We start from the raw sequence: 57078 nt of genomic DNA, 5'->3' as shown, positions 1-57078 counted from the left end.
ATGACCGAACCCATGGTCCCGGACCCGCTCGCGGCCGCGAAGGTGGTGTTGCTGCAGACCCGCAAACGCGACGGCAGCTGGGTCGACACCCCGGTGAACATCGCGGCCGCCGGGTCCCGCGCCTACTTCCGCACCCCGGGCCGCGCGTCGAAGAACAAGCGGCTGCGCAACTTCCCCGACGTCCGCCTCCGGCCGTGCAGCTGGTCCGGCAAACCCACCGGACCGGAGTCGGCGGCGACCGCGCGGTTACTCGCCGGCGCCGAGGCCGACACCGCCGCCCGGGCGATCGACCGACGCTTCCCGATCCTGCAGCGCGTCCTGGTGCGCGCGACCCACAAGGTCATGCGCACGCCCACCCTGCACTACGAGCTGACCGGCTTCCGGACCCCGTGACGTCCGACCCGGGCCACCGAGTAATCGGAACCATGCGGTTCACGTCCATTCGTGCACGACACTTCCGAATCGGGCACAACGCCCAGGCGGCGCCCCTGGGCGAAGTGCTGGTGGGCCGCCGTACCACCCGGTCGAGGGACCACGCGAGTCCTCGACCGGTGGGTACAACCGACAAAGGTCAGGAACCCGTGCTCCCGATACCACCGCTCACCGGGACGACCCGGGTGTTCCCTTGCGCCACCCAACCATTGGACGCCGGGACCCCGGTGCCGGTGAAAGTGAATCCGTTGTCTCCGCCGAGATCCTTGTCGGGCGCCTTGTAGTCGAACACGAGACTGACAGAGCCGCCTGCGAATTGGCGGCCGTCGCGCCCCGGAAGTAGCGCCCAGCCCCCGGCCGGCGCCGTGACCGTGACGTCCCCGGTGACGGGGTCGACCACCGCGGTCGAGTCCAGGGCCACGGCCTGCCCACCCAGCGGCTGCGGTGCCGGCGTAATTCCAGTCACCTTCACCGCTACGAATTCGAAGCCCTTCGGAGCACGATGGGTAACGCTCGTCACGTCCACGTTGACTTCGGGTGCGGCAACTTGGAACGCGGCTTCCTGGGCTACGACGACGGCAGTGAAAGTGGCATGGGCACCCTGATCGACCGTCTTGGCGCCGAAGTACGCACCTTTGTAGTTGCCGAGCATCCCTGAATCCGAGAAGTTGTTCCGGTAGCAAGGCCGCTGATCCGGGAAGAACGGATCGCTGTCGTAGCAAGGGGACACGAGGTTCCGCCAAACCTCGTCCGCCGACCCGGTCTGCGCGCCCGCGGTCCCCATACCCACCACCGCGCCACCCGCGACGATGGTCAGCGCCGCGAGCACCGACCCACCCGCACGCACCAGTTTTCCAACCATTGAACCGTTCCTTTCGGTTTGCCGAGCCCGGCGCCTTCGATCAGTCCGCCGCCGTACGCAGTGAGACTGAGAGACGCGAGACCCGGCGTCGAGAATCATGGCGACCGTGTCAGGCCACCGGTTGAACGAGTATTCGAACGAGGACGCGCAATCAGCTTCCCGAGCTGCCGAACCCTCCGAGACCCTGTGTGACCCGAGTGGTCCCCTTCGCCACCCAGCCGTCCGACGCCGGGACGCCGGTGCCGGTGTACGTGAGGCCGCTGGCACCGTCGCCAACCGACTCGATCGCCTTGTAGCTCAGTTTGACTATCACGTTGCCCGAGCCGTAATAGGTCGTGCCTTGGTTACTGGACACGAACTCCGGGATGGCCCAACCCCCAGCGGGCGCCGCTACCGTGACATCCCCTGAGGCGGGATCAACGACGACGGACGAGTCCAGAGCCGTGACCGGGTACCCGCCGCTGTCCGGGTCGTAGGCGGTGACCTCGGCACCCGTGAACGTGAAGCCTTTCGGCGCGTGGTGCGTGACGGTGGCAACCGCGAGGTCGGGGAGCCGGTCGACGCTGGCATAGCCCCTGGCCTCGAATGCTGCAGTGAACGCGACCTCCTGCCCCACGACGGCCTCGCCGGGACCCTGGTAGCGCACCAGGATGTCGCCCCGTCTCTGGAAATCGTCGAAGCCTCCGTCGTTGCAGCCATCGCAGGGGAATGCGGCGCTTCCGAGCCCCGCACTTCCCGTTGACACCGCAGCCGCGGTTCCCACACCCACCGTCGCTCCGACTGCGACGATGGTCAGCGCCGCGAGCACGGACCCACCCGCGCGCACCAGTTTTCCAGCCATCGACAATGTCCCTTCCCCGAAGAGCTGGCCCACTGCCCGCCCCCAAATTGCTCGCCAAGAGTATGGGAAGAAACGGCAAACCGGCGGTGAATCACATGATTGATTTGCCCAGGTCAAAGCGTTAAACACTGCCTCGAGCGGGCCGGCGGACACGCGGGTTCGCTCCACCCTGCGCCGCCCTCGCATCGCCGCCCTCGGGGTTGCGGGACCACGCATACACACGTCGAGGATCGACCGGATCCACTACGGGCCGACCAACTCCGACGGACCGACGTGACGCCGGGTATCGGATCGGGATGGTTTCACGTTGAACCGAGCATGACGCTTCCGGAATCGGTCACCGCCACGGCGCGTCAGCGCATCGCTGCCGAACGAGCGGAGGCCACGCACCGCATCGAATTCCTCACCGCCCGACTCGACGACATCATCGCGGGCTCGCACCTGACCACCGACGACGACGAGCACGATCCCGAGGGCTCGACGATCGCGTTCGATCGGGCCCAGGTCGTGGGACTGCTGGACGACGCCCGCCGAGAACTCGACGAGCTGACCGCGGCCGAACGACGACTCGAGGACGGCAGCTACGGAGTCTGCGAGAAGTGCGGACGACCGATCGGCACCGAGCGACTCGATGCGTTGCCCGCCGCCCGGCGGTGCATCGACTGCGCGTGACGGTTTCGTGCGGGGGTTCTTCTGTTCGACAGGTCAAGGCACCAAAACGTCAAGAGCCGGAACTGCCGGAGGGCCAGGCGGATTCTGGTGCGCCGTCCATCCGTTCGCCAGGCAGTCCCGCGTGAGTCGAGCACGATGCGAGAGCTCGACGATCAGCACACGAAACCACCCACCCAGGAACCTGAACGGGCGGCATCGCGGACGACTGGGTACGACTACAACGAACCGTTTCCCCTGACAATCAGGTTGTACAAGACCTGGTAGGGGGTGGGGAAGCTGCAGGGGGCATCCACAACGGCCTCACACCCAACCGACAAGGCAGAGGGCCCGGGGTCGACCGAGCCGATGGCGTCGCCCACGGAGCCGAGTCCGGGTGCTTCTGCGGCCGACGCGGTGCCCCCACCGAGGGCCAGCCCGCCGCCGAGCATTGCGGCGGCGGCGAGGACGGACGCGCCGCGGCGCGCCAGAGTTCGAGACATGCAGATTCCTTCCATCGAGGGGTCATGACGGGGCAGCCACACCCAGCGGACTCCCCCGACGAAGCGTAGGGGCTGTCCGCCCACCCGACGGCCGAACTCGATATTCGGCGTCTTCGCAGGTCAACCGTTATACACAACCGAGTGAAGACTGAGGTGCGGCCACACAATCAGGGCGGAGCGATTGGATGCGCTACCCGCGGCGCGACGCTGCATCGACTGCTCGTGAACCGCCCGCCCAGGAACCCTGAGCGGGCGGCACGAACTCGATTCAGCTCATCCGACCGGACCGAACACGTACGAGAGCGGGTGTGCGGCCCTCGTGCCGGCACCATCGACGGCCGTCCGAGATCCGGGCGCCCGCCGTCTCACATGTTGCCGGGGGGGCCATGGCATATCTCGGGGTCGACGGCCTTGATGCCAGCCCCGTCAATCACCGGCCAGTCCTGGGGTGCGAAGCCTGTGGCGGTGAACCCGACGCCGCTCTCCTGGATCGAGCCGACCTTGACCGTCCACGGAACGTCGTAGAAGAAGACGAAGTCCGTACCGATCGGCCATACACCGGTGATTGTCACGGCTCCGGTCTGGTCGTCGACCTGCATGACGGGGTGGTCGTCCTCCCTGCGATTCCACGTCCCGTCGACCTCCTCGAACCACTGGATCCTAAGACGTTGAAGCTTGTACGCGGCCGACGGCGGGTAGTCGGTCAAGCGGTGGACGATCGGGGCTTCCCCATCCGCGACCCGGAAACCAATCTGGCTGGTGAGGCTTGATCCGGAAAATGCCTGGGACGTTACGTTCTTCCGCACCGTAACATCTCCGACCTGCTTCTCAACGGCCGTCGAGTACGAGGGGCCGCAGGGGCGTGCGTCAACTGAGCCGAACCCCGGAATCCCCGCGAGGTCGGCGGACCCCGCCGCGGTTGCTGTCCCAATGCCTGCGGTAAGCGCTCCGGCAACGACGGCGACGGTGGCGAGCATTGACCCACTCCGCCGGATGGGACTCTTCGACCATGTCGAACTTGTTCGCACTGAATAACTCCATTCGATGAGTGATGGGCAGATGTCCGACCGCCCCGACCGCGCCAGCATAGGGACGATCGACTCCGCCGGTCGGCAAATCGGAGGATCATCACTGCAGGTCAAAGCGTTAAACAGGAACCGCTATCCAGCGACACCGCCCCACTCGGTGAACCGCCGTTAACCCGATTGGGCGACGGGCGCTATCGTTGCGTTCACTACCGGTCGGCCAACGGTGGCCGCCAGAAAAGGGGATCGAACAGTGGAACTCCAGGGAACCGCAGCACTGGTCACCGGCGCCGCCTCCGGACTCGGCGCCGCCACCGCCAAGCGCTTCGCCGACGCCGGCGCGACCGTCTTCGGGCTCGACCTCGCCCAGTCCATCGAGCGCGCGGGCGACAGCGTCCCCGCCGGCGTCACCCTCATCCCGACCGACGTCACCAGCGCCGACGAGGTCCAGGCCGCCGTCGACCAGATCGTCGGCTCCGGTGTGCCGCTGCGCACCGTCGTCAACTGCGCCGGCGTCGGCTGGGCCGGCCGGATCCTGTCCAAGAACGGCCCGCACGACCTCGAGCTGTTCCGCACGGTCATCACCGTCAACCTGCTCGGCACCTTCAACGTGATGCGCCTGGCCGCCGACGCGATCGCCAAGACCGACGCCGTCGACGAGACCGGCCAGCGCGGCGTCGTCATCAACACCGCGTCCGTCGCGGCGTTCGAGGGCCAGATCGGCCAGATCGCGTACTCCGCCTCCAAGGGCGGCGTGCACGGCATGACCGTCCCGGCCGCCCGCGACCTCGCGCAGTACGGGATCCGCGTCAACACCATCGCCCCCGGCATCATCGACACCCCGATGCTCGCCGGCGTCACCGACGAGTACCGCAAGGGCCTCGAGGCGGGCGTCCCCTTCCCGTCCCGCCTGGGCAAGCCCGCCGAGTACGCGCAGCTCGCGCAGATGATCGTCGAGCACGACTACCTCAACGGCGAGACGATCCGCATGGACGGCGCGCTGCGCATGGCGCCGCGCTGAGAGTGCGCTCCGCGCGGTGGTGCGGTTGTGGAGGTCCAGGCCTCCACAACCGCACCACTGCGGCTGCGCCGCATCACCGCTCGTCGACGAAGAACAACACCAGCGCGGCGCCGAGCAGGCCCGCCGGAATCCAGGCGGCAGGCCCACCGACCGCTCTCGTGCACACCGCCCCGACCACCGCGCCGACGGCGAAGCTGGCGATGATCGCGGCGTACACCGCCACCGATCGGCGCGCGTCGCGGTCCCGGTCGACCAGGCCCGCGTACGCCGCCTCCGTCAGCCGCATCAGGTTCCCCGTCGTCGCGATCGCGATGTAGGACAGCGTGCCCACGGTGCGGAACAGTCCGATCTGCATCGCCGCCACGAACGCGATCGGCACCGTGACGAGCGCGTCCGGCACGCTCGCCGGCACGAACCCGACGGCCACCAACACCACGACCTGCGCCGCGACGGCGAGCCGGATCGGGTACCGCACAACACGTTCCGCGCGCGCACTCTTGAGCAGGTTCGCGAACGCGACACCCACGAGGAACGCGAGGATCGGCCACACGTGCGCCAGCGCCGACTGCCAGTGCCGGTCCGACAGGTCGATACCCATCAGGATCACGTTGCCGGTCTGCGCGTTCGCGAACACGCCTCCCCGGCTCACGTAGGTGTAGGCGTCGAGGAACCCGCTCGCAACCGTCAGGAGCAGGGCGAACCGCAGCGACGTCGACGTCTCGATGGTCATGCCCGCCCCCTCCGGTCGCGGTCTCTACAGCTCCGATGCCAGCGGGACCTCGGCGACGGCGCGGTCGGTCATCCACTCCCGCAACACCTTCGTCGCGCGCACGTCGTCCTCGTTGTAGACGAACAGCCGCTCACGCTGGTCGAGGTCCGGCTCGCCGTCGTAGCCGACCGCGTCGCAGTACCAGCTCATCGACGCCTCACCGCTGGCCTCGGCGTCGCGCCAGCGGAAGCCCGCGACCGGTGCGATCTTCTTGAGCCCCTTGCCGTTCGGGCAGATGAACTGCTCACTCACGGCCTGGTAGATGTCCACCCAGTGCGGTCCGTTGATGAAGGTCTTCACCTGCGCGACGGTCGGGATACCGGGCATTCCCGCGAACCGGGTCGCGGAGTCCAGCAGCCACTTGTCCTCGGCCGAGCGCGAATAGCAGTAGGCGGCAAAGGTTTTCCCCGCCGCCAGGGTCGCCTCGAGAGTGCCGGTGAGCCAGGTCCAGAACTCGGCGAACGAGCGCGCCTCGTCGGACGTGGGCACCGGATCCCAGGTCACGAACGGACGATACGGCTGCGCGACACCCGCCTCGGTGAGCAGCGTGCCCCACAGGTACGCGCCGTGCTCCTGGTAGCTCTCCATGTCCACGTCCACCTCGACGTCCGCGCGGACCACCGTCACGTCCGGCCGTCGCCGCACCAGCGGGATCCCCGCCAGCCAGGCCTTCGCCAGCACCACCGTGTCGGCGAACCCGTCGCCCTGCCACTCCTCCGGCGCCGGTCCCTCCCAGGCGGCCAGCGCGTCGATGGTCCGCACCCCGACCCCACGCAGCACCTCCGCCCGCGACCCCGTCGCCACCAGACTCACGTCCCGTGCGTCGGTGAGCACCGCGCTGCAGTCCGGCCACCACGGACAGGACCGGCACTCGCCGACCTGGGACGGCGCCGTGGCCCGCTCCCCCCGCGCGACCGCGAGCCGGTCCTCGAACCGCTCGTCGTACTGGTCCATGATTGCCGCGAGGTCGTGCACCAGGATGCACTCGCCGCCGTACCCGATCGCCCCGCCCAGCGCGGCCGGGCTGGCGTGCCCGTGCGTCTGCAGCATCCGGTAGATCTGAGCGAGCCGGAACTGGTCACGCAGCTGGGCCCGGACCTTCCGGGTCGGGTCGGTGGCGGGCGCCCACTCGTCCAGTCCCGAGGTCACCGCACCGCTGCCCGGATCGGTGACCTTGTGGTTGACCACGATCACCGGGACGTACCCGCCGCGGTCGGCGTCGCGCACCAGCAACTCGGAGCGCGCGCGCCGACCGGTGTCGAACTCCAGCGGCAGGACCGCACCCCAGATCCGGTCGACGCCCTCCTCGCAGGCCCGCATCGTCGCGGCCGCCCGCTCGCTCGCCGGGGCGTCCGGGGTGATGTGCACCCACGTGTGGGCGCCGCCGGCCATCAGCCGCTCGCGGGTCGCCTCCCGGTACGCCCGGGCCGACTCCCGGCGCTGCTGAACCCCGATGTCCTCGGGGACATTCGCCACGGTGCCCGGGTGCGCGGTGTCCAGGTGAACCCGGTGCCGGCAGCCGGTCAGCGCCCGCGGGTCGATGAGCACCGGCCGACGCTGCCCCTCGGTGGGGGGCACTGCGCCACCGGCCTGTTCCCGCGACGCCTCGTCCCGCGCGTCCTGCGATGTGTTCACGATGTCGAGATTATGGTCCGCCGGACCGACATCCCGCATCGGCGGCGAAGGTCGTGACTCCCCCGCGAGCCCCGGCACCGGCGCGGATAGGCTGTCCTAGGCAGTGTGCCGGCGCTCGAGCACCAGACTTAAGGGGCCTATCGCATGGGTTTGTTCAAGAAACGCAAGACACGCGCGACGCGCCGTGCCGAGGCGAAGGCCCTCAAGCACAAGGCCAAGGTGGAGGCGAAGCTCGGCGCCCGGAACGACCGTAAGAAGATGCGCGGCGAGGCGAAGTCCGCGAAGAAGGTCGAGAAGGCCCAGCTGGCCACCCTCAAGGCCCAGGAGAAGGCCGCCGAGCGCACCGGATTCAGCGTCGGCCAGGTCCGCCGCTACCTCGGGATCGCCCGGCTGCTAACCCCCGTGCTGGCCCCGCTGGCGTACCGCGGCGCGGTGATCGTGCGCGGTCAGCTCGACCAGCAGCGCGCCGCGAAGATGGGCATCGCCACCGACGAACTCGGCAACTACACCGGGCACGGTGCGCAGCTCAGCGCCCGGATCGCGGGCGCCGAGCGTTCCGCCAACGACATCGCCGCCCAGTTCACCGACGCGGAGACCGCCCGGTTCACCGCCGCGATCCGGGGCCGGCTCACCGAGCTGACCACCGCGGTCCGCGCGGCCGAGCAGATGCCCGCCCAGCGCCGCAAGTCCGCCCACCAGGCCATCTCCGCCGAACTCGACGGCATCGAGGCCGACGTCCTGGCGCGACTCGGCGTGCGCTGACCCGGAAACACCGCTTCCCATGCCGACCGCCCGCACAGCACCGACAGCCGTCCCGGCAGCTCGGCGGCTGCGCGGTGCCGCGGTCGGCGCGCTGACCGCGGCCCTGGCCGTGGCCGGGCACGGGGTCGGCGGCGGGGGCTACCCGGGCACCGCGGCGCTGACCCTGCTGGTGCTGTGCTGCGCGGGCGTCGGCGCCCTCACCACCAGCCTGGGGACCGGTCACGCCGGTGGCCGCGCCGGACTGCTCGCGGCCCTGGCCGGCGGGCAGGTGGTCGGACACCTCGTGCTGTCCACCGCGCTGAGCCATCACCACACCGGCACCGATCTGTCCTCGCGCGGACTGTCGATGCTTGCCGCCCACGCAGCGGCGACCCTCGTCTGTGCGGCGCTGATCGTCGCCGCGGAACGTCTGTACGGCCCGATCACCCGGGTGTTGCGGGCGGTCCTGCGCGGGCCCGCGCCCGTGGTGCGGCCGGCCGCCCGCCCGGCCGTCGGACCTTGTGCCGTCGCCGTGCACGAACTGCTCGACTTCGCCATCTCGAGACGGGGACCACCCGCGGCCACGCACGCGTGACCGCAACTCCCCCATCCTCACTCGAGAGAAACGACAACCACACATGAAGACCTCCCTTTCGCGTGCCCTGCTCACGGTCGGCGCGACCGGCGGCGTGCTGCTGCTCGGCACCGGTATCGCCTCCGCCCACGTCACCGTCGGTGCCCCCGGCGCCGCGCAGGGCGGCTACACCGTCCTGAACTTCAAGGTGCCCACCGAGTCCGAGACCGCGGGCACCACGAAGCTGACGGTGACCCTGCCCAACCTGAAGTCGGCACGCACCGAACCGATGCCGGGATGGACCTCGCAGGTGACCAAGGACCCCGCCTCCGGCGAGGCAACCGCGGTGACCTGGACGGCGGATCCCGGCGTCGCCGTCGGACCCGGGCAGTTCCAGCAGTTCATGTTGTCCGCCGGGCCGCTGCCCAAGCAGGACGAGGTGTCCTTCCCGGCGGTGCAGACCTACAGCGACGGCCAGGTCGTGGACTGGAACCAGCGGCCGGGCCCCGACGGCAGCGAACCCGACAAGCCGGCGCCCAGCCTGACCCTCACCTCGGCCGCGGAGTCCGGCGACGACCACGGTGCGGCCTCGTCGGACGCGGCGGCATCGAGCACCGACTCGACCGACACCACCGCCCGTTGGCTCGGCGGCATCGGTCTGGTGGTCGGCGCCCTCGGCGCGGCCCTGGGCATCGGCGCCACCGTCCGAAGCCGGCGCTCGTGAGCGCCCGGCTACGGCTGCTGGCCGTCACGACGCTGGCCGTCCTCGCCACCCTGATCGGCGGCGGCGTCGCCGGCGCGCACTCGGTGGTGACCGGGTCCGTCCCCGACAACGGTTCGTCGGTCGCGACCGGCCCGGCGCAGGCGTCGGTGACCTTCAACGAACCGCTGCAGTCCAGTTTCGCCACCATGACGGTGGTCGGGCCGGACGGAAACCTGTGGTCGAAGGGTGACCCGACGGTGCAGGGCCAGACGATCAGCGTGCCGGTCGGCGAACTCGGCCCCACCGGCCAGTACACGATCGCGTTCCGGGTCACGTCCGCGGACGGGCACCCGGTCAGCGGCACCCGCACCTTCACCCTGACCACCCAGGGCACCGGCACCCCCGGCGCCAAGGCGGGCGGCTCGGGTTCCGCCGGCGACGAGGGGTCCGACGGCGTGCCGCTGTGGCCGTTCATCGTCGGAGCGGTCGTGGTGTTCGGCGGCGGGCTGGCGTTCGCGCTGCGCCGGCCGCGCGACAAGGGCTGACAGCGGTGGGTTCGGCGGCGCGGCGTGCCTCGCCGGGGTGGCTGCTGCTCGCCGCACCCGCCGGTCTGGCCGGGGTCGGGCTGGCCTGGCTGCTGGCCACCCCGGACGGCCCGGAGGCGTCGAGCCTGATCCGGGTGCTCTCGGACTGTCTGGGGGCGACGGTGCTCGGCGTGACGGTGCTCGAATGGCTGCAGCGCTCGGAGCGACGCCCGGTGCTCGAGCGGTCGGCGCTGTGGCGACCGCTGGCGGCGCTGGCCGGGGCGTGGACGGTCGCGGAAGCGGCCCTGTTGGTCGCGGCGGCCGCCCAGACCAGCGAGGTCGGGGCGTCCGCGCTGTCGTCGACGGCGTTCGGCCGGTTCGTCGGCGAGATCAGCGTCGGGCAGATCGGCGCCGCGACCCTCGGCTGCACCGCCGCGATCGCGGTGCTCACGGCGGTCGCGTTCCGGCGCGACGCGCGGTGGCCGCTCACGCCGGTCGCGGTGCTGGCGACGGTCGCGCTGCTCGCCCGGCCCGTCACCGGCCACATGTCCGCGCAGGCGCTCGGGTCGGTGTTCGTCGCCGCGCACGCGCTGGCCGCGGCGCTGTGGCTGGGGCCGCTGGCCGCGATGGCACTGCTGCTGCGGGCGCGCGGCGCCTGGGCGGTGCTGCTGCCGCGCTACTCGGACCTGGCGTGGCGGTGCGTGGCGGTACTCGCGGTGACCGGGGTGGTCGACGCGGCGGTCAAGCTCGGCGACGTCGGCTCGCTGGTCGGTACCGGGTACGGCCGGATCGTGCTGGCGAAGGTGGTGGCGCTGGTCGGTTTGGGCGCGCTCGGCTGGCGGTGGCGGCGCAGCTGGGTGCCCGCCGCGGGCGCGCACCGGGTGACCGCCGAGGACTCGCTCCGCCGCGCGGTGGTCGACGTGGTCGCGATGGCAGTCGCGTTCGGCCTCGCCGCGGCCCTCGCGACCACGGCCTAGCGGCTCCGCCGCCCGTGCGCGCCGTTCACCCCGATTGGGGTAATTCGCGCGCACGGTCGGCGCAGCCGATAGAAAGGAACCATGCCCTCCGAGAAGTTCGTGCGCGAACTGATGTTGGCCCTGCCCGAGGCCGAGGAGGTGGTGGTCGCGAACTGGGGCGACCAGCCGACGTTCCGGGTGCGCAACAAGATGTTCGGGCTCGTCGGCCACGGCGCGCCGACGGTGTGTCTGAAAGCCACCCGCGACGACCAGGCCGCGCTCATCGACGAGAACCCTGACGTGTTCCTGGTCGCACCGTTCTTCGGACGGTGGGGCTGGGTCGACGTGGTCCTGGATCTGGTGGAGCCGGACCTGCTGGCCGAGCTCGTCGAGGAGGCCTGGCGGCTGACCGCGCCGAAGCGGGTGGTCGCGGCGTACGACCGGGAGCGCGACAGCCGCTGAGACCTGTTCCGGCCCTTCGTAGCCCGCATTGCGATTCGCTCGCGACGACTGCCTGCCGACTGTGCGCGCCGTTTACCCCACCTGGGGTGAACGGCGCGCACAGGCGCCGCGGGCGCGGACTACCGGCCGGGCAGGTACTGCATGGTCTTGATGAACGGCGCCAGCACCTTCGCCCAGATCTTGGGCGGAAGTCCCTTGGGCCCACCGAGATTGAGGATGCGGGTCGTCGCGACCGTCTGCGACTCGGTGTACTTCGTCAGACCGCCGGGTCCGTGACGGCGACCGACACCCGAGACACCCATGCCGCCCATCGGGGCGGCGGTACTGCCCCAGGCCGGGCCGTAGCCCTCGTCGACGTTGACGGTGCCGGCGCGGACCTGCGCGGCGATGGCCTCGCCCTCGGCCTTGCTGCCTGCCCAGACGCTGGCATTGAGGCCGTACTCGGTGTCGTTGGCGCGGCGGATCGCCTCGTCCACGTCGGCGACCGGGTAGATCGAGACCAGCGGACCGAACGTCTCGTTGCGGGCGCACTCCATCTCGTCGGTGACGCCGGTGAGCACGGTCGGCTCGTAGAACAGCGGGCCGAGGTCGGGACGGGCCTTGCCGCCCGCGACCACCGTCGCACCCTTGACGACCGCGTCGTCGACGTGCCCGGAGACGGTCTTGACCTGTGCCTCGGACACCAGGGAGCCCATCTCGACGCCGAACTCGTAGCCCGGTGCGAGGGTGATCTTCTTGACCCGGTCACCGAACAGCCGGGTGAACTCGTCGGCGACGGGCTGCTCGACGTAGATGCGCTCGATGGAGATGCACAGTTGACCGGAGTTCGAGAAGCAGGCGCGCACGGCGGCGTCGGCGACCTCGCGCAGGTTCGCGCCCTTGGTCACGATCATCGGGTTCTTGCCGCCGAGTTCGGCGGAGAAACCGATCAGGCGACGGCCGGCCTGCTCGGCGAGCAGCTGCCCGGTCGCGGTGGAACCGGTGAACATCAGGTACTCGGTGTTCTCCACGATGGCGGTGCCGACGACCGAGCCCTGGCCGGGGACGACGGCGAACAGGTCACGCGGCAGTCCCGCCTGGTACAGGAGCTCGACGCAGGCCAGCGCGCAGTAGGGCGTCTGACTGTCCGGCTTGATCACGACGGCGTTGCCGGCGAGCAGCGCGGCGATGGCGTCGGAGACGGCGAGGGTCATCGGGTAGTTCCACGGCGAGATGACGCCGACGACGCCCTTCGGGTGATGCCGGACGACGGTCTTGGTCAGGCCCGGGAGCATGCCCTGCACGCGCTGGGGCTTGAGTGCCTTCGGGGCGAGGCGGGCGTAGTACCGGGCGGTCATCGAGATGTCGAGCACCTCCTCGAGTGCCGAGGACCGGGACTTGCCGGTCTCGGCCTGCGCCATGTCCATCAGGGCGTCGCGGTTCTCGAGCACCAGGTCGCGGTAGCGGTGGAAGATGCGGGCGCGGTCGGCAGGCGAACGGCGGGCCCACTCCCGCTGGGCGACGCGGGCCCGTTCGATGGCGGCCTTCGCGTCGTCGGCGGTGCCGACGGGGACGGTGGCCAGCTCCCGGCCGGTGAAGGCCTCGACGACCGGGCGCGTCGGCCGGTTCGCCGCGTCGGGAATGGCGATCAGTTCGGCGAGCCGTGCGAAGGTCGCGGCGGACGGAGCAGGCATTTCTTACCCCTACTGGTTAGTAGTTTTTGCGGTTACAGACAACCTACCGCGTTGGTGTCCGCCGTCACAGGGGTGTCCGACTACCCCGCACCACTTTCCCGAATGGCCCATCCAGTCACTTGGACCGACCGGATGGGCCATTCGGGAAACAACGCCGGGGTTCCTCCTACGTCTGCGCGACCATCTCCTTGGCCCACCGGTAGTCGGCCTTGCCGCTCGGCGAGCGCCGGATCGAGGGCACGACCACGACCGACCGCGGGATCTTGTACCCGGCGACGTGGGCGCGGCAGTGCTCGGCGATCTCGTCCGGGTCGGCGCCGACGTCCTCGCGCAGCTGCACGATCGCCGCGACCCTCTCGCCGAAGCGGGCGTCGGGCGCCCCGGCCACCAGCGCGTCGAGCACGGCCGGATGCGTCTTGAGCGCCTGCTCGACCTCCTCAGGGAACACCTTCTCGCCGCCGGTGTTGATGCACATCGACCCGCGGCCGAGCAGCACGATCGTGCCGTCGGCCTCCATCCGGCCCAGGTCCCCGAGCACGGCGAGCCGCACCCCGTCGACCACCCGGAACGTCGCGGCGGTCTTCTCGGGGTCGTTGTAGTAGGCCACGGGGACGTGCCCGCGACGGGCGATGTACCCGGCCTCACCGGACCCCGCCGGCAACGCGATGCCGCGCTCGTCGACGAGCATCATGTTCGGGTTGGACCGGATCCGCTTGGTCCCGTCGGCGCCGAACTCGACCACGCCGTCGTTTCCGGACTCCGAGGCGCCGAAGGCGTCCTTGATGACGAGTCCCGGAATCAGTTCGCGCAGTTCGTCTTTGAGTTGCGGCGAGAACAGGGCACCGCCGGAGCCGATCAACGTCAGCGAGCTCAGGTCGTACTCGCCGCGGTGCGCGACGATCGCGTCGGCGATGGGGCGGGCGATGGCGTCCCCGACCACGGTGATCCCGGTGATGTGCTCGGCCTCGATCAGTCGCAGGCACTCCACCGGGTCGAAGGCACGGATCAGCACACGAGGGGCGCCCATCAGGAACGCGGTCAGCAGCGAGTAGATGGCCGCGCCGTGCATCAGCGGCGGAATCAGCAGCAGGACAGTCGGATTGGCGTTGGCAACGGCCGCGCTGACCACCTCGTCGAGACTCGTCCGGGGCGGACCGCTGAGGTTCGCCCCGGACAGCGCGGCGTAGTAGAAGTCCTCGTGTCGCCACACCACACCCTTCGGCATCCCGGTGGTGCCGCCGGTGTAGATGACGAAATGGTCGTCGGGGCTGCGTGGCGCGAAGTCCCGGGTGTCGGGCTGTGCCGCCAGTGCCGACTCGTAGCCGACGACATCACCACCCGACTGCTCGCCGCCGACCACCACCAGGTGCCGCACACCGGGGCACTGCGGCAGCGCGGCGGTCGCGGTCAGCAGGTACTCGTCCTCGACGACGAGCGCGACCATCTCCGAATTGTTGTACAGGTAGACAAGTTCGGCGTCCGTGTACCGGTAGTTGACGTTGATCGGGACGGCCCGGATCTTCATTCAGGCGAGCAGGCACTCGACGTACTCGATGCAGTTGCGCATGTGCACACCGACGTGCTGCCCGGGCCGCACCCCGACCGACTGCAGGTGGTGCGCGAGCCGGTTCGACCGCCGCTCGAGTTCCGCGTAGGTGCGCCGCTCCGACGGCCCGCCGGCCGGCGGGGCGACTAGCCTGGGGGAATGGACCCGCCGGGGACCAGGTACGTCGAGCGCGACGGTCACGCGCTCGCCTACCAGGTCGTGGGCCGGGGCGAGGCCGAGGTGGTGTACTTCTTCGAGATCAACTTGCATCTCGACCTGATGTGGACCGACCCGCAGATCCACTACCTGATGGAGCGCGGCGGCACGTTCGCCCGCAGCGTCTTCTTCCAGCGTCGCGGTTTCGGACTGTCCGACCCGGTCGAGCGCGCGCCGACCCTCGACGAGCAGGCCGACGACGTCCTGGCCGTGATGGACGAGATCGGGATGCGCCGGGCCACCATGGTCGGGGTCGCCAGCACCTGCGGGGCACTGGCGCTACTCGCCGCCCGGGCGCCCGAGCGGGTGGCCGGGCTCGTCCTCGTCCAGCCGACCGCGGAGCGCCTGATCGGGGGCCGCCACCACCCGCACGGCTGGGATCCCACCGACGTCGATGCCTTCGTCCGCGGCTGGCGCTCGGCGGCCGCGCACTGGGGTTCCGGAGGGAGCGCTCGGATGTGGGACCCGGCCGTGGATTCGACCTTCAACAGGCGGTTGATGGGCATGCTCGAACGCTGCTCGGCCACACCGACTACCGCACAGGCCCACCTGGAATGGATGTTCCGACTTGACTATTCGCACGCGCTGCCCCTGATTCAGTGCCCCGCACGCGCGCTGCTCGTCCCGGCCAGTCCCGTCTCGCGGGGCGCCGCGCGCTGGGTCGCCGAGCAGATCCCGCACGGCAGCTTCCACGTGCTCGCGCCCGCCCCGCCGGGGGCCTCGCTCGGCGAGGCATGGCTTCCGATCGTCGATCACGTCGAGGAGGTGGCGACCGGCGTGCACCGCGCACCCGATGCCGACCGTTTCCTCGCCTCCGTGCTGTTCACGGACGTGGTGGCGTCCACGGAGGCACTGGCCCGGATCGGCGACGTCGCCTACCGGGACCTGCGCGCGGCCCACGAACGCCAGGTGCGGTCCTGCGTCGAAGAAGCCGGCGGGCAACTCGTCAACGTCGCGGGAGACGGCACTTTCAGCGTGTTCGAGTCCCCGGCGGCGGCAGTCCGCTGTGCGCGACGGATCTGCGAGCAGGCGCACGGTCTCGGCATCGAGGTCCGTGCGGGGGTGCATACCGGTCAGGTACAGCGCGCCGGGCCCGACCTCACCGGAATGACCGTGCACATCGGGGCCCGCATCTGCGCGACCGCCGGTCCCGGTGAGGTTCTGGTGTCACGGACGGCCCGCGACCTCGTCGTCGGATCCGGACTGAGGTTCGACGACCGCGGCGAACACACCCTCAAGGGCGTCCCGGGTCGCTGGCGGATCTACGCCCTCGACACGGTCGAACACCCGGCGACACCTGCTGAGGCGCCGCGCCCCACCCTGGTCGACCGGGCGATCATCCGCACCGCCCGGCGGGCGCCGCAGGTCCTTCGAGCGGCGGTCGGGCTGGCCAACGCCAGGCAGCGGCGACAGTCCCGCAGCGGGACGTAGGCGGAGGAAATGGACCCGCCGGGCCCGCTGACGGCCGGCGGACCCGGTGCGAGCGGCACACTGGATCCGGGCTTGACCCTCACGCGACGGGAGGCTGCACGGTGACCGGTGTGAGCGAGAACAGGGAGTCCCGGCTGACCGTCGGCGAGGTCGCCCGGCTGGTCGGGGTGAGCGTGCGGACGTTGCACCACTACGACGAGATCGGGTTGGTCGCGCCGTCGGGTCGCACGCCGTCCGGCTATCGCAGCTACTCGGCTGCCGACGTCGAACGCCTGCACCAGGTGCTGACCTACCGGGAGCTCGGCTTCCCCCTCGAGGAGATCGCGACCCTCCTCGACGATCCGTCCGTGGACGCCCTGGCGCACCTGCGGCGACAGCGCGAGCTGTTGGAGCAGCGGATCGATCGCTTGCATCGGATGGCCGCGGCCGTGGAGAAGATGATGGAGGCGAAACAGATGGGTATCCAGCTGACCCCAGCAGAGCAGCGCGAGATCTTCGGCGACAACTGGCCCGGCGAGGAGTACGCCGCCGAGGCCGAGCAGCGCTGGGGCGACACCGACGCCTGGAAGCAGTCGCAGGCCCGGTCGGCCAAGTGGACCAAGGACGACTGGCAACAGATCAAGGCCGAGACGGACGCCCTCGAGGCGGACTTCGCGGCAGCGTTGGCCGAGGGTGCGGCCGCGGACTCGGACCGGGCGGCGGCGCTGGCCGACCGTCACCTCGAGAGCATCCGCAGGCACTACGACTGTGGTTACGACATGCAGGTGAACCTCGCGCAGATGTACGTCGCCGACGAGCGGTTCCGTCGGCACTACGACGACGTCGCGGCCGGGCTGGCGCAGTACCTGCACGACGCGATCGTCGCGAACGCCGCGCGCCACGGGTAGTCCGGATTTCTCTCACAGTCTGTGGCCCGAACGCGCGACAACCGCCGTTCGGGCCGCGAACTGTGAAGCCGCTCCGGAGTCCTACGCTGTACTCATGCCCGACCAGCGCAAACCCAGTTTCGGCCAGTACCTCGGTTACCTGTTCGGTCGGACTCTGCCCGATTCCATGCAGGACTGGGTACGCGAGGACCTCGTCGGCCGGGGCGCCTCGCTGCGCTATGTGGTGCGGTTCACGGTGCCGCTGATCCCGCTGTTCGTGGCGTTCTACTTCCTGATCCCGGGCGAGCGCTGGATTCCGCTGGCGATGATGGCGTTGCTGCTGTTCCCGGTGCTGTACTTCGCGATCGCGCTGATGAACATCTACCGCAGGCACCGCCTGCTCGCGCACGGTCTCGACCCGGAACTGCTCAACGAGAAGGCGCAGCGCCGGGTCGAGCGCACCCGCGACGACTACGAGCAGCGCCACGGTCGGGGCCAGGCTGGCTAGGCTGTTGCCGTCCGTAGACGAAGGGAACATGCATGAGTGAGCAGGTAGCCACCGCCGACCTGGCCGACGAGATCGGCCCCGACATCCGTAGCTGTGACACTCAGTTCATCCAGTTCGGTGGCAACGCAGTCTTTTCCGGCCGCGTCACCACCATCAAGTGCTTCCAGGACAACCTGCTCGTCAAGCAGACCCTCGGTGAGCCGGGCAACGGCGGCGTGCTCGTCGTCGACGGCGACGCGAGCGTCCACACCGCGCTGGTCGGCGACATCATCGGCGGCAAGGGCGTGTCCAACGGCTGGGCGGGCGTGATCGTCAACGGCGCCGTCCGCGACTCGGCGATCCTGCGGACCCTCGACATCGGCATCAAGGCACTGGGCACCAACCCCCGTAAGAGCACGCAGACCGGCTCCGGCGAGAAGAACGTCCCGGTCTCGTTCGGTGGCGTGACCTTCAACCCCGGCGAGATGGTCTACAGCGATCACGACGGCGTCGTCGTCCGCGCGGAGGACTGACCCCGGTTCGGCTCAATCCACCACGGTGACAGCGTCACCCACGTTGACGTTGTCGAAGAACCAGCGGGCGTTCTCGGGGCTCAGGTTGATGCACCCGTGGCTGACGTTCGCGTAGCCCTGCGAGTCGACCGACCACGGGGCGGAGTGCACGAAGATGCCGCTCCAGGTGATCCGGACCGCGTACTCGACCTCGAGCCGGTACCCCTCCGGAGAGTCCACGGGCACGCCGTAGGTCGACGAGTCCATCACCATGCTGCGGAACTTCTCGAGGACGTGGAAGGTGCCGAGCGGAGTCTCGTGGCCGGGCTTGCCCATCGACGCCGGCATCGCCTTGACCACGCCGCCGATGTCGACGGTGAACTGGTGCGTCGTGACGTTCGCGACGGCCACGGGAGTGTCACCGGCCTGCGTTCCGAACCCGTCGGCGGCGGGCGCCGCTCGAGCCGCGTTGCCCGCACCGAACAGCAGCACCGCGGCGACGGCGACCAGGACTCGCACACTCTGTTTCTTCCACATGGCGTACCCGCCCTTCGGAAAGACGCGGCTAGCCCTACCAGTTAAGCACCACGGCCGAGCCGGGAACAGAGCCGAGCGAGCGCTGTTCGCGTGGTCCACCCGACCGCCCCGAGAGTGCACCTGCCGGGGCATCGCTCGAGAGGACGTGACGAAAACTGCACACTCGGCGAACCAACCGGGCAATCGGACAGCTACTCGTGCGCGACCCGGGCGCTCATGCCACCGATCTCCACGACGTCGCCCGCGTGCAGTTGCCGGCCGCGGCGCACCTCCGGCTCGCCGTTGACACTGACGAGTCCGTCCGCGATGACCCCCTTCGCCTCCGCGCCGGAGTCGATCAGGTTGGCCAGTTTCAGGAACTGGCCGAGCCGAATGGACTCGTCGCGGATCGGCACGTCTTCGGGGGCAGGCATGGGCCCATCATCCCCCACCTCCCGGCGGAACCCTTCACACTGGGTACATGATGCCGACCACGACAAGTCAACCGCCGGGCGGTCCCGTCCGGCCACCGGCCCGCGCTCTCGGCAAACCGCCGAACGGGCGGTTGAGCGAGGTGCCGCACATCGCGGGACTCGTGGTCGGGATCATCTCGATCCTGGTGTTCCTGTGGAGCCTGTCGCCGGTACTGCGCTACCTGACCCGGGTGCCCCGCGAGTACCTCGACGCCTACTACCTCGACGCGCCGGACACCAGCTTCGCGTGGGCACTGGTACTCGCCCTGCTCGCGGCCGCGCTCGCCAGCCGCAAGCGGATCGCCTGGTGGCTGCTCACGATCTACGTACTCCTGTTCTGCCTGGTGAACGTGGCGCAGGTGGCCGTCGACCGCGACCTCAACGCCGTCGGGGCGCTCGTCGTGCACCTCGCGGTCGCCGCCGTACTCCTCGCCTCACGACCGCAGTTCTACACGCGGGTGCGACGCGGTGCCGGCTGGAAGGCGCTCGGCGTCCTGGTCGCCGGGCTCGCCGTCGGCACCCTGCTCGGCTGGGCGCTGGTCGAACTGTTCCCCGGCACCCTGCCGCAGCACCAGCGACTGCTGTGGTCGATCAACCGGGTCGCGGGCGTCGTGGTCGTCGGCAACGAGCAGTTCGACGGTCGCACACACGGTTTCGTCAACACGCTGCTCGGCCTGTTCGGCGCGCTCGCCCTGCTCGCCGCGGTCATCACCCTGTTCCGGTCGCAGCGCTCCACGAACGCGCTCACCGGTCACGACGAATCCGCACTGCGCGGACTGCTCGCCCGCTACGGCGCCGACGACTCGCTGGGATACTTCGCCACCCGCCGCGACAAGGCGGTGGTGTTCGCCCCGAGCGGCAAGGCCGCCGTCACCTACCGGGTGGAGCTCGGTGTGTGCCTGGCCAGCGGAGACCCGATCGGCGACGAGGAGGCCTGGCCGCACGCCGTCGACGCCTGGATGGACCTCGCCTCGACCTACGGCTGGACGCCCGCCGTGATGGGGGCCAGCGAGCTCGGCGCCACCGCGTACAACCGGGCCGGACTGACCGTGCTCGGCCTCGGCGACGAGGCGATCCTGCACACTCGCGACTTCAACCTGGGCGGCCGTGAGATGCGCCAGGTCCGCCAGGCGGTGAATCGCGTTCGCAAACACGGCATCTCGGTGCGGATCCGCCGGCACCGCGACGTCCCGCCGGAGGAGATGGCTCAGGCGATCACCCGCGCCGACGCGTGGCGCGACACCGAGACCGAGCGCGGCTTCTCGATGGCGCTCGGCAGGCTGGGCGACCCGGCCGACGGCGACTGCATGCTGGTCGAGGCCGTCGACGAGGACGGTGGCGTGCAAGGCATGCTGTCGCTGGTGCCGTGGGGCAACACCGGCGTCTCCCTCGACCTGATGCGCCGAAACCCGATGGCGCCCAACGGGGTCGTGGAGTTGATGGTCAGCGACCTCGCGACCGGGGCGGACAAGTTCGGCGTCACCAAGATCTCGCTGAACTTCGCGGTATTCCGCACCGTGTTCGAGGAGGGTGCCCGCATCGGCGCGGGACCGGTACTGCGCGTGTGGCGTTCGGTGCTGGTGTTCTTCTCCAAGTGGTGGCAACTCGAGGCGCTGTACCGCTCCAATGTCAAGTACCAGCCCGAATGGGCCCCGCGGTACCTGTGCTTCTCCGACAGTCGCGTGCTGCCCAAGGTGGGCGTGGCATCGGCGGTGGCCGAGGGGTTCGTGACCCTGCCGAGGCTGCGCCGGCGGGACGTCAGCAAACACACCGGCGTGCACGAGGCGGTACCTGCGGCGATGGCCGCGACGGTGGCCCTGCACGAGGACGGCAGTGCACCCGACCTCCCGATCACCGACGTCACCGAGGTGAGCGGGCCGCGCCGACCCGAGCAGGTCCGGGTGCGGATGGACAAGCTGGCCCGGCTCACCGAGGCGGGCATCGACGGCTATCCGGTGGCGTACCCGCCGACCCACACCGTCGCCGCGGCCGCCGGCTCGCCGGAGGGCACCCGGGTGCGGATCGCGGGACGGCTTATGCGAATTCGCTCGTACGGCGGCGTCGCGTTCGCCGTGGTGCGGGACTGGTCGGGCGATGTCCAGGTCCTCTTCGACAGAGCCGACGTCGGCGATCGGCTCGACGAGTTCACCGCCGACTTCGACCTCGGCGACCTCATCGAGGTGAGCGGCACCATCGGCCGCAGCCGCAAGGGCGAGCTGTCCCTGCTCGCCGCGGAGTGGCGGATGAACGGCAAATGCCTGCATCCGCTGCCGGACAAGTGGAAGGGCCTGTCCGATCCCGAGACCCGAGTTCGGCAGCGGTACGTGGACCTCGCCATCAACGCCGAGGCGCGTGACCTGCTCGTCGCGCGCAGCGCGGTGGTCAAGTCCCTCCGCGACACCCTGACCGCGCGGCAGTACCTGGAGGTCGAGACGCCGATCCTGCAGCAGGTGCACGGCGGCGCGAACGCGGCGCCGTTCCTCACCCACATCAACGCCTACCACCTCGACCTGTACCTGCGGATCGCGCCCGAGCTCTACCTGAAGCGGCTGTGCGTGGCGGGCATGGAGCGGGTGTTCGAGATCGGCCGGGTGTTCCGCAACGAGGGCGTCGACTTCAAGCACAACCCGGAGTTCACGATCCTCGAGGCCTACGAGGCGCACAGCGACTACGAACGGATGATGGACCTGTGCCGCGAGCTCATCCAGGCGGCGGCGGTCGCGGCGCACGGACGCGAGATCATCCTGCGTCCGGGCCCGGACGGCGAACTGGTCGAGGTCGACATCTCCGGTACGTGGCCGGTCAAGACCATGCACGGGGCGATCGCGGAGAAGCTCGGCGTCGAGGTCACGCCGCAGACCCCGGTCGACGAGCTGCGCCGACTGTGCGACAAGCACGAGATCCCGCACCAGCCTGGCTGGGATGCCGGCGCGGTAGCGCAGGAGTTGTACGAGCACCTGGTCGAGGACCACACCGAGTTCCCGACCTTCTACACGAACTTCCCGACCTCGATGTCGCCGCTGACCAGGCCGCATCCGACCATCCCCGGAGTTGCGGCAAAGTGGGACCTGGTGGCGTGGGGCATCGAGCTGGGCACCGCCTACAGCGAGCTGACCGACCCGGTCGACCAGCGCGCGCGACTGACCGAACAATCGCTGCTGGCCGCGGGCGGCGACGAGGAGGCAATGGAATTGGACGAGGACTTCCTGCAGGCGCTCGAACACGCGATGCCGCCGACCGGCGGCCTCGGGATGGGCGTGGACCGAGTGGTCATGCTGATCACCGGCGGCAGCATCCGCGAGACCCTGGCCTTCCCGCTCGCGAAGCCACGCCAGTGATCGACGAGATGACGTCCCCGTCGACGTCCGTCACCGCGGATCCGCAGCGAACCGGCCGGGCGGTACTGGTCGCGCTGCTGGCGCTCGGCCCGATCCTGTACTCGACGTGGATGCTGGGATGGTTCCTGAGCTCGCACCTCGATCAGTCACGGGCCTACGCCAGCGAACTCGCCGCGCTGGACCAGCCGTGGGGTCTCTTCTATCGCACCGGCGACCTTCTCACCGGCATCGTGCTGACCATCGCGGCCCTGCTGGCGTTGTGGCTGCGGCCGCGACGACTGCTGACCACGATCGGCTGGATCGGCCTCGGCGTCTTCGCAGTCTCGACGATCCTGGACTCGCGGATGCCGCTGGACTGCGCGGCTCACGCCAGTGCCGCATGCGCCGCGCGCGAACAGGCCGGCCTGCTCGACGAGTCCCGCTTCCTGCACGCGTCGACCAGCACGATCGCGGCGACCGCCGCCGCGGTCTCGGTGTTCGCGTTCATCATCGCCGCCTTCCGCTACGGCTGGCCGCGCTGGACCCGATGGTCCGGAGTGGCGGTGGTCGTGGTGTACATGGTCGGCAACGCGTGGACCCTGTTCGCCATCGACATGGACGGACGCGGCGACGAGGTGTGGCTGCTCGGCTACGCGCAACGACTGCAGCTCATCGCCGTCACCGGGTGGATCGTGTACCTGGCCGCGATCGCCGCGAGACAGTGGCGGCAAGGTTCCACGTGAAACCATCCGGCAGGTTTCTGCAGGTCAACGGGTCGAAACTGCACGTCGTCGTGGACGGCGGCGGACCGCCGGTGTTGGTGTGCGGCGGCCTCGCCGGCAACTGGTTCGACTGGGACGCGGTCACACGCGCGCTCGAACCCGACCACACGGTGATCCGATTCGACCGTCCCGGGTTCGGCCTCAGCGCCCCGACCGGCCGACCGCCGACGGTCCGCGGCGAGGCGGAGCGGATCTGCGCGGTGCTGGACGCGGTCGGGGTCGTCGACCCGGTGCTGATCGTCGGGCACTCGATGGGCGGCTGGTACGCGGAGGCCTTCGCCCGACTGCACGGCGACCGTGCGTCGGGTCTGGTGCTCCTGGACGCGAGCGTGGAGCCGCCCCGGCAACCCGCGCTGCCGTCTCGATGGCGGTACGGCCTGGCGACGGCAGCGGCCGCGGTCGCATCCCGCAGCGGACTGCAGCGACTGTGCGCACCCACCGTGCACCGGCTCGCGCACCAGAGCGAGCCGGACGCCGCGACCGTCCCGCTGATGGAGCGGATCGTCACCGAACCGAGCTACCTGCGCGCGGTGCTGCTCGAGAACGCCGCCTACACCGACCTGCCCGCGGAACTGGCGTCGATTCGCGGGGTGGGACCCCTGCCCGACACCCTCGTCGTCGCCGCCGACCAGGGCCTGCCGTGGTCGCCGGCGTGGCTGCGGACCCAACGTCGCCTCGCCGCGGACCTGGGCGCCCGGCTCGAGATACTGCGACCCGCCCGGCACACCGCGATGATCGACCGCCCTGCCGCGGTGGCCGCCCTGATCGCGGGCATGACAGTGTGAACCGGTGCAACTGCTCCTGATCCGCCATGCGCTGCCCGAGCGCATCCTCACCGCCGACTCCCCTGCCGGGGCCGACCCCGGCCTCACTCCGGAGGGACACGCCCAGGCGGCGAGGTTGCCCGAGGCCCTGGCCGCGTACCCGATCTCGGCGATCGTCAGCAGCCCACAGCGTCGCGCACGGGAGACCGCGGCACCACTCGCGACCGCACGCGGTCTGCCCGTCACCGCCGACCCCGACCTCGCCGAATACGACTACGGCCGATCGGATTACGTGCCGATCCACGAGGCCAAGCAGATCGCGCCCGAGGCCTACGCCAGGATTCTCGCCGGGTACCTTCCCGATTTCGTCGACGCGTCCGCCTTCCGGTCCCGGGTCCTGAACGGGATCGACCGGGTGATCGCGGCCGCCGACCACGACGACACGGTCGCGGTGGTCGCGCACGGGGGCGTCGTCAACGTGTACCTGCAGCACCTGCTCGGCCTCGACCGACCGCTGACCTTCCCCGTCGACTACGCCTCGGTGACGCGGATCCTGGTGTCCCGCAACGGCAACGCCCGCCCCGCCTCGGTGAACGAGACGGGGCACGTGCGGGACCTGCTGCCCCGACACCGCTGACGGTCGTCGGGGAGTCCGCTACACGGGCAGCGGCGTGAGCGGATTCAGGCCTTGGCCCGCAGCCAGCCCGCGAGCCAGGTGCCGGGTGTGTTCCCCGCGGCGTCGACGGTGTAGTGCCAGTAGCTCTGGTGCACGCCCGAGCCGTAGAACTGCTCGAGCTGGTCGACGCGCTGCCCGTTCGCCTGCTCGCTCAGCTGGTTCTGCAGGGTCGGGATCCCGCCCGCGCCCAGCAGGTCCTGCCAGATGGCCCCGACCTCCGGCACGTAGTTCGGCGAGTCCGAGGAACCCGGATCCGAGTTGACCGCGGCGGCGCCCGCAAGCCGGGTGACGAAGTCGGTGCGCTCGGTGGAGCAGTACAGGTCGCCGGGGGCGCAGAACGTCACGGTGCGGTCGCTGATCCACCCGAATCCGCCGAGCCGCGGTCCGCCGGCGCCGTTGCCCGACACCCGCGGTCCGATCAACGCGTCGGTCTCCGAGCGGCGCGGATCCGACAGCAGGCCGACGCCCGCGATCTTCTCCGGCCGGATGGTGCTGGTGCCGGTCCCGATCTCGGAGGCGAGGTCACCCGCGGCGTCGGCGCCCTGGCTGTAGCCGATGATCGCGAATCGGGTGCCCGCACACCGCTGCTGCATCGCCTCGAGCATCCCGCGAGCGTTGTCCGTCGCCTGCTTCTTCGACGCCCCGTACACGTCGCCCTCCCAGGGGAACGCGGTCGCGGCGTAGGTGACGTAGTCGGAGCGGATGTTCGCCCCGCCCAGGCGGTCGGTGACCTGGGCCAACATGCCGGGCGTCGGCTGCTTGTCGGCCTTGGTGGACGTCTCCCAGGTACCGGGCACGGCCACCACGTACAGGCTCGGGCAGTCCCCGGCCGGGGACGCCTGCGCCACGGCGCCGGAAACGAGCATTCCGGTGGCGGTCGCGGCACAGGCTGCCACGATGGCCGACAGCTTCTTCAAACGCATGAGTATGGCCCCCCAAAAATCTTGCGAATCCGTCCGAACTACCAGGTCATGGTGGCATCGGAATGTGTCGAACTGATGCACAAACGGTGAAGGAACGTTACCTCAGCGGCCGGATAATTCGCACGCCTATCGATCGAATGACGGACACCTGCCGGTGGCCGCATCCGGCCCGTTCGATCGTCCCGGGCAGAATCGGAGCATGGTCGACGCCCCCGTGATCCTCACCATCGGTTCGGTCTGCGTGGGATTCGTCCTGTTCGTGACCGCCGCGAGCGGTGTCCGCGGCCGCTGGCACCGCGGCATCGTCATCGCCCTGTTCGTGGCCGCCGTCTGCTTCCTCACCGCCGTCCCACTCACGGTCGCCCTCACCGCAGGAGTCTGACCCGGCGCACGAGTGCGCCGCCGGCCTGGACCGGCGGCGCACCCCGCTGTGGACTGGGCCCTACTTGGACGAACCGAAGAGGCTTTCGAGGCTGCCGAATCCACCGCCCCCGTCACCGGGGCCGGTCGCACCGGGCACGGTCAGCGTCTGCGGCGCCGCGGCCGAGCTGGTGAACCCGGCCGCGCCGGTGAACTCCGCGGTGACGTTGTACGTACCGGAGTTGACGAACGTCGTCGGCAGGGTCGCGACGCCGTCGACCACGTCGACCGGTCCGCCGATCAGCGCGTCACCGATCTTGAACTGCACCGTGCCCCTGGCGTTGGCCGGGGCGACCGTCGCCTTGAGCACCACCGGGACGTTCTTCTCGACCGTGCCGAGCGGGGCCAGCGTGGTCGTGGTGTCCACATCCGCGGGAGCGGGCGTGGTGACGCTCACCGGAAAGGCGAGCGAGGTGGACGGCGCGAATCCCGCCCCGCCGGTGAACTTCGCGACGACCTTGTGAGTGCCGGTGGTGGTGAAGGTGTACGGCGCGACCGCCACGCCGTCCGTGCCGACCATCCCCGGAATGGGGGCGCCGTCATCGACGACGAAGTTCACCGTGCCCCCGCTACCCGCCGGGTCGACCTTCGCGGTGAGGTTCACGTCCTGTCCGACCTTGGCGTTGTTCGGCGCCGTCACCGTCGTGGTGGTGGTCGCGTCCGGAGGCGCGTCGGTGGTCACCTTGACGACCTTGGCGGCCGAGGTGGACGCGAGGAAGCCGGTGGCTCCGGAGTACTCGGCGGTGATCGAGTGGTCCCCGTCGGTGGTGAAGGTCGGCGAGATCGAGGCACTGCCGTTCGCGACAGTCACTGCGCCACCGAGCGGCACGCCGCCGTCCTTGAACTGCACGGTGCCGGCATTCGCGCCGGGAGCGACGTTGGCAGTCAACGTGATCGGGGTGCCGTTCTTCGCCGCGGCCGGTCCGGTCAGCGTCGTGGTGGTCGCCTTGTCGGCTTCCTGGATCTTGACCGTCGCGAGCGGGCCGGCACCGACGTTGAGAGGTGCGGTCTGACTGTCACGGGGGGTGCACTGGGTCGGCGCCCAGGCGGTGATGACGAGGGTGGCCTTCGGCAGGAAGGTCAGGAAGTTCTTGTCGTTGGCCCACGCCCCCGCGTCGCCGCTGGTGCGCAACTTGAGGTCGACGTTTCCGGAAGCACCCGCCTTGAGATGCGCCTTGACCTGAGGCAACTGGAATGTGGTGTCCGAACCGGACGACGCCTTCGCGACGATGCCGCCCTCGGAGTTCTTGCTGGAGTTCGGGCCGTTTCCGATGGTCGCGTTGTTGCCCGACAGGCGAAGAATGGTCCCGTTCGGGTCGACGACGCCGTTCTCGTTGACCCGCAACAGGTTCGGAGCCACACCGCTGAGGCCGGAGCCGGTCCCGGGAACAATTTCCGCACCGAGGTAGTCGGCGTTCTGCGGGACCTCGACGTCGATCTTGACCCGCGAGACGTTCTGCACGGACGCCCCGGACACCGAGTTCGGGTACGTGATCGGCGGCGGTGCGATGACGACGTCGAACTGGTCGCCGGCGTTCACCACGGCCGGCGCATCGACGGTCACCGAGGACGGCTGCGACTGCACGGTCGGACCGGCGACTGCGGACGGAGTCGCCAGGCAGGAGGCCGTGAAGGTCGTGGTGGTCGGGGCAGCCTGGGCGGGCACGCCACCGAACACGGTGATGCCGACGACGGCACCCGCGGTGATCGGTGTCGCTAACCGGCGAATTCTCTTGTTCTGCATGAATTCTCCTACGAATGAGGGAAAGTCTGGGCCCACCCGGACCCGGGGCGTGCACTCGTCACGCCCCGGGACCGGTCGTGGGTGGTGGGTGGCTAGCTGCCGAACAGGTTGGTCAGCGAACCGGTGTCGAGGCTGCCGCCGCCCGGGGTGCCCGCGGCGGCCACGTTCACCACGGTGGGACCGGAGACGGAGTCCTTGAACCCGTCGCCACCGACGAAGCTGGCGGTGACGCCGTAGGTGCCGGCCGTGTCGAAGGTGTGCGTCAGGCTGGCGACGCCGTTGACGACCGGAACGGGGGCACCGATCGCGGTGGTACCGGACTTGAACTGCACGGTGCCGTTGGCTCCGGCCGGGGCAACGGTGGCCTTGAAGGTCATCGCCTGTCCCACAGCGGCGTTGCCGGTGACCGCGAGCGCGGTGGTGGTGGCCTCGCGGGTGTCGGGCGCCTTGACCGTCACGTCGAACGCGGCCGAGGTGGAACCGGTGAAGCCCGCCGTGCCCACGAACTCGGCGACGACCTTGGCGGTGCCGGCAGTGGTGAAGGTGTGCGACAGGATCGCGACGCCGTCACCGGTGCCGACCGGCGCGGTGCCGACCTCGACGCCGTCCACGCGGAACTTCACGTCACCACCGGTCGGGATCGGGCCGACGGTGGCGGACAGGTTCACCGGGGTGCCGACGGTCGCGGTGACCGGCTCGAGGACGGTGGTGGTGGTGCCCCAGTCGGCGTCCTTCACGGTCAGCGGCGCGGGCGCTGAAGTGGAGCCGTTGTAGCCGGGGGCACCGGTGAACACCGCGGTGAAGCTGTGTGTGCCGGCCGCGTCGAACTTCTTGGTCAGTTTGGCCGTGCCGTTCGCCACGTCGACGGGGGCGCCGAGGGTCGCGTCGCCGTCCTTGAACTGAACCTGGCCCGCGGCGTTGGCCGGGGAAACGGTGGCGGTCAGGTCGACGTCCGCGTTGACGACCGCGGTGGCCGGGACCTGCAGCGTGGTGGTGGTGTCGGCGGTGACGTCGACGGTCTTGGCACCGGACACCGAGTCGTGGAAGCCCGCGCCCGCGGTGAACGCCGCGGTGATGGAGTGCGGGCCCACGGTGTCGAAGATGTGCGAGCGGATGGCGACGCCACCCGAAACGGACACCGGGCCACCGATATTGGTGGCGCCGTCCTTGAACTGCACCGTACCGACCGAGTTCGCCGGCCCGACGTTCGCGGTCAGCGTGACGGTCTCACCGGTCTTCGCGGTGGCGGGCGCTTGCAGGTCGGTGGTGGTACTCACGGCGGGGTCGACGACACGCACCCACGCGCCGGCCGGGTTGGCGCCCGACTGAGTGGAGAACGCGTAGACGTCGAACACGAATCCGGCGTTGTAGTCGCCGAAGGCCTGGGTCGTCGGGATCTTGTAGGTGACAGCGAAGTCCACGTTGTCGAGGTAGCCCTTGGTGCCCAGGATCGGCACCGAACTGCAGCCGCCCCCGGCGCAGACCGCCTTGACGCCCGCGGTGCCCTCGTTGGTGACGGTCGACTGCTTGCTCACCGTGTTCGAGACGTACTCGAAACCGGCGGGCCGGATCTGCCGGATACTGGTCATGTACCGGCCGATGCCGGACTTCTTCCAGATCTTGGCGGTGTAGGTGACGGTGTCGCCCGGGTGGACGACGTTGACACCCGGTTGGGCACGGTCGACCGCGGCCCCGTTCACGGCGGACAGGCTCAGGTTCCACCCGAGGTTGTCCGCCGACTGGTCGCCCGACCACGCGGGCGGCGGATCCGCGGCCGCGGCGATGCCGTTCGTCACGCCGAGCATCAGCCCGGCTGCGGCGGTGGCCGCGATCAACGGTGTCGCGAGGCGACGGGGAAGGGAAATGCGCACTGCATACCTCCTGAGCGGAACCACCGCAGAGGTGGCTCTCGTGTAGTGATCACGGTCACATCTCGCACCGGAGGGTAATCATCACGAAAAGATTGCGAGGAGTTTTCTGGACATTCGTCCATTTCCGGTCAACGTTCATCCAAACGAAGGACACTGGAAGGTCACAGGGCGCAAAACACAACCCGCCGCCCCGGAAGGATCCGGGACGGCGGGTTGCGGTAACTGGTGCCGGGCGACGCTGACCGGCGGGTGACTTACCGCTGGGGAGCGGCGGTCGGGACGATCGGCGACGGCAGCGCGGTGGTGCCACCCTCGAGGTAGGCGTCCACGGCGGCCGCGCAGGAGCGACCCTCCGCGATGGCCCACACGATGAGCGACTGACCGCGGCCCATGTCGCCGGCGACGAACACGCCGGGGACGTTGGTCGCCCACTCGCTCGACCGGGCGACGTTGCCGCGGTCGGTGAGGTCGACGCCCAGGTCGGTGAGCAGACCCGGCTTCTCCGGACCCACGAAGCCCATCGCGAGCAGGACCAGGTCCGCCTCGAGCTCGAACTCGGAGCCCTCGACCTTCTCGAAACGGCCCGCCTTCATCTCGACCTCGTGCGCCTTGAGCGCGGTGACCTTGCCGTTCTCGCCGACGAACTCCTCGGTGTTGACCGAGAAGACCCGCTCGCCGCCCTCCTCGTGCGCCGAGGACACCCGGTACATGAGCGGGTAGGTCGGCCACGGGGTGGAGTCCGCGCGAGCCTCCGGCGGACGCGGCATGATCTCGAACTGGTGCACGATCTCCGCACCCTGGCGCAGCGAGGTACCGAGGCAGTCCGCACCGGTGTCGCCGCCGCCGATGATGACGACCTTCTTGCCCTCGGCCGTGATGGTCGGGGCGTCGAGATCGCCCTGCTGCACGCGGTTCGCGATCGGCAGGAACTCCATCGCCTGATGGATGCCGTCGAGCTCGCGACCCGGGATCGGCAGGTCGCGGGCCTCGGTCGCACCGCCGGCCAGCACCACCGCGTCGAAGTCGGCGCGCAGCTGCTCGACCGAGATGTCGACGCCCACGTTGACGCCGGTGCGGAAGACGGTGCCCTCGGACTCCATCTGCACGAGGCGCCGGTCGATGTGGCGCTTCTCCATCTTGAACTCAGGGATGCCGTAGCGCAGCAGGCCGCCGATGCGGTCCGCCCGCTCGAACACCGTCACCGTGTGGCCGGCCCGCGTCAGCTGCTGCGCAGCTGCCAGGCCCGCCGGGCCGGAGCCGACGATCGCGATCTTCATGCCGGTCAGGCTCGACGTGCGGACCGGCTTGACCCAGCCCTCGTCGAAAGCGCGGTCGATGATCTCGACCTCGACCTGCTTGATGGTGACCGGGTCCTGGTTGATGCCCAGGACGCAGGAGGCCTCACACGGCGCGGGGCACAGCCGCCCGGTGAACTCCGGGAAGTTGTTCGTCGCGTGCAGCCTGTCGATGCCCTCGCGCCAGCGATCCTTGTGGATCAGGTCGTTCCACTCGGGAATCAGGTTCCCGAGGGGACAACCGTTGTGGCAGAACGGGACACCGCAGTCCATGCATCGGCTGGCCTGGGTGCGGAGGGTCTTCGAGTCGAAGTCCTCGTACACCTCCTTCCAGTCCATCAGCCGCAGCGGCACAGGCCGGCGGACCGGCAGCTCACGCGAGGTGTGCTTGAGGAAGCCTGTCGGGTCACCCACGAGCTGCCTCCATGATTGCCTCGTCCACGTCAGTTCCGTTCTTCTTCGCGGTGTCGATCGCCACGAGCACCTTCTTGTAGTCGCGCGGCATCACCTTCGCGAAGTGATTGACCTGCTGAGACCAGTCCGCGAGGATGCGCGCGGCAACCTCGGATCCGGTCTCGTCCCGGTGCCGTTCGACGGCACCCTTGAGCCAGGCGAAGTCCTCGTGCTCGAGATCCTCGAGATCCACCAGTTCGGTGTTGAGGTTCGCCTCGAAGGACTTGTCGGCGTTGTAGACGAACGCGACACCGCCGGACATGCCGGCACCGAAGTTGCGTCCCGTCTTGCCCAGGATCACCACCCGGCCACCGGTCATGTACTCGCAGGCGTGGTCGCCCACGCCCTCGACGACCGCCGTGGCACCGGAGTTCCGGACCGCGAACCGCTCACCCGCGACGCCGCGGATGAGGGCCTCGCCGCCGGTGGCACCGAACAGGATGACGTTGCCGGCGATGATGTTGTCCTCGGCGACGAATCCCGCGGGCGCCTGCAGCGACGGCCGCACGATCAGCCGACCGCCGGACAGGCCCTTGCCGACGAAGTCGTTGGCGTCGCCCTGCAGCCGCAGCGTCATGCCGCTCGGCACGAACGCGCCGAAGCTGTTGCCCGCCGAGCCCGTGAACGTGATGTCGATGGTGTTCTCGGGCAGGCCCGCACCGCCGTGCACCTTGGTCACCTCGTGGCCGAGCATGGTGCCGACCGTCCGGTTGACGTTGGTGATCTTCGACTCGAACTTCACCGGCACGCCGGTGTCGACGGCCGCACGACTCTGTGCGATCAGCTGCTGGTCGAGTGCCTTCTCCAGCGCGTGGTCCTGGCTTCCCGTGCAGTACAGGTCCTGGTCCATGAACGCGGACTCGGTCTGCGCCAGGATCGGCGACAGGTCGAGCTTGGAGGCCTTCCAGTGGTCGAGCGCCTTGGTGGTGTCCAGCGCGCCGACCTGTCCGACCGCCTCGGTGAGGGTGCGGAATCCGAGCTCGGCGAGGAGCTCACGCACCTCCTCGGCGATGAACATGAAGAAGTTCTCCACGAACTCGGGCTTGCCCGCGAAACGCTTGCGCAGCACCGGGTTCTGGGTCGCCACACCGACGGGGCAGGTGTCCAGGTGGCACACCCGCATCATGATGCAGCCGGACACGACCAGGGGTGCGGTCGCGAAACCGAACTCCTCGCCGCCGAGCAGCGCGGCGATGACCACGTCGCGGCCGGTCTTGAGCTGGCCGTCGACCTGGACCACGATGCGGTCGCGAAGACCGTTGAGCAGCAACGTCTGCTGGGTCTCGGCCAGGCCGAGCTCCCACGGTGCGCCCGCGTGCTTGACCGAGGTCAGCGGGGTGGCGCCGGTGCCACCGTCGTGACCGGAGATGAGCACCACGTCGGCGTGCGCCTTGGAGACGCCCGCGGCGACGGTGCCGACACCGATCTCGGAGACCAGCTTCACGTGGATGCGGGCCTGCGGGTTCGCGTTCTTCAGGTCGTGGATCAGCTGTGCGAGATCCTCGATCGAGTAGATGTCGTGGTGCGGCGGCGGCGAGATGAGGCCGACGCCCGGGGTGGACCCGCGCACCTCGGCGACCCAGGGGTACACCTTGTGCGGCGGCAGCTGGCCACCTTCACCGGGCTTGGCTCCCTGCGCCATCTTGATCTGGATGTCGGTGCAGTTGGACAGGTAGTGCGAGGTGACGCCGAAGCGTCCCGACGCGACCTGCTTGATCGCGGACCGTCGCCAGTCGCCGTTCGGCTCCACCTCGAAGCGGGACGGGTGCTCGCCGCCCTCACCCGAGTTCGACCGCGCGCCAAGGCGATTCATCGCGATGGCGAGGGTCTCGTGCGCCTCGGCCGAGATCGAGCCGTAGCTCATGGCACCGGTGGAGAACCGCTTGACGATCTCCGACGCCGGCTCGACCTCGTCGATCGAGACCGGCTCGCGGACACCCTTCTTGAACTCGAACAGGCCGCGCAGCGACGCCAGCCGCTCCGACTGGTCGTCGACGAGCTTGGTGTACTCCTTGAAGATCGAGTACTGGCCGGTGCGGGTCGCGTGCTGGAGCTTGAACACCGTGTCCGGGTTGAACAGGTGGTACTCGCCCTCGCGACGCCACTGGTACTCGCCGCCGACCTCGAGCTCGCGGTGCGCGCGCTCCTCCTTGCGGGGCAGGTACGCCGACGCGTGCCGGACCGCGATGTCCGCCGCGATCTCGTCCAGGCCGATGCCGCCGAGGCTGGAGTTCAGGCCGGTGAAGTACTCGTCGACGAGCTCCTGCGACAGGCCGATGACCTGGAACAGCTGCGCGCCGGTGTAGGAGGCGAGCGTGGAGATGCCCATCTTGGACATCACCTTGAGCACGCCCTTGCCTGCCGCCTTGATGTAGTTCTTGACCGCGTCGTCGAAGGCGATGCCGGTGAGCTCGCCGCCCTCGATCATGTCCTCGATCGTCTCGAAGGCCATGTACGGGTTGATCGCAGCCGCACCGAATCCGACCAGGGTGGCCATGTGGTGCACCTCGCGGGCGTCACCGGCCTCCACGACCAGGCCGACCTTGGTGCGCGAGCGCTCGCGGACCAGGTGGTGGTGCACCGCCGAGGTCAGCAGCAGCGACGGGATCGGCGCGAAGGTCTCGTTGGAGTTGCGGTCGGTGAGCACGATGATGCGCGCGCCGCCGGCGATCGCCTCGGAGACCTGGAAGCGGATGTCGTCGAGCGCCTTGCGCAGGCCCTCGCCGCCGTCCGCGACCCGGTACAGGCCGGGGATGACCACCGAGCGGAAGCCGGGGAACTCACCGTCGTCGTTGACGTGAACCAGCTTCGCGAGGTCGTCGTTGTGCAGGATCGGCTGCGGCAGCGCCAGCAGTCGACAGGACGCCGGACCCGGGTTGAGCAGGTCGCCCTCCGGTCCCAGGCTGCCGCCGAGGCTGGTGACGACCTCCTCGCGGATGGCGTCCAGCGGCGGGTTCGTCACCTGTGCGAACAGCTGCGAGAAGTAGTCGAACAGCAGTCGCGGGCGGGCCGAGAGGACCGCGATCGGGGTGTCGGTGCCCATCGAACCGAGGGCCTCGGCCCCGGTCTTGGCCATCGGCGTGACGAGGACGTTGAGCTCCTCGTTGGTGTACCCGAAGACCTGCTGACGGATCAGCACGCGCTCGTGGTTCATGTGCACGACCTCGCGGGCCGGCAGGTCGGCCATCTGCACCAGGCCGGCGTCGAGCCACTCCTGGTACGGGTGCTCGGCCGCGAGCTGGGACTTGACCTCGTCGTCGCTGACGATGCGGCCCTGCGCGGTGTCGACCAGGAACATCCGGCCCGGCTGCAGGCGGGTCTTGCTGACCACCTTGGCGGGGTCGATGTCGAGGACGCCGACCTCGGAGGCCATGACGACCAGCCCGTCGTCGGTGACCCAGATGCGGCTCGGGCGCAGGCCGTTGCGGTCGAGCACGGCGCCGACCACGGTGCCGTCGGTGAAGCACACCGACGCCGGGCCGTCCCAGGGCTCCATCAGGGTGGAGTGGTACTCGTAGAACGCCCGGCGGGCCGGGTCCATCGACTCGTGCCGCTCCCAGGCCTCCGGGATCATCATCAGCACGGCGTGCTGCAGGCTGCGGCCGCCGAGGTGCAGCATCTCGAGCACCTCGTCGAAGCGCGCCGTGTCGCTGGCACCCGGGGTGCAGACCGGGAAGATCTTGTCGAGCGCGCCCTCACCGAACACGTCGGACGAGATGAGCGCCTCGCGGGCACGCATCCAGTTCTCGTTGCCGGTGACGGTGTTGATCTCGCCGTTGTGCGCGACGCGGCGGAACGGGTGCGCCAGCGGCCACGACGGGAAGGTGTTGGTGGAGAAGCGCGAGTGCACCAGGCCGAGCGCACTCTCCATGCGATCGTCCTGCAGGTCCAGGTAGAAGCCCTTGAGCTGCGGGGTGGTGAGCATGCCCTTGTAGACGAAGGTCTGCCCGGACAGGCTCGGGAAGTACACCGACTCGCGGCCGGGGGCGTCCTGGCCGGCGCCCTCGTTGCCGAGCTCGTGCTCGACCCGCTTGCGGATCACGAAGGCACGCCGCTCGAGGTCCATACCGGTCACCGACGCGTTCGCCCCAGCGACATCCCCCGTCGCTTCGCTCGCCCCGGCCACGAAGAGCTGGCGGAAGGTCGGCATCGCGTCGCGCGCGAGGGCGCCGAGCGAGGAGTCGTCGGTGGGGACCTCGCGCCAGCCGAGGACCTGCAGGCCCTCCTCCACGACGATCTTCTCGACCGCCGCAACGGCCTCGTCGAGGTCGTCGTGGGCCTGCGGGAGGAACGCGATGCCGGTCGCGTAGGCGCCCTCTGCGGGCAGCTCGAAGTCGACCACCGCGCGGAAGAACGAGTCCGGAACCTGGAGCAGGATGCCGGCGCCGTCGCCGGTGTTCGGCTCGGATCCGGCGGCACCGCGGTGCTCGAGGTTCACCAGCGCCGTGATCGCCTTGTCGACGATGTCGCGGCTACGCCGACCGTGCATGTCGACGACGAACGCGACACCACAGGCGTCGTGCTCGTTCGCGGGGTCGTAGAGGCCCTGGGGTCCGGGAGACCGGTGGCCTGGAAGTTGCTTCATACCTAGCCTTCGTGTGCGTCAGATGCACAGACGACCAGCAACGCTGATGGCCATCACGTGGCAATACAAGCGCCGACACAGCGTCGGGTCGGCGCGCCTCGTCAGCGGCGGCGGCGGACGGTGATCGGGATGTGTTCCCGTCTCCGCCGACGTCGCTGACTGACTATCTGGACGGTTGTGTGTCCAGCATGTTCCGAAAACGATAATTCAGGACCCCACTGTTGCGCCAACTTAGGGTAGCCTCTTTCGGCTCCTGACCTCGGCGGAGGCGAGTTGTCCAGCAGGCCCCCACGATAGCCGTCGAGGGTGGTCCGGGCCCGCGAATTCCTGCACTGACCGCCGAATCACCTTGTCCGCGTGGCTAATCGGTCTTAACGACACCTTCCGGCAGTAGATGGTCGACACCAGCGGGCGGTGCAGGTGACGCGCGAGCAACCTCACAGTCCGGCTCGTCGCGATGTGTGCGCCCGGGAGGGGCGAACGCGCCGGTCACGGAATCAGAGGCAGGAATTCGACCGGACATCGACGGCCTCGGCCCGGCAGCGAAGGTGCGCGACGCCGCGCTCGGTGCGGACACCGGGGCCGCAAAACTTGCCCAGAAATGACTACTGACCGCAGCGAATCGTGTCAGCTGCGGTCAGTGTTGACGTAACCATAGCGTGACCGGATCGTGACTTCACGAGAGTGTGGGGAGCGTCACTCAGCGTGCGAGCCGATCGAGGATCCAGCCGGCCGTCTGCGGGCTCGAGCGCAGGCTCGAGTGGTCGACGGCGGGCGCGTCCGGAAAGGCGTCCTCGTACAGGGTGTTCGTCACGCCCGGTTCGGCGATGAACGAGCACGCGGGCGCGGGGGTGGCGAGCTCGTCGTGCGCGGTGGCCAGGACCGAGTAGGAGACCCCGGGTTGGGTCACCGGCCCGGTACCGAACACGTCCTGGTACGCCTGCGAGCCGGGCGCGAACTGGAGCGCGGACGCCAGGTCCGGTGAGAGGTGGCCGAGCAGGGGCGGGAGGAACGGCATCGCCTGCAAGACCTGCACCGGGGTGACCGGCAAGTTGCGAATGCCGTACGCGGCGAGGAAGCCGGCGCCGTCGAAGCCCCGCCCCTCCGGCGCCAGGAACACGGCGTGGGTCACGTTCGGCGCGCCGCCGAGCACCTTCAGGTAGTAATTCGAGACGACGGTGCCGGCCGAGTGCGCGACGAGGTCGACGGTGGCCGCCCCGGTGGCGTCCTCCACCGCCGTGACGAACGCCGCGAGCTGGGTCGCCGAGTCCCGGACGTTCCCGGCCCACCGCTTGCCGTCGACGACGCCGCCCTGGAACACCAGGGTGCAGGCACCGGATTCACGGAGCGCCGACGTCACGGTGGCCCACTGGTCGGCGGTCTGGCTCGTGGTGCCGTCGCCGCCGGGCAGCACGATCACCGGGCGTGGATGCGAATCGGTGGGACGGCAGTCGATCCGCGGAGCCACCACATCACCGGCGGGTACCACGACCGGGTCGACCGACCCCGTGGACGGCGCCGCCTGCGCGGCTGCGCCCGTGCTCACCGCCAGGCCGATTGCCAGCACCGCGAGCACACCCACACGTCGTCCACCCATGTTCAGGCCTCCCCGCCTCGTCCGCGTGACGGACCGAGAGTAGCCCGAATCCGCGGGCATCTCAGCGGACCCGGCTTACCCGCCGGAGCCCGAATCCGCCTGGGGCGCCATCCGTGCCCGGAGGATGTCGACCCCGCTGCCTTCCAATTCGTCGACCGCCGTCACCCGACCGACCATCGCCAGCGCCAACGCCTCGGCCGGTCCACGGACCTCGGGCCCGGTTCCGTGGTCCCACTCGAGGTCGGACGCGACGAACCGGAGTCCTCGGGTGTAGCTGCGCGGACGGGCGAACGGGTCGGGCCGATCGAGGACGAGACGCAGCCGTTCGGGATCGACACGTCGCGACAGCCCCAGGGGTCGCCGGATGTCCTGCTGGTGCACGACATGGTCGGCAAGGGTCAGGCGCGGCGCGTACCGCGCGAACCAGCTCGCGGTCGCCGACGACGCGAGCTGATCGACGAGGTCGTCGGTCGATCCGTCGCGGTGGGTGGCGACGTACCGCTCGTTAACCCGGTCGGCCGACAGATTCCGCACTGCCGCAAGGAGATAACGGGGCATGGAGACGGAGTCCATCGACAGGTGCGTGGCGACGTCACGTACCGACCACCGTCCGCACAGGGACTGCACCGACCATTGGTCGGGGCTCAATGTGCGCAAGAGTTCGACCAGTTCAGCGCGTTCGGCAAGGATGTGCGCCCTTACGTCCATGCGCGCACGTTAACCCATGCGAGACCACACCGCGGTCACCGCGAACCGGATGCCGCTGCGTCACACAGGGCCACCCGACCCGCTCACCGCACAGCGGCGCCTGCCGACGCCGTGGGCGGCCGTCGGATTCTCGACGTTTGTCCCGATTCGGTCCGGACAAACCAGCCACCGGAGAGTTCGAAATGCGTTCGGCTGGAACTGATCCCATACCCGGTCGAGCGAAACGCGGGCGGCGTATCATTCGCGCGGTTGCCGAAGCGCGGCAACGGTCTCGACGGGTGAGGAAACACGAATGGTCGAACGTCCTGAGCAGCTCGCCGGCCGGCGAGCCCGGAGCTCGGTACCCAAGGTACTCACAGCCTGCGTGCTGGCGACCGGAATCACGCTGGGGGGTGTGGGAGTTGCCGGGGCCGAACCTGGTTCGAGTTCCTCATCCACACTGGACGTGGAGTGGGAAGCGTCATGGGCGGCCTACAAGTTCGAGAAAAGCGTGGCAGGCCCGGCACTGGCTACCGTGAACGTCACCCTGCCGATCACCATCAACGCACCCATCGATCGGGTGTTCCCGGCGTACTCGAACCTCTACAACAGCCTCGGACGGCACCCGTTCCTGCGCGGCGTGCTCGACCGCCGCAAGTACACCGAGGGCGGCGCCGACGTCTGGGAGTTCATCGCGCTCGAGGACATCCCGGCGGGCTCGGCGTCGATCCCGGGGCGCACCGTCGGACAGCAGCGGGTGTACGCCGCCGATCACTGGTACAGCACCGACACCTGGGACGCGCCCGGCGTGATCACGCACCAGAAGGTCACCTTCGCCGAGAGCGGCGGCGCGACCACCGTCACCGAACAGCTGACGTTCTCGGCGCCGGCGCTGCTGATCGACTACACCGTGAAGAACGGAGTGTCCTCTCACATCGAGAACCAGCAGGCCATGAAACGCGACATCGAGAACGGCACGATCTAGACACCGATCGCGACAACTGAATGTGATGCGAATGTGGGGCGGAACCCGATCCGGGTTCCGCCCCACACTCAGATCGGACCGACTGCAGCGAGCGCTCGGGCACGCCGACCGCGGCCGGCGGGGTCGTTATGCAGGCTCTCTCATCACGCCGACATGGCGCACCGTCCCGGAAAGGCCGGGAAGCTCTTGCACGGGCGACCAGGTGCTGAGCCCATCCGTGCTGTCGGAATAGAGGTACTTTCCTTCGGTGTAGGCGTCGAGATAAATCCGCCAGGCGCCGTTCGGCAACTGAACCAGCTCTGGGCCCTCCCGCAGCGAGCCCCAATCGCCGGCCGGGACGAATGAATAGGGTCCCGTCACCGACGACGCGACCGCATGCTCGACGACCTTCTTCGTCTCGTTCTTGGTGAACGCGTGATAGGTCGATCCCACCTTGACCACGGTGGTGTCGATGTGGTCCGCGCCGATCCCGGCGAGCGGAACAGGCGGGCTCCACAACCTGAGCGACGGCTCCAACGCCGTCATCAGGTACGGCACGAATCCGCCACCGGTCGACATCGACAGGATGACGTTGACGCGGTCGCCGTCGACGAACCATTCGGGCGCCCAGGCTTTGGTGGTGAACGGCGACAGTGACGGTCCGTCGCTGAAGCCGGCCGACCCCGAGAAGCCCGGCGGGCTCGCGGAACCCGTGCCGTCCCCCGTGCCCGGCTGGAAGGCACAGCAGAACGGGACCGGCCAGTTCCCCAGGAACGTCCAGTTGACGCGGTCACTGCTGCGCGCGAAGCCGATGTTCGCGCCGTCACTCGTCGTGTAGGTGACGTAGTACAACCCGTCTGTGTTTCGGAAGATGCTCGGGTCACGCACCACCCCCGACGGGGGCCGATACGCCGACAGTCGGAGGGGATGGAAGTCAGTGGCGTCCCCCGACTCGTACACGTCCATGTCGCGGTCGCTGGCGTTGCTGAACGCCACCATCGTGTATCGCCACGCGGGCGGTGCGGCGCCGCTGCTCCCCGGGGCCGCGACCAGCAATCCTGCGACAGCGAGCATCACCATCGAAATGGCGGAAACGCACATTCGTTTGGTCAGCCTCACCGGTGCAGTATCTACGACAGCAGGCACTCCGGGTGTCACCTTGGCCGGAGGCGCAGCGGATCGTTACCGACCGCGGTGTGTGACGCCGCGTGCGAGCGGGGGCACCCTCTCAGGTCATCGGAGGAGCGCCGTCCGGGTCGGATGGGCACCGGCCACCGTGGTGGGCGCCACGCCGCGGGCCGTCGCACCGCACCCGCCGCCACGCACGCCGGGATCCGATGCTTGACCTGAACTTCACTTGAGGTTTTAGGCTTTCGCCCATGACCCTCACAACGACGATCGACCTCCCGAATACCAACGAACTCAACGCAATCCGGGCAATCATCAACGATGTGCAGGAGGGCTTCAACAACAACGACGCGAAGCTGATGAACGCACATCTCGCCGAGGACGCCGTAGTCGTCAATGCCCGCGGCGCGGTGCTCGCAGGACGCTCCGCCATCGAGAAGGCGACGGAGGAAGGCCTCGCGGCGGGCTTCCTGAGTGATGCCACCGCCTACTACGAACTGACGGACGCGGCGCTCCTCTCCCCAGACACCATCGCGGCGCGTAAGAACGCGTGGTCGACGCGGAAGGATGCCGAGGACGGAAACCCGCCCGAGATGAATGCGCTGTACATCTTCGTTCGTCGAGCGGACCGTTGGCTCATCTGGAGACGTCAGAACACTGTCGTCGTGTGAGTCCGACTCAATTTCGGACCCTGACCGGCCCGACAAAACGAGGTCCCGAACTCTTGTCGAGTTCGAGACCTCGTTGATTGCAGTTCGTGGAACTGCTGGTGGTGGGCGAAGGGGGACTTGAACCCCCACGTCCCGAAGGACACTGGCACCTGAAGCCAGCGCGTCTGCCATTCCGCCACTCGCCCGAGCGACGCTGGAAACACTAACACGACCTGCCACGGAATCACGATTCGCCCCCCTCACCTGCGATGAAGGACCGGGAGGCCACCGCCCCGGGAGAAAGGTAGATATCATGCAAAGGCGGCCCCGAGGCCGCGACACGCGGAGAACGTGGGAGAGGAGGCACCATGGGGATCGTCCAGCGATTCGAACGCAAGCTCCAGGGCGCCGTCGGCGACGGGTTCGCCCGGGTCTTCGGCGGTGGAGTCGTCCCCCAGGAAGTGGAGGCCGCGCTGCAACGCGAGGCCGCCGACCGGCTGGAACACCTCGACGGCGGGCACCTGCTGGCCCCGAACTCCTACGTCATCACCATCAACGAGTCCGACCACGAGGAACTGGCCGCGGACCGAGACTTGACAGTGAAGGCCTTCGCCCGACACCTTGAGGGCTTCATCCGCGACCAGGGGTGGCAGACCTACGGACCGATCAGCGTTCGGTTCGAGTCCTCACCCTCGCTGCACACCGGTCAGTTCCGGACCAGCGGAGCGGTGAACCCCGATGTGGGCACAACATCCCACCCCGACCGGGGGCAGGCAGTACCGTTACCGCCCGCGCAGGCACGACCCTCCGCACCCTTGAACCCAGGAGCTGGCTACATGACGCAGAACTCAGGCTTCGACCCCAATCGTGAGCCCGCGGACGACCGCGGCGAGGGTCGGTCCGGGTACCAGCAGGACTATCCGGTGAACGGATACGCGCAGAACGGAAGCGCCTACCCGAGCTATCCGGGTGCCGCCTCGCAGACCGGGTTCGACCCGGCCGGTCCGCGCAACGGATACGCCCACAACGGGAACCGCAACGGCAGCGAGTACCCGACCGGCGGCGGCGCCGGAACCCAGCAGCCGTCCCCCGCGTACCCGCCGGCGCAGTCCCAGGCGCAGGGCTACGACTACCCGCAGGCCGACTACCAGCAGGCGGACTACTCCCAGGCCGACTACGCGGCCAATCCCTACCCGCCCGCCGACTACCAGCAGGCGGACTACGCGGCGAACCCGTACCCGCCGGCCGACTACCCGGCAAACCCGTACCCGCCCAGCGACTACCCGGCAAACCCGTACGGGCAGCAGGACTACCCCGCGTACGGCCAGCAGCAGGCCTACGCCCAGCCCTACCAGCCCGAGTACGGCGGCTTCGACCCCAACCGCACCCTGACCGCGACCCTGCAGCTCGAGGACGGCAGCGGCCGCAACTTCCAGCTCAGGGAGGGTCGCAACGTCATCGGCCGCGGCCAGGAGGCGCAGTTCCGGCTGCCCGACACCGGCGTCTCGCGTCGGCACATCGAGATCCGCTGGGACGGCCAGGTCGCCATGCTCTCCGACCTCGGCTCCACCAACGGGACCACCGTCAACGGTGCGCCCGTGCAGGATTGGCAGCTCGCCGACGGCGACGTGATCCGCGCCGGACACTCCGAGATCCTGGTGCGCATCATCTAGCCGCCACGACCGACCAGCCCAGCACCACACCACCGGAATTCCCAGCGAGTTCCGTATTGTGGTGGGGCACGCCCATATCGCGATCGACCTCAGCCGCATCGCCATAGGATGCTGCCAGCAAAACGCCGGAATACACGGGGCAACCCGCTCGCCAGAGGAGGAGGTGGACCGCTGTGCAGGGACTCATCCTGCAGTTGACCAGGGCCGGCTTCCTGTTGCTGTTGTGGTTGTTCGTGTGGGCGGTCCTACGAACCCTGCGCAGTGACGTGTACGCCGCGTCCGGAGTCCGGGTGCCGCAGCGTTACTCACGCACCTCCTCGGTGCTGCCGACCTTCGGAAAGCAGAAGGTCGCCAAGAACCTCGTCGTCACCCAGGGTGCGCTGGCCGGCACCCGGATCACGCTCGGCACCCAGCCGGTGCTGATCGGCCGGGCCGACGACTCCACGCTCGTCCTCACCGACGACTACGCCTCCACCCGCCACGCCCGCATCTCGCCGCGCGGAACCGATTGGTACGTCGAGGATCTCGGCTCCACCAACGGCACCTACCTGGACCGCGCCAAGGTGACCACCGCGGTCCGAGTGCCCCTCGGTACCCCGGTTCGAGTGGGCAAGACCGTGATCGAGCTGCGCCCGTGACCCTCGTCCTCCGCTACGCGGCCCGCAGCGACCGCGGCCTGGTGCGCTCGAACAACGAAGACTCCGTCTACGCGGGCGCCCGACTGCTCGCGCTGGCCGACGGCATGGGCGGACACGCCGCCGGCGAGGTCGCCTCGCAGCTGATGATCGCCGCCCTGGCCCACCTCGACGACGACGAGCCCGGCGACGACCTGCTCGGCAAGCTCGAGGCCGCCACCCGCGACGGCAACGCCGCGATCGCCGAACAGGTCGAGGAGGAGCCCGAACTCGACGGCATGGGCACCACCCTGACCGCGATCCTGTTCGCGGGCAGCAAGCTCGGCCTGGTGCACATCGGCGACTCGCGCGCCTACCTGCTGCGCGACGCCACGCTCACCCAGATCACCCGCGACGACACCTTCGTGCAGTCGCTGGTCGACGAGGGCCGCATCACCGCCGAACAGGCGCACACCCACCCGCAGCGCTCGCTGATCATGCGGGCGTTGACCGGCAACGAGATCGAGCCCACGCTCACCGTCCGCGAGGCCCGTACCGGCGACCGCTACCTGCTGTGCTCGGACGGACTGTCCGACGTGGTCAGCGACGAGACCATCGCCGAAGTACTCGGCGACGGCGAACCCGGCGATTCCGCGGACCGGCTGATCGAACTCGCGCTGCGCAGCGGCGGACCGGACAACGTCACCGTGGTCGTCGCCGACGTGGTCGACGTCGACTACGGCCAGAGCCACCCGATCGTCGCGGGCGCGGCGTCCACCGAGGACGAGGAGGACGCCCCGCCGCCGGACACCGCCGCCGGCCGCGCCGCGGCGATGCGTCCGCCACGCGCGAACCCGCGCCGGGTCGCCGCACCCGCCGATCCCCCGCCCGCGAAGAAGAGTCACCGCCTGCGCTGGATCCTGTTGTCGCTCGGCCTGATCGCGGTGATCGTCGCGGGCCTGGTGATCGGCCGGGTCCTGATCCGGCACAACTACTACGTCGGCGCCAGCGACAGTCGCGTCGCGGTCCTGCGAGGGGTGCCCGGCTCGGTACTGGGCTACTCGCTGCAAGACGTCAACCTCGTCGGGTGCGTCACCGACACCGGCAAACTGAGCCTCGTCCCGCCGGACTCCGCGCCGTCGACGTGCTCGGTCCTGATGGTCGACGACCTGCAGCCGTCGGCCCGCGAACAGGTCCGCGCCGGGCTGCCGTCCGGTTCCCTCGAGGACGCCAAGAGCCAGATGACCCGGCTCACCGTCGGCGACCTGCTGCCGGTGTGCCAGGTCCCGACCACCACGCCGACCCCCGCCCCGACCCCGACTGCACCCGCCCCGGCTCCGGTGCCCACGCCGACCCCCGTGGTCGGCCCGGTACCGCCGCCGGCCCCCGCCCCTGCCCCCACCAGTGAGCCGGCTCCCGCGCCGACGACAACTCCCACCCAGGTACAGGGGCAGAACTGCAGGACCGGTCGCTGATGTCCGTGTCCGCCGCACCGTCGGGGGCCTCCTTCCCCAGCCCGCCTGGAGGATTCGCGCCCGCGCCGCAACAGTCGAACCGGCGCGGTGTCGAACTGGCGCTGATCTGCAGCGCGATTGTCATCACCACGATCTCGCTGGTGCTGGTCGAGGCCAGCCAGGAACAGACCATCACCTGGGACCTGGTCAAGTACGCCCTCGCGTACGCCGCCCTGTTCCTGATCGCCCATCTGGCGGTGCGACGCTTCGCCCCGTTCGCGGACCCGCTGCTGCTGCCGATCGTGGCACTGCTCAACGGGCTGGGTCTGGTGCTGATCCACCGGCTCGATCTCGCGGACGCCTCGACCGCCGCCTACTTCGGCCGGGCCATCCCCTCGCCCGACGCGAACCAGCAGGTGATGTGGACCGCGCTGGCGATCGCCGGCTTCATCGCCGTCCTGGTGTTCCTGAAGGACTACCGGCTGCTCGCCCGGTACAGCTACACGCTCGGGTTGGCCGGCCTGGTTCTGCTCGCGATCCCCGCGGTGCTGCCGGCGTCGATGTCCGAGGTCAACGGCGCGAAGATCTGGATCAAGCTGCCGTTCTTCAGTATTCAGCCCGGTGAGTTCGCGAAGATCCTGCTGATCATCTTCTTCGCCTCGGTGCTGGTCTCCAAGCGCGAACTGTTCACCACCGCGGGCAAGCACGTCTTCGGCGTGGACCTGCCGCGCGCGCGGGATCTCGGACCGATCCTGGTGGCCTGGGTGGTCTCCATCGGTCTGCTGGTCCTCGAGACCGACCTGGGCAGCTGCCTGCTGCTGTTCAGCACCGTGCTGGTGCTGCTCTACATCGCCACCGAGCGGGTCGGCTGGCTGCTCATCGGCGTGGGACTGCTGGCCATCGGTTTCGTGTTCGCGTACCAGATGTTCGGCCACGTCCGGGTCCGGGTGGACACCTGGCTGGACCCGCTCGCCGACTACAACAACACCGGCTTCCAGATCTCCCAGTCGCTGTTCGGCCTCGCGACCGGCGGGCTGGCCGGCACCGGACTCGGCAGCGGCAGGCCGTCGCAAGTCCCGTTCGCCAAGACCGACTTCATCGTCGCGACCATCGGCGAGGAGCTCGGACTGATCGGCCTGGCGGCGGTCCTGATGCTGTTCCTGGTGTTCGTGATCCGCGGGTTGCGCACCGCGCTCGCCGTGCGTGACAGCTTCGGCAAGCTGCTCGCGGCCGGGCTCGCGTTCACCGTCGCGATCCAGGTGTTCGTCGTCGTCGGCGGCGTCACCAAGCTGATCCCGCTGACCGGTCTGACGACGCCGTTCATGTCCTACGGCGGATCCTCCCTGCTGGCCAACTACCTCCTGCTGGCGCTGCTGATGAAGATCTCCGACTCGGCCCGCACCCCGGCGCAACCGAAGAAGAAGGGACCCGCACCCATCGCGGACGCACCGACCGAAATGCTGAGGCGCCCATGAACACCCCGCTCCGGCGCGTCGCGATGGCAGTGATGGTGATGGTTGTCGCGCTGCTCGCCAACGCCACCTACGTGCAGGTCATCAAGGCCGACGACCTGCGCACAGACCCGCGCAACTCGCGGGTCCTGCTCGACGAGTACTCCCGTCAGCGCGGGCAGATCTCGGCGGGCGGTCAGGTGCTGGCGGCCTCGGTCCCCACCGACGACCGGTACAAGTACCTGCGGACCTACCCGCCGAACCCGGCGGCGACCTCGAGCCCGTTCGCGAACGCCCCGATCACCGGCTTCTACTCCATGCTCTACGGCAACACCGGCCTCGAGCGCAGCGAGGATGCGGTGCTCAACGGTTCCGACAACCGGCTGTTCGGCAGGCGCTTCTTCGACCTGGTGTCCGGTCGTGACCCGCGTGGCGGCAACGTGGTCACCACGATCAATCCCGTTGTGCAGCAGGTCGCGTACGACCAGCTGACCGCGAAGGGCTACACCGGATCGGTGGTCGCGATCAAGCCGAGCACCGGCGAGATCCTGGCGATGGCGAGCACCCCCAGCTACGACCCGAACCTGCTCGCCAGCCACGACGGCACCGTGAGCACGCAGGCCTGGGAGGCGCTCAACAACGACGCGGACAAGCCGCTGCTCAACCGCGCGGTCTCGCAGACCTATCCGCCCGGCTCCACCTTCAAGGTGGTGGTCACCGCGGCGGCGCTGTCGAAGGGCGCCACGCCGGACGAACAGCTGACCGCCGCGCCGAACATCACCCTGCCCGGCACCAGCACCACACTGGAGAACTACAACGGCAGCACCTGCGGCGGCGGCCCGACCGCGTCACTGCGGGAGGCCTTCGCCCGCTCCTGCAACACCGCGTTCGTCGAACTCGGCATCAAGACCGGCGCCGACGCCCTCAAGGACAAGGCCTCGGCGTTCGGCATCGAACCCGACTCACCGGGCATCCCGATCCCGGTCGCCGACGGCACTGTCGGCTCCATCCCCGACGACGCGGCGCTCGGCCAGACCAGCATCGGTCAGCGCGATGTCGCGCTGACCCCGCTCGAGAACGCGGTGATCGCCGCGACCGTCGCCAACGGCGGCGTCCGCATGCAGCCGCACCTGGTCGCGCAGCTGCAGAGCCCCGACCTGTCGAACCTGGCCACCACCAACCCCGAGTCGAAGGGGCAGGCGGTCACGCCGCAGGTCGCGGCGACGCTGACCGACCTGATGATCGGCTCGGAGAACAACACCGGTGGCGGCGGGAAGATCCCCGGCGTGCAGATCGCGTCGAAGACCGGCACCGCCGAGCACGGCACCGACCCGCGCAACACCCCGCCGCACGCCTGGTACATCGGTTTCGCCCCCGCCCAGAACCCGCAGATCGCGATCGCCGTGATCGTGGAGAACGGCGGCGACCGCGCGCTCGCCGCGACCGGCGGCTCGGTGGCCGCCCCGGTCGGCCGGGCCGTCATCGCGGCCGCACTGAAGCAGGGGGGCTGAGCGTTGACCCTCAACAACGGCGGCGTCATCGCGAACCGCTACCGGCTGCTGCGCCTGATCGCCACCGGCGGCATGGGCCAGGTCTGGGAGGCCACCGACAACCGACTGCACCGTCGGGTGGCGGTCAAGGTGCTCAAGGCCGAGTTCTCGACCGATCCGGAGTTCCTGGAACGGTTCCGGATCGAGGCGCGAACCACCGCGCAGCTCAACCACCCGGGGATCGCCGGCATCTACGACTACGGCGAGACCCGTGACGCCACCGGGCAGGCGACCGCCTACCTGGTGATGGAGCTGGTCAACGGCGAACCGCTGAACGCGGTGCTGGCCCGCGTCGGCCGGCTGTCGCTGCCGCACGCGCTGGACATGCTCGAGCAGACCGGCCGGGCGCTGCAGGTCGCGCACGCGGCGGGCGTGGTGCACCGCGACGTCAAACCCGGCAACATCCTGATCACCCCCGCGGGTCAGGTGAAGATCACCGACTTCGGGATCGCGAAGGCCGTCGAGGCGTCGCCGGTCACAAGGACCGGGATGGTGATGGGCACCGCCCAGTACATCGCCCCGGAGCAGGCACTCGGCCAGGACGCCTCGCCGGCCAGCGACGTGTACTCGCTCGGCGTGGTCGGGTACGAGGCGCTGGCCGGGTTCCGGCCGTTCACCGGCGACGGCGCCCTGACGGTCGCGATGAAGCATGTGCAGGAGGTCCCGGCGCCGCTGCCGGCGGATCTGCCGCCGAACGTGCGCGAACTGATCGACATCACGATGGCCAAGGACCCGGCAGCCCGGTACGGCAGCGGCGGCGAGTTCGCCGACGCCGTCGCCGCGGTGCGCTCGGGTCGACGACCTCCGTTGCCCGGCACCGGACGTCCGACCGCCGCGACCACCGTCGTCGTCCCGCCCGCCGCCGGGACCCAGATTCTTCCGACCTCGCAGTCCGAATATGCTGGCCCCGCGTCAGGTTCCGCGCCGGTGCCGCCGACCGGAATGACCACCGGGCAGAAGGTTCTTGCTTGGGGCGGAGGCGGCCTGTTGCTGGCGGCGCTGCTGATCGGCGCGGGGATGCTGCTGTTCGGTGGCGGCGACGCCCCGTCGACGACCCCGACCACCACCCGGCCCCCGATCACGACCACCCACGTGCCGACGACCACCAGGCCGCCGATCACCACGACGACGGAACCGCCCACGACGACGGACGAGACGACGGAACCGACGACGACCACCGAAGAGACCACCACCGAACAGACCACCACCACCGAGCCTCCGACGACCACCACGACGAAGGCCAGCACCACCACCAAGACGAAGACCACCACCGCCACCACCACGCCGAGCGAGACCACGAGCCCGGCCCCCCAAGGACAGCCATGACCACACCCCGCAAGCTCTCCTCCCGCTACGAGCTGGGCGAGATACTCGGCTTCGGTGGTATGTCCGAGGTGCATCTCGCCCGCGACATGCGCCTGAGCCGTGACGTCGCGATCAAGGTGCTGCGCGCGGACCTCGCCCGCGACCCCACGTTCTACCTGCGCTTCCGGCGTGAGGCGCAGAACGCGGCAGCACTGAACCACCCGGCGATCGTGGCCGTCTACGACACCGGCGAGGCCGAGACCGACGCGGGCCCGCTGCCGTACATCGTGATGGAGTACGTCGACGGCGTGACGCTGCGCGACATCGTCCGCGGTGAGGGCCCGATGCCCGCGCGACGGGCGATGGAGGTCATCGCCGACGTGTGCGCCGCGCTGGACTTCAGCCACCGCAACGGCATCGTGCACCGGGACATCAAGCCTGCCAACATCATGATCAACCGCGCCGGCGCAGTGAAGGTGATGGACTTCGGCATCGCCAGGGCCATCTCGGACAGCTCGAGCCCGATGACGCAGACCGCCGCCGTCATCGGCACCGCGCAGTACCTCTCGCCCGAGCAGGCCCGCGGCGAACAGGTCGACGCGCGCTCGGACGTGTACTCGCTCGGCTGTGTGCTGTTCGAAATCCTCACGGGCGAACCGCCGTTCAAGGGCGACTCGCCGGTCGCAGTCGCCTACCAGCACGTCCGGGAGGACCCGGCGCTGCCGTCGTCGGTGAACCCCGACATCCCGCGCGAGCTGGACTCGATCATCCTCAAGGCGATGAGCAAGAACCCGGCGAACCGCTACCAGAGCGCCGCCGAGATGCGCAGCGACCTGGTGCGGGTGCTCGGCGGTCAGCGTCCGGGCGCCCCGATGGTGATGAACGACGAGGACCGCACCACGATCCTCGGCGCGATGGACTCGTCCGGCCGGTACGCCGCCACGCCCGCACCGAACCCGGCGCCGTCCGCGCCCGCCGCGGCGCCCGCGGACGGCGCGCCTCCCAAGCGCAAGGCCATGCGGACCGTCCTGCTGTCCGTGGGCGCGCTGATCGTCATCGGCATCGTCGGCGCGTTCCTGTGGTCGCTGGGCCCGGGTTCGAAGGCCGCCCAGAAGTTGGTGCCCGACGTCACCAACCAGTCCTCGCAGACCGCCCAGACCACGCTGCAGAACGACGGCTTCCGCGTGCAGACGCAGCCCAAGCCCAGCGCCGTCGTGGCCAAGGGCAACGTGATCGCCAGCATCCCCGTCGCCGGAAGCAAGGCCGACGAGGGCACCACGGTGACCCTCGACGTGTCCAGCGGCCCGGAACAGGTGGAGGTCCCGAAGCTGACCGGGATGAGCCAGGCGCAGGCCGCGCAGGCGCTCAACGCGGTCGGCCTCACCCTCGACCCGACGGTCGCGCGTGCGCCGTCGACCACGGACCAGCTCGACAAGGTGACCGCGCAGGACCCCGCGGCGGGCGCGAACGTCGAGATCAACGGTCTGGTCAAGCTCACCCTGGGCAGCGGCCCGGAACAGGTGCGGGTGCCGAACGTCGTGGGTCAGACCCTCGAGGTGGCGCAGCCGAACATCGAGGGCGCCGGGTTCAAGGTGCAGGTCGAGAACATCGACTCCGGCAAGCCGAAGGGCCAGGTCGTGTCCACCGACCCGACCGGCGGCACCTCCGCGGCGCGCAGCACCACCGTCACCCTCAAGGTGTCCAACGGCAACATGATCCAGATGCCGGACCTGAGCAACCAGACGGTCTCGCAGGCGCTGGACTCGCTCCGCCGGGCCGGCTGGACAGGGTCGTCGAGCCAGCTGTCACAGCGTCCCGAGGCGACCTTGGAGGCCGATCAGGTCGGCAAGGTGGTCACCCAGGCGCAGCCGCCGGGATCCGAACTGTCCAAGACGGCGACCGTCTCGGTCGGCATCGGCCAGCTCGGCATCCCGAGCGGTCCTCGCTAGCGCGCCGCCACCACCCACAGGGTGAGGGGAACCATCATTCGGCCTGACAGGGTGATGGTTCCCCTCACCCTGTCAGCGTCGGCGGTCAGGAGTGGGTGAGCGCGTCGCCGAGGGCCCGCGCGACCTCCGACTCGAGGGTCTCGACGAGCGACTCGGCCGGCCGCTCACCGCACACCTCGAGCCAGTTCGCGAGCATCCGGTGCCCGCCCTGTGTCAGCACCGACTCGGGATGGAACTGGACCCCGTGAATCGGCAGGTCCCGGTGCCGCAACGCCATCACGATGCCGGTGTCGGTGTGCGCGGTCGCGATCAGCTCGTCCGGCATCGTCTCCGGCAGCACGGTCAGCGAGTGGTAGCGCGTCGCGGTGAACGGGTTCGGCAGGCCGGCGAGTACCCCGGTTCCGTCATGGGTGACGCGACTGGTCTTGCCGTGCAGCAACTCCGGTGCCCGGTCGACGGTCGCACCGAAGGCGGCGCCGATCGACTGGTGCCCGAGGCAGACCCCGAGCAGGGGGGTTCGCGCCTGCGCGCACGCAGTCACGAGGTCCATGCTCGCGCCCGCGCGCTGCGGGGTGCCGGGGCCGGGGCTCAGCAGGATGCCGTCGAACTCGGCCGCGACGGCGGCGCGGTCGCCGAGCCGGGGGTCGTCGTTGCGCCAGACGGTGGCCGTCGTACCGAGCTGTCCCAGGTACTGGACCAGGTTGAAGACGAAGCTGTCGTAGTTGTCGACCACGAGGATGCGCATCGGCCCAGGATATGCGCCCCACGACCGTGCGCGCGCAGTACCCCACCCGGGGTGAACGGCGCGCACGGGCCGCGGAGCGGCTACCGCGCGAACTTGGTCCGCAGCTGGCCGGTGTACGCCGGGACCGTCAGCGAATCCGACGCCGTCTGGGTGTAACCGAGGCCGTACCGCACCGCGTACTGCTTGAACGTCCGCACACCTGGCTCGGCGTCGAGGGCCGCCCCGATCCTGGCGGGGTCGCCGATCGCGGTCATCACGTAGGGCGGGCTGTACGTCCGGCCGTGCAGCAGCAGGGTGTTGCCGATGCAGCGCGGCGCGGTGGTCCCGACCACCCGCTGGTCCTGCATCCCGACCGCGGTGGCCCCGCCCGCCCACAACGCGTTCAGGACCGACTGCACATCCTGCTGGTGCACCACCAGGTCGTCGGGCCGGGCGTCGGCCGGGTAGTTCCCGTCCGAGTCCCGGGGCGCGTCGGTGAGGGTCACCCGGACACCCGGTCCGGTGACCTCGGACAGCCCGGCGTCCGCCTCCAGGGCGTGCACCTGCGCGAGGGTGGCCGCGACGCCCGTGTCGGAGTGTGCGGCGGTGGCCTGCAGGGACTCGACCTCGGCGGCGAGGGCGTCCCGGTCGCCCGCCGCGCGGTCGACGTCGTTCTGCGCTGCGCGCACCAGATCCGACAGTCGGGTGGTGTCGCCGCGGCGCAGCTCGTTCCCCGCGGACACCTCACGGGTCGTCGCGAACAGCAGCCCGGCGATCAGGCAGACGAGGGGCACACACGCGATCCAGACCGTCGCCCGCCGACCGCGACGGCGTTCGCTCTCGGCCATCTGCGGTGCCTCCCCCTGGCGCGCGGACCCCACCGCGGGCGCGGCTGCTGGGGCGGTGTCGTTCGTCGGTCCTTGGCCTACGGCGTCGGCGCTGGGTTAGCGTGTACCCGCGACCGGTAGGTTCGAATGTACCTGGTAGGCGTCGGCGACGACGGCTGCCGCGGTGGCAGGTCTCAACCACTTCAGTCCGTTACCCACAGAGTCAATCCACACGAGGACGTCATGCCCAAGTCGAAGGTCCGCAAGAAGACCGACTACACGATCAATCCCGCGAACCGCACCCCGGTCAAGGTGAAGGCCGGCCCGTCGAGCGCGCTCTACGTGTCCGTGATGCTCGGTTTCATGCTGATCGGACTCGCCTGGTTGATCGTGTACTACCTCGCCGCGGACCAGATCGGGTTTATGAACAGCCTGGGGGCGTACAACTTCCTGATCGGCTTCGGATTCATGGTCGTCGGGCTCGTCATGACGATGAGATGGCGTTGACCTCGGTTTTTCACCGAACCGCGGTTTCCAATTACATCCGTGTCATTCATCCCCAGTGTGGATAAGACCTGTGGATAACCTCGGGAGTACGTGTGCATAACCCCGAACCGGCCTGGTCCACACCCACCCCTGCCCTCGTCGCAACGGGCGTGGGCGGGGTGGCGATGGCGCTTGCCGCGGCGCTGCTGCCGACCGATCCGGCGGGCCGGTTCCTGATCGGACTCGCCGCGCTCGGACTGTTGGTGGTCACCACACTCGGGGTGCGCCAGCGCCCCCGACTGGCCGTGCTCGACGGCGGTCGCGGCATCGCGGTCCGCCGGGTCCGCGGCCGACTCGAGTTCGACCGCACGGATCTGGCCCGGGTGCGGATCGTGCGCTACCCGCGCTTCGGTCGACGGGTGCCGATGCTCGAGATCGACGTGCGGCCCGCGGGCGCCGACGAGGACAGGCTGATGATCTTCGGCCGCTGGGACCTGGGCACCGACCCGACCGACGTCTTCGACGCCCTGGCCGTCCGCGGCCTGGTGCCGCCGGACCGCCGGGGCACGTCCACCGCCGGGTGAGGGGAACCATCACCCGGTCAGGCCGAATGCTGGTTCCCCTCACCCGGTAGCGACGGCTAGAGGCCGAGTTCGCTCCGCAACTGGACGACCCGCATGCCGACGACGCCCAGTGTGACGAGGGTGACCGCGGCCAGCCCGATCCAACCGATCCGGACGGCCTTCTCCCGGTCCTGTCCCGCGCCGAGCCACTGCGGCGCGTACAGCAACGCGGCGGTCGCGGCGGCGCCGGCGACCAGACCGCCGAAGTGGCCCCAGAACGAGATGCCGGGCAACGAGACACTGATGATCACGTTGATCGCGATCACCCCGATGATCGGCGCCGGACTCCGGCGGAGCTTGAGCAGGATGACCGCCTGGGCACCCATGATGCCGAAGATCGCTCCCGAGGCACCTGCCGTGAAGCCGCCCCCCTCGAAGGCCATCACCGACGCGGACCCGCCGAGCAGCGAGATGGCGTACACCGCGAGGTACCGCGCACGCCCGAGGATCAGCTCGGTGTCGCGCCCGAGGATGTACAGGGCGAACATGTTGACGGCCAGGTGGATCAGGCCGAAGTGGAGGAACCCGCTGCCGACCAGCCGGATCCAGTCGCCCTGAGCCACGTCGTAGGGCGAGAGCACCCACCAGCCGAACAGCGGTGAGTTGAAGGTTGCCGCGCCGGTGAAGCTGTTGACGAAACCGGCGCCGTTGTCCATCACCGACTTGGCCTGCAGCGCCGTCACCAGGTAGACGAGGATGTTGATCCCCATCAGGGCGTACGTCGCGATCGGCTTGGGTCGGGTGGCCGTCACCGCGTTGCCCGCGACGCCGCGGACAGGCCGGACATCACGCTGCGCGGCGGCGACACAGTCGACGCAGTGATAGCCGACGGACGCCTCACGCAGGCAGTCCGGGCAGGCGGGGCGTCCGCAGCGCGTGCAGGACAGCCCGGTCGGGCGGTCCGGGTGTCGCACGCACCGCGGTTGGGGCGGCGTCCCGTCTCCGGGCACACCGCCCCAACCGGGGTTCGTCATCTCGAGTGCTTCCCGCTCAGGAGATGGTGATGCTGTTGATCACGACCGGCTCGACCGGGCGGTCGGTGCGGTCGACCGGGGTGCCGGAGATCGCGTCGACAACCTTCTTCGACTCGGCGTCCACGACCTCGCCGAAGATGGTGTGGCGACGGTTCAGGTGCGGGGTCGCGCCGGTGGTGATGAAGAACTGCGAGCCGTTGGTGCCCGGGCCGGCGTTCGCCATCGCGAGCAGGTACGAGCGGTCGAACTGCAGCTCCGGGTGGAACTCGTCCTCGAACTTGTAGCCCGGGCCGCCGCGACCGGTACCGGTCGGGTCGCCACCCTGGATCATGAAGCCGTCGATGACGCGGTGGAAGACTGCGCCGTCGTAGAACGGTCCGGTCTTGGTGCCCGCCGCGTTCTCGGTGCTGTAGTCCTTGGAGCCGTCGGCGAGGCCGACGAAGTTCGCGACAGTCTTCGGCGCGTGGTTGCCGAACAGGGCGATCTTGATGTCGCCGCGGTTGGTGTGCAGCGTTGCGGTTGCGGTCTGATTCGGTGAAGTCACTCCCCCATCGTGCCATTGCTGCCGACAGGACATGTGCGACAGTGGAGAGATGACCCGCGCGTCGAAGCACTCTCCCGCCCCTGTCCGCGTCGAGGCCGAGCCGGTGCCGATCGACCAGGCCGCGGTGCCCGCCCCCCAGTCACCCGCGCTGACCAGCGCACTCCGGTTCGCCCAGAGTGCCGCGCTGGGCCTGGCGAAGGGCGGTGGCACCCTGGCGAAGGGCACCGGCACCGTCGGCGTCTACCTGCTCGGCAAGGGCTTCTCGTTGGCGAAGGACGTGTTGTCGCGCCCGAAGCAGGCACCCGCCCTGGCCCTGGTGGACGAGCACACCGTCGCAGATGCGGCCAAGTCCGTGCGTGGCAAGCGGCGTGGGCGGCGGGTGGCCGTCCTCGTGGCGACCGGCGCGGCCGTGGCCGCCGTCGGCCTCTTCGTCAAGAAGCAGCGCACCGAGACCCCGCCGGTCGCCGATGCGCCGCCGAGCCTGCGGGACCTCGAGACCTCCTGACCGCGGCTCGAGCGCCTGTGCACAACGGGTACCGAAACCAATTGCTGCACAGGTTTGTTCACAATTCCACAGGGGCGCACCCAATCGGTCGCTCGGTCCGCGTGGACGAATCCGCGCACTAGCGCAGCCGCGCAGTCCCGAGCAGTGCCGACTCCTCCCGCCCCGGCCAGGTCCCCACGAGAACGGGTGCCTCGCCGGGAGGCGGTCCCGCATCGATCACCCGGACCACCTCAACTTCCACCCCACCCGAACGCACCGTGGTCGTCGATCGGCCGTTCGTGACGCCGACGGCACTGAGCACGGGTACTGCCGTGCCGGGAGTCCCGCTGCCGCGCACCCGGGTGGTCACCTCGCGTCCCTCGGCGTCGGCGGGGTTGGCGTACTCGAGTTCAGCCTGAGCCGCACCGGTGAGGATCGCCGTGAGGAGCGCGGTCGCGTACACCGGGTCCGCGCACGCGTCGTACACCCAGCGTGTGCCGAGGACGGAGTGCTCCATGGTCGTGATCAGTGCCGACTCGGCGCCGGCCAGCGGGGCACCGCGGTAGGTCACCGGGACCTGCAGCACGCGGCCGTCATCAGCGCCCAGCACGTGGGTCTCGACGCCGACCTCACCGTCGGGATCGTCGAACCGGTACGCGCCAAGGACGTGCAGAGCTGCGGTGTCGACGTCGAGGGTCCAGGGCTGGTCGGGAACCCAGTGCCTGAGCATCTCGATCTTCGACGGAACCAGCTGAGCCCGATGGATGAGCGCCATGGCGTCGACGGTACGCGTGGCAGATGGGCATCCGGACGAGGTTCGGAGCGGAACTAGGAGTGCGGGCAGGTGGAGCGCGAACTGCGCTCACCCGCGGGAAGTACTTGTGGAGCCTAGGAGATTCGAACTCCTGACATCTGCCTTGCAAAGGCAGCGCTCTACCAACTGAGCTAAGGCCCCGTCCGCGTCAGCGGCTGGTGACCTCGTGCCAGACGTCCGCACTGCGGTGCTGCGACCTCAGCTTGGTCAGTCCGAAGAGCACCGTCACAACGGCCGCTACGAGTAGCAGAACCTTCATGCTCGAACCCTTCGTCGGCACGGGGAGTGGGCCTAGGAGGACTTGAACCTCCGACCTCTTCCTTATCAGGGAAGC

At 69.5% G+C, this 57078-nt stretch carries 52 protein-coding genes, 3 tRNA genes and 2 pseudogenes (1 of these 57 running past the window's edge); 31 read left to right on the top strand and 26 right to left on the bottom strand.

Features of this window, described 5'->3' with window-relative positions; translation table 11 throughout:
- Window positions 1-393 (top strand): PPOX class F420-dependent oxidoreductase, encoded by a 393-nt coding sequence (locus FK531_RS01275; protein ID WP_142094839.1) that lies wholly within the window; start codon window positions 1-3, stop codon window positions 391-393.
- A 178-nt stretch (window positions 394-571) separates the two neighbouring features.
- Here the strand turns inward: FK531_RS01275 and FK531_RS01270 are convergent, their stop codons facing one another.
- Window positions 572-1294, bottom strand: a complete 723-nt coding sequence (locus FK531_RS01270) for a hypothetical protein (RefSeq protein ID WP_142094838.1) — start codon at window positions 1292-1294, stop codon at window positions 572-574.
- Window positions 1295-1445: 151 nt separating this feature from the next.
- Complete coding sequence (locus tag FK531_RS01265; protein ID WP_142094837.1) at window positions 1446-2135, bottom strand: hypothetical protein; 690 nt, start codon at window positions 2133-2135, stop codon at window positions 1446-1448.
- A gap of 318 nt (window positions 2136-2453) precedes the next feature.
- On the opposite strand from FK531_RS01265, the gene FK531_RS01260 reads away from it, so the two are divergent.
- A complete protein-coding gene (locus FK531_RS01260; RefSeq protein ID WP_142094836.1) occupies window positions 2454-2807 on the top strand; it encodes a TraR/DksA family transcriptional regulator in 354 nt (117 codons plus the stop codon).
- Between the two features lie 215 nt (window positions 2808-3022).
- Here FK531_RS01260 and FK531_RS01255 read toward each other — a convergent pair whose 3' ends face one another.
- The gene (locus FK531_RS01255) at window positions 3023-3286 is read right to left on the bottom strand and encodes a hypothetical protein (RefSeq protein ID WP_142094835.1); all 264 of its coding nucleotides are present in this window, start codon (window positions 3284-3286) and stop codon (window positions 3023-3025) included.
- Window positions 3287-3434: 148 nt separating this feature from the next.
- Between FK531_RS01255 and FK531_RS22930 the strand changes: the two genes are divergently transcribed.
- The gene (locus tag FK531_RS22930; RefSeq protein WP_142095302.1) at window positions 3435-3512 is read left to right on the top strand and encodes a TraR/DksA C4-type zinc finger protein; all 78 of its coding nucleotides are present in this window, start codon (window positions 3435-3437) and stop codon (window positions 3510-3512) included.
- A 139-nt stretch (window positions 3513-3651) separates the two neighbouring features.
- Here FK531_RS22930 and FK531_RS01245 read toward each other — a convergent pair whose 3' ends face one another.
- Window positions 3652-4263, bottom strand: coding sequence for a hypothetical protein (locus FK531_RS01245; protein WP_142094834.1), 612 nt, complete (start codon window positions 4261-4263; stop codon window positions 3652-3654).
- A 301-nt stretch (window positions 4264-4564) separates the two neighbouring features.
- Here FK531_RS01245 and FK531_RS01240 point away from each other — a divergent pair, with 301 nt between their 5' ends.
- Window positions 4565-5332 carry an SDR family NAD(P)-dependent oxidoreductase gene (locus FK531_RS01240; RefSeq protein ID WP_142094833.1) on the top strand — a complete coding sequence of 256 codons (768 nt, stop codon included), beginning with the start codon at window positions 4565-4567 and terminating at the stop codon, window positions 5330-5332.
- Between the two features lie 73 nt (window positions 5333-5405).
- Here the strand turns inward: FK531_RS01240 and FK531_RS01235 are convergent, their stop codons facing one another.
- Both FK531_RS01235 and FK531_RS01230 read right to left on the bottom strand, forming a co-directional pair.
- The gene (locus tag FK531_RS01235; RefSeq protein ID WP_142094832.1) at window positions 5406-6062 is read right to left on the bottom strand and encodes a YoaK family protein; all 657 of its coding nucleotides are present in this window, start codon (window positions 6060-6062) and stop codon (window positions 5406-5408) included.
- Window positions 6063-6086: 24 nt separating this feature from the next.
- Complete coding sequence (locus FK531_RS01230) at window positions 6087-7649, bottom strand: TM0106 family RecB-like putative nuclease (protein WP_246097823.1); 1563 nt, start codon at window positions 7647-7649, stop codon at window positions 6087-6089.
- A 231-nt stretch (window positions 7650-7880) separates the two neighbouring features.
- On the opposite strand from FK531_RS01230, the gene FK531_RS01225 reads away from it, so the two are divergent.
- The 6 genes from FK531_RS01225 (at window position 7881) to FK531_RS01200 (ending at window position 11696) form a co-directional block, all read left to right on the top strand.
- The gene (locus FK531_RS01225) at window positions 7881-8498 is read left to right on the top strand and encodes a DUF6474 family protein (protein ID WP_142094830.1); all 618 of its coding nucleotides are present in this window, start codon (window positions 7881-7883) and stop codon (window positions 8496-8498) included.
- Window positions 8499-8517: 19 nt separating this feature from the next.
- Complete coding sequence (locus FK531_RS01220; RefSeq protein ID WP_142094829.1) at window positions 8518-9072, top strand: hypothetical protein; 555 nt, start codon at window positions 8518-8520, stop codon at window positions 9070-9072.
- A 43-nt stretch (window positions 9073-9115) separates the two neighbouring features.
- Window positions 9116-9775 carry a YcnI family copper-binding membrane protein gene (locus tag FK531_RS01215; RefSeq protein ID WP_142094828.1) on the top strand — a complete coding sequence of 220 codons (660 nt, stop codon included), beginning with the start codon at window positions 9116-9118 and terminating at the stop codon, window positions 9773-9775.
- Window positions 9772-10299 (top strand): copper resistance CopC family protein, encoded by a 528-nt coding sequence (locus FK531_RS01210; protein ID WP_142094827.1) that lies wholly within the window; start codon window positions 9772-9774, stop codon window positions 10297-10299. Before FK531_RS01215 ends, FK531_RS01210 begins: the two co-directional genes overlap by 4 nt.
- Before the next feature lie 5 nt (window positions 10300-10304).
- On the top strand, window positions 10305-11255 hold the full coding sequence (locus FK531_RS01205; protein ID WP_246097760.1) for a CopD family protein: 951 nt from the start codon (window positions 10305-10307) through the stop codon (window positions 11253-11255).
- 81 nt (window positions 11256-11336) lie between these two features.
- Window positions 11337-11696, top strand: a complete 360-nt coding sequence (locus tag FK531_RS01200) for an MmcQ/YjbR family DNA-binding protein (protein ID WP_142094826.1) — start codon at window positions 11337-11339, stop codon at window positions 11694-11696.
- A gap of 119 nt (window positions 11697-11815) precedes the next feature.
- On the opposite strand, the gene FK531_RS01195 is transcribed toward FK531_RS01200, so the two are convergent.
- Together FK531_RS01195 and FK531_RS01190 are read right to left on the bottom strand one after the other, a co-directional pair.
- Window positions 11816-13369, bottom strand: a complete 1554-nt coding sequence (locus tag FK531_RS01195; protein ID WP_142094825.1) for a succinic semialdehyde dehydrogenase — start codon at window positions 13367-13369, stop codon at window positions 11816-11818.
- A 166-nt stretch (window positions 13370-13535) separates the two neighbouring features.
- Window positions 13536-15185: pseudogene (locus tag FK531_RS01190) on the bottom strand (acyl-CoA synthetase).
- Between FK531_RS01190 and FK531_RS01185 the strand changes: the two are divergent.
- The 4 genes from FK531_RS01185 (at window position 15075) to rraA (ending at window position 18448) form a co-directional block, all read left to right on the top strand.
- Window positions 15075-16562, top strand: a complete 1488-nt coding sequence (locus FK531_RS01185; protein ID WP_142094824.1) for an adenylate/guanylate cyclase domain-containing protein — start codon at window positions 15075-15077, stop codon at window positions 16560-16562. The pseudogene FK531_RS01190 and the gene FK531_RS01185 overlap by 111 nt on opposite strands.
- A 110-nt stretch (window positions 16563-16672) precedes the next feature.
- Window positions 16673-17449, top strand: coding sequence for a MerR family transcriptional regulator (locus tag FK531_RS01180; RefSeq protein WP_246097758.1), 777 nt, complete (start codon window positions 16673-16675; stop codon window positions 17447-17449).
- 94 nt (window positions 17450-17543) lie between these two features.
- Complete coding sequence (locus FK531_RS01175; protein WP_142094823.1) at window positions 17544-17936, top strand: DUF5313 family protein; 393 nt, start codon at window positions 17544-17546, stop codon at window positions 17934-17936.
- A gap of 32 nt (window positions 17937-17968) precedes the next feature.
- Entirely contained in the window at window positions 17969-18448 is a 480-nt protein-coding gene (gene rraA, locus FK531_RS01170; protein ID WP_142094822.1) for a ribonuclease E activity regulator RraA, read from the top strand.
- A 12-nt stretch (window positions 18449-18460) separates the two neighbouring features.
- Here rraA and FK531_RS22580 read toward each other — a convergent pair.
- Window positions 18461-18856: pseudogene (locus tag FK531_RS22580) on the bottom strand (L,D-transpeptidase); the annotation flags it as partial.
- Between the two features lie 299 nt (window positions 18857-19155).
- Complete coding sequence (locus tag FK531_RS01160) at window positions 19156-19377, bottom strand: RNA-binding S4 domain-containing protein (protein ID WP_142094820.1); 222 nt, start codon at window positions 19375-19377, stop codon at window positions 19156-19158.
- A 50-nt stretch (window positions 19378-19427) separates the two neighbouring features.
- On the opposite strand from FK531_RS01160, the gene lysX reads away from it, so the two are divergent.
- From lysX to FK531_RS01140, 4 genes are read left to right on the top strand one after another with little or no spacing between them, the layout of a single operon-like run.
- Window positions 19428-22754: a bifunctional lysylphosphatidylglycerol synthetase/lysine--tRNA ligase LysX gene (gene lysX, locus FK531_RS01155; RefSeq protein WP_435531009.1), complete on the top strand. Its 3327-nt coding sequence runs from the start codon at window positions 19428-19430 to the stop codon at window positions 22752-22754.
- An 8-nt stretch (window positions 22755-22762) separates the two neighbouring features.
- Entirely contained in the window at window positions 22763-23476 is a 714-nt protein-coding gene (locus FK531_RS01150; RefSeq protein ID WP_142094818.1) for a DUF998 domain-containing protein, read from the top strand.
- Window positions 23473-24300, top strand: a complete 828-nt coding sequence (locus FK531_RS01145; protein WP_246097756.1) for an alpha/beta fold hydrolase — start codon at window positions 23473-23475, stop codon at window positions 24298-24300. Before FK531_RS01150 ends, FK531_RS01145 begins: the two co-directional genes overlap by 4 nt.
- Before the next feature lie 4 nt (window positions 24301-24304).
- Complete coding sequence (locus FK531_RS01140; protein WP_142094816.1) at window positions 24305-24916, top strand: histidine phosphatase family protein; 612 nt, start codon at window positions 24305-24307, stop codon at window positions 24914-24916.
- Window positions 24917-24960: 44 nt separating this feature from the next.
- Here the strand turns inward: FK531_RS01140 and FK531_RS01135 are convergent, their stop codons facing one another.
- Window positions 24961-25878 carry a cutinase family protein gene (locus FK531_RS01135; RefSeq protein ID WP_142094815.1) on the bottom strand — a complete coding sequence of 306 codons (918 nt, stop codon included), beginning with the start codon at window positions 25876-25878 and terminating at the stop codon, window positions 24961-24963.
- 199 nt (window positions 25879-26077) lie between these two features.
- Here FK531_RS01135 and FK531_RS01130 point away from each other — a divergent pair, with 199 nt between their 5' ends.
- Window positions 26078-26260 carry a hypothetical protein gene (locus FK531_RS01130; protein ID WP_142094814.1) on the top strand — a complete coding sequence of 61 codons (183 nt, stop codon included), beginning with the start codon at window positions 26078-26080 and terminating at the stop codon, window positions 26258-26260.
- Between the two features lie 60 nt (window positions 26261-26320).
- Here the strand turns inward: FK531_RS01130 and FK531_RS01125 are convergent, their stop codons facing one another.
- The 6 genes from FK531_RS01125 to FK531_RS01100 form a co-directional block, all read right to left on the bottom strand.
- Entirely contained in the window at window positions 26321-28042 is a 1722-nt protein-coding gene (locus FK531_RS01125; protein WP_142094813.1) for an Ig-like domain-containing protein, read from the bottom strand.
- A gap of 92 nt (window positions 28043-28134) precedes the next feature.
- The gene (locus FK531_RS01120) at window positions 28135-29913 is read right to left on the bottom strand and encodes an Ig-like domain-containing protein (protein ID WP_246097754.1); all 1779 of its coding nucleotides are present in this window, start codon (window positions 29911-29913) and stop codon (window positions 28135-28137) included.
- A gap of 254 nt (window positions 29914-30167) precedes the next feature.
- Window positions 30168-31622 (bottom strand): glutamate synthase subunit beta, encoded by a 1455-nt coding sequence (locus tag FK531_RS01115; RefSeq protein ID WP_142094812.1) that lies wholly within the window; start codon window positions 31620-31622, stop codon window positions 30168-30170.
- Window positions 31615-36246, bottom strand: a complete 4632-nt coding sequence (gene gltB, locus FK531_RS01110) for a glutamate synthase large subunit (RefSeq protein WP_142094811.1) — start codon at window positions 36244-36246, stop codon at window positions 31615-31617. Before gltB ends, FK531_RS01115 begins: the two co-directional genes overlap by 8 nt.
- 700 nt (window positions 36247-36946) lie before the next feature.
- Complete coding sequence (locus tag FK531_RS01105) at window positions 36947-37843, bottom strand: esterase/lipase family protein (protein WP_181762768.1); 897 nt, start codon at window positions 37841-37843, stop codon at window positions 36947-36949.
- A 75-nt stretch (window positions 37844-37918) separates the two neighbouring features.
- On the bottom strand, window positions 37919-38551 hold the full coding sequence (locus FK531_RS01100) for a maleylpyruvate isomerase family mycothiol-dependent enzyme (protein ID WP_246097752.1): 633 nt from the start codon (window positions 38549-38551) through the stop codon (window positions 37919-37921).
- A 490-nt stretch (window positions 38552-39041) separates the two neighbouring features.
- Here FK531_RS01100 and FK531_RS01095 point away from each other — a divergent pair, with 490 nt between their 5' ends.
- On the top strand, window positions 39042-39515 hold the full coding sequence (locus FK531_RS01095; RefSeq protein WP_246097750.1) for a hypothetical protein: 474 nt from the start codon (window positions 39042-39044) through the stop codon (window positions 39513-39515).
- Window positions 39516-39641: 126 nt separating this feature from the next.
- Here the strand turns inward: FK531_RS01095 and FK531_RS01090 are convergent, their stop codons facing one another.
- A complete protein-coding gene (locus tag FK531_RS01090; protein ID WP_142095297.1) occupies window positions 39642-40574 on the bottom strand; it encodes a glycoside hydrolase family protein in 933 nt (310 codons plus the stop codon).
- A 299-nt stretch (window positions 40575-40873) separates the two neighbouring features.
- Between FK531_RS01090 and FK531_RS01085 the strand changes: the two genes are divergently transcribed.
- Window positions 40874-41293, top strand: a complete 420-nt coding sequence (locus FK531_RS01085) for a YybH family protein (RefSeq protein ID WP_142094808.1) — start codon at window positions 40874-40876, stop codon at window positions 41291-41293.
- Window positions 41294-41392: 99 nt separating this feature from the next.
- Here FK531_RS01085 and FK531_RS01080 read toward each other — a convergent pair.
- Window positions 41393-41478: transfer RNA gene (locus FK531_RS01080), tRNA-Leu, on the bottom strand.
- 162 nt (window positions 41479-41640) lie between these two features.
- Here FK531_RS01080 and FK531_RS01075 point away from each other — a divergent pair.
- From FK531_RS01075 to pknB, 7 genes are all read left to right on the top strand, one after another.
- Window positions 41641-42945: an FHA domain-containing protein gene (locus FK531_RS01075; protein WP_142094807.1), complete on the top strand. Its 1305-nt coding sequence runs from the start codon at window positions 41641-41643 to the stop codon at window positions 42943-42945.
- Between the two features lie 173 nt (window positions 42946-43118).
- A complete protein-coding gene (locus tag FK531_RS01070) occupies window positions 43119-43583 on the top strand; it encodes an FHA domain-containing protein FhaB/FipA (protein ID WP_142094806.1) in 465 nt (154 codons plus the stop codon).
- Window positions 43580-45034, top strand: coding sequence for a PP2C family protein-serine/threonine phosphatase (locus FK531_RS01065; protein ID WP_142094805.1), 1455 nt, complete (start codon window positions 43580-43582; stop codon window positions 45032-45034). The genes FK531_RS01070 and FK531_RS01065 overlap by 4 nt, the downstream gene beginning before the upstream one ends.
- On the top strand, window positions 45034-46488 hold the full coding sequence (locus FK531_RS01060; RefSeq protein WP_142094804.1) for an FtsW/RodA/SpoVE family cell cycle protein: 1455 nt from the start codon (window positions 45034-45036) through the stop codon (window positions 46486-46488). Before FK531_RS01065 ends, FK531_RS01060 begins: the two co-directional genes overlap by 1 nt.
- Window positions 46485-47975 carry a peptidoglycan D,D-transpeptidase FtsI family protein gene (locus tag FK531_RS01055; protein WP_142094803.1) on the top strand — a complete coding sequence of 497 codons (1491 nt, stop codon included), beginning with the start codon at window positions 46485-46487 and terminating at the stop codon, window positions 47973-47975. The genes FK531_RS01060 and FK531_RS01055 overlap by 4 nt, the downstream gene beginning before the upstream one ends.
- A gap of 3 nt (window positions 47976-47978) precedes the next feature.
- On the top strand, window positions 47979-49340 hold the full coding sequence (locus tag FK531_RS01050; RefSeq protein ID WP_142094802.1) for a serine/threonine-protein kinase: 1362 nt from the start codon (window positions 47979-47981) through the stop codon (window positions 49338-49340).
- Entirely contained in the window at window positions 49337-51268 is a 1932-nt protein-coding gene (gene pknB, locus FK531_RS01045) for a Stk1 family PASTA domain-containing Ser/Thr kinase (RefSeq protein WP_142094801.1), read from the top strand. The genes FK531_RS01050 and pknB overlap by 4 nt, the downstream gene beginning before the upstream one ends.
- Window positions 51269-51353: 85 nt before the next feature.
- Here pknB and FK531_RS01040 read toward each other — a convergent pair whose 3' ends face one another.
- Together FK531_RS01040 and FK531_RS01035 are read right to left on the bottom strand one after the other, a co-directional pair.
- A complete protein-coding gene (locus tag FK531_RS01040) occupies window positions 51354-52013 on the bottom strand; it encodes an aminodeoxychorismate/anthranilate synthase component II (protein WP_142094800.1) in 660 nt (219 codons plus the stop codon).
- 80 nt (window positions 52014-52093) lie between these two features.
- Complete coding sequence (locus FK531_RS01035) at window positions 52094-52840, bottom strand: DUF881 domain-containing protein (protein WP_142094799.1); 747 nt, start codon at window positions 52838-52840, stop codon at window positions 52094-52096.
- A gap of 222 nt (window positions 52841-53062) precedes the next feature.
- Here FK531_RS01035 and crgA point away from each other — a divergent pair, with 222 nt between their 5' ends.
- Both crgA and FK531_RS01025 read left to right on the top strand, forming a co-directional pair.
- Window positions 53063-53326: a cell division protein CrgA gene (gene crgA, locus FK531_RS01030; protein ID WP_142094798.1), complete on the top strand. Its 264-nt coding sequence runs from the start codon at window positions 53063-53065 to the stop codon at window positions 53324-53326.
- Between the two features lie 92 nt (window positions 53327-53418).
- Complete coding sequence (locus tag FK531_RS01025; protein ID WP_246097749.1) at window positions 53419-53889, top strand: PH domain-containing protein; 471 nt, start codon at window positions 53419-53421, stop codon at window positions 53887-53889.
- 56 nt (window positions 53890-53945) lie between these two features.
- Here FK531_RS01025 and FK531_RS01020 read toward each other — a convergent pair whose 3' ends face one another.
- Together FK531_RS01020 and FK531_RS01015 are read right to left on the bottom strand one after the other, a co-directional pair.
- Window positions 53946-54902 (bottom strand): rhomboid family intramembrane serine protease, encoded by a 957-nt coding sequence (locus tag FK531_RS01020; RefSeq protein WP_142094797.1) that lies wholly within the window; start codon window positions 54900-54902, stop codon window positions 53946-53948.
- A 16-nt stretch (window positions 54903-54918) separates the two neighbouring features.
- On the bottom strand, window positions 54919-55446 hold the full coding sequence (locus FK531_RS01015) for a peptidylprolyl isomerase (protein ID WP_142094796.1): 528 nt from the start codon (window positions 55444-55446) through the stop codon (window positions 54919-54921).
- A gap of 49 nt (window positions 55447-55495) precedes the next feature.
- On the opposite strand from FK531_RS01015, the gene FK531_RS01010 reads away from it, so the two are divergent.
- Window positions 55496-55951 carry a hypothetical protein gene (locus FK531_RS01010; RefSeq protein WP_142094795.1) on the top strand — a complete coding sequence of 152 codons (456 nt, stop codon included), beginning with the start codon at window positions 55496-55498 and terminating at the stop codon, window positions 55949-55951.
- Window positions 55952-56069: 118 nt separating this feature from the next.
- Here the strand turns inward: FK531_RS01010 and FK531_RS01005 are convergent, their stop codons facing one another.
- The 3 genes from FK531_RS01005 to FK531_RS00995 form a co-directional block, all read right to left on the bottom strand.
- The gene (locus FK531_RS01005) at window positions 56070-56705 is read right to left on the bottom strand and encodes a CG0192-related protein (protein WP_142094794.1); all 636 of its coding nucleotides are present in this window, start codon (window positions 56703-56705) and stop codon (window positions 56070-56072) included.
- A 107-nt stretch (window positions 56706-56812) separates the two neighbouring features.
- A tRNA-Ala gene (locus tag FK531_RS01000) sits at window positions 56813-56885 on the bottom strand.
- Window positions 56886-57030: 145 nt separating this feature from the next.
- A tRNA-Ile gene (locus FK531_RS00995) sits at window positions 57031-57078 on the bottom strand; it runs 26 nt beyond the window's last position.

Origin of the sequence: Rhodococcus spelaei (assembly GCF_006704125.1) — a bacterium.
Classification (GTDB): domain Bacteria; phylum Actinomycetota; class Actinomycetes; order Mycobacteriales; family Mycobacteriaceae; genus Rhodococcus_G; species Rhodococcus_G spelaei.
This window is presented reverse-complemented; position numbering and strand designations above follow the sequence as displayed.

Bases quoted from the DNA above. Each gene is read 5' to 3' on its own strand.
- FK531_RS01150 (WP_142094818.1), top strand. From the start codon at position 22,763: ATGACGTCCCCGTCGACGTCCGTCACCGCGGATCCGCAGCGAACCGGC.
- crgA (WP_142094798.1), top strand. From the start codon at position 53,063: ATGCCCAAGTCGAAGGTCCGCAAGAAGACCGACTACACGATCAATCCC.
- FK531_RS01035 (WP_142094799.1), bottom strand. From the start codon at position 52,840: ATGGCCGAGAGCGAACGCCGTCGCGGTCGGCGGGCGACGGTCTGGATC.
- FK531_RS01090 (WP_142095297.1), bottom strand. From the start codon at position 40,574: ATGGTGATGCTCGCTGTCGCAGGATTGCTGGTCGCGGCCCCGGGGAGC.
- FK531_RS01270 (WP_142094838.1), bottom strand. From the start codon at position 1,294: ATGGTTGGAAAACTGGTGCGTGCGGGTGGGTCGGTGCTCGCGGCGCTG.
- FK531_RS01125 (WP_142094813.1), bottom strand. From the start codon at position 28,042: ATGCAGAACAAGAGAATTCGCCGGTTAGCGACACCGATCACCGCGGGT.
- FK531_RS01085 (WP_142094808.1), top strand. From the start codon at position 40,874: ATGACCCTCACAACGACGATCGACCTCCCGAATACCAACGAACTCAAC.
- FK531_RS01195 (WP_142094825.1), bottom strand. From the start codon at position 13,369: ATGCCTGCTCCGTCCGCCGCGACCTTCGCACGGCTCGCCGAACTGATC.
- FK531_RS01175 (WP_142094823.1), top strand. From the start codon at position 17,544: ATGCCCGACCAGCGCAAACCCAGTTTCGGCCAGTACCTCGGTTACCTG.
- FK531_RS01235 (WP_142094832.1), bottom strand. From the start codon at position 6,062: ATGACCATCGAGACGTCGACGTCGCTGCGGTTCGCCCTGCTCCTGACG.
- FK531_RS01245 (WP_142094834.1), bottom strand. From the start codon at position 4,263: ATGCTCGCCACCGTCGCCGTCGTTGCCGGAGCGCTTACCGCAGGCATT.
- FK531_RS01010 (WP_142094795.1), top strand. From the start codon at position 55,496: ATGACCCGCGCGTCGAAGCACTCTCCCGCCCCTGTCCGCGTCGAGGCC.
- FK531_RS01160 (WP_142094820.1), bottom strand. From the start codon at position 19,377: ATGCCTGCCCCCGAAGACGTGCCGATCCGCGACGAGTCCATTCGGCTC.
- FK531_RS01185 (WP_142094824.1), top strand. From the start codon at position 15,075: ATGGACCCGCCGGGGACCAGGTACGTCGAGCGCGACGGTCACGCGCTC.
- FK531_RS01200 (WP_142094826.1), top strand. From the start codon at position 11,337: ATGCCCTCCGAGAAGTTCGTGCGCGAACTGATGTTGGCCCTGCCCGAG.
- rraA (WP_142094822.1), top strand. From the start codon at position 17,969: ATGAGTGAGCAGGTAGCCACCGCCGACCTGGCCGACGAGATCGGCCCC.
- FK531_RS01040 (WP_142094800.1), bottom strand. From the start codon at position 52,013: ATGCGCATCCTCGTGGTCGACAACTACGACAGCTTCGTCTTCAACCTG.
- FK531_RS01255 (WP_142094835.1), bottom strand. From the start codon at position 3,286: ATGTCTCGAACTCTGGCGCGCCGCGGCGCGTCCGTCCTCGCCGCCGCC.
- FK531_RS01220 (WP_142094829.1), top strand. From the start codon at position 8,518: ATGCCGACCGCCCGCACAGCACCGACAGCCGTCCCGGCAGCTCGGCGG.
- FK531_RS01020 (WP_142094797.1), bottom strand. From the start codon at position 54,902: ATGACGAACCCCGGTTGGGGCGGTGTGCCCGGAGACGGGACGCCGCCC.
- FK531_RS01275 (WP_142094839.1), top strand. From the start codon at position 1: ATGACCGAACCCATGGTCCCGGACCCGCTCGCGGCCGCGAAGGTGGTG.
- FK531_RS01225 (WP_142094830.1), top strand. From the start codon at position 7,881: ATGGGTTTGTTCAAGAAACGCAAGACACGCGCGACGCGCCGTGCCGAG.
- FK531_RS01060 (WP_142094804.1), top strand. From the start codon at position 45,034: ATGTCCGTGTCCGCCGCACCGTCGGGGGCCTCCTTCCCCAGCCCGCCT.
- FK531_RS01215 (WP_142094828.1), top strand. From the start codon at position 9,116: ATGAAGACCTCCCTTTCGCGTGCCCTGCTCACGGTCGGCGCGACCGGC.
- FK531_RS01260 (WP_142094836.1), top strand. From the start codon at position 2,454: ATGACGCTTCCGGAATCGGTCACCGCCACGGCGCGTCAGCGCATCGCT.
- FK531_RS01005 (WP_142094794.1), bottom strand. From the start codon at position 56,705: ATGGCGCTCATCCATCGGGCTCAGCTGGTTCCGTCGAAGATCGAGATG.
- gltB (WP_142094811.1), bottom strand. From the start codon at position 36,246: ATGAAGCAACTTCCAGGCCACCGGTCTCCCGGACCCCAGGGCCTCTAC.
- FK531_RS01100 (WP_246097752.1), bottom strand. From the start codon at position 38,551: ATGGACGTAAGGGCGCACATCCTTGCCGAACGCGCTGAACTGGTCGAA.
- FK531_RS01130 (WP_142094814.1), top strand. From the start codon at position 26,078: ATGGTCGACGCCCCCGTGATCCTCACCATCGGTTCGGTCTGCGTGGGA.
- lysX (WP_435531009.1), top strand. From the start codon at position 19,428: ATGCCGACCACGACAAGTCAACCGCCGGGCGGTCCCGTCCGGCCACCG.
- FK531_RS01265 (WP_142094837.1), bottom strand. From the start codon at position 2,135: ATGGCTGGAAAACTGGTGCGCGCGGGTGGGTCCGTGCTCGCGGCGCTG.
- FK531_RS01075 (WP_142094807.1), top strand. From the start codon at position 41,641: ATGGGGATCGTCCAGCGATTCGAACGCAAGCTCCAGGGCGCCGTCGGC.
- FK531_RS01105 (WP_181762768.1), bottom strand. From the start codon at position 37,843: ATGGGTGGACGACGTGTGGGTGTGCTCGCGGTGCTGGCAATCGGCCTG.
- pknB (WP_142094801.1), top strand. From the start codon at position 49,337: ATGACCACACCCCGCAAGCTCTCCTCCCGCTACGAGCTGGGCGAGATA.
- FK531_RS01055 (WP_142094803.1), top strand. From the start codon at position 46,485: ATGAACACCCCGCTCCGGCGCGTCGCGATGGCAGTGATGGTGATGGTT.
- FK531_RS01135 (WP_142094815.1), bottom strand. From the start codon at position 25,878: ATGCGTTTGAAGAAGCTGTCGGCCATCGTGGCAGCCTGTGCCGCGACC.